Here is a 49290-nt window from a genome sequence, read left to right on the forward strand (position 1 = left end):
CCTTATCGCCCCGTGTACCCGAGCGCAGCCGCGGCCTCCTTCAGGCGCGCGAACGCCGTCGCGTAGCGCTCTCGCAGGAAGGTGGCGTCCGGCAGGATCCGGGAGGGGCAGAGGTTGTCCTCGTTGTCGGACATCTTGATCAGGATCGCCGGAAGACTGCCCGCGGCGATCACCTGCGTGATCCGCTCGGAATACGCCGTCCGTTCCTTCGGTTTCGTGAGGATCCCCACGGCCTCGATCACCTCCGGGGTGAACCCGGCCGCCCGCAGGTCCGCGGTCGAGCGCGGCGTATCCTCGAGGACGTCGTGAAGCAGGGCGGCCTGCATCACCCCCATGGGGTCGATGTCGAGGCCGTCCACCAGCCGGGCATGACCGGCCCGGGCCAGCGCGGCGTTGGCGACCCGCTCCAGGTGCCGCATGTAGGGCTGACCCCCCTTGTCGATCTGGCCCGCGTGAGCCGTGAGCGCGAAGGTGTGGGCGTCGAAGATCGTCGGCACGCTATCTCCCCTCAACGGATGCACCGGCACGCGCGCAGGATAGCGCATATCGCGCGCGCGCACCGGCCCGTCGGTGGGGAACGACCCGAGCGGCGGTGGCGTTCGGGCCGTTGCGTGTCAGAGTTGGCCGCCGAAGCTGAGCAGGCCTCCGACCGCCGTGGTGCCGAGTGCCGTCGTCCGCACGGAGGCGGTCGCCGACACGGTGAGGCTGTTGCCGAGGCCGAACGCCAGGCCGGTACGCGCCTCGCCTCGGGTGCGGGTCAGGTCGGCCTTGTAGCCGAAGTCGCCGATGTAGTCGGCATGGGCCGTGAACCGCATCGTCGGCTTGCGGACAGCCTGCTCGATCTCGACCCCCGAGATCCAGCTGAGGCCCGTCGTCAGCGGCACCGAAACATCCGCGCCGAGAAAGGCGAGCGTGCTGCGGTAGACGATCCCGTCGTACTGTACGGGAAAGCTGACATTGGCTTCCGTGTAGCATTGACGGGTGACGCGGCTGGTCCTGACCCCGCCATGCCAACCCAGCACCAGATCCCCGAAGACCGGGAGGGACTGCCCGATCTCGAGCGTTCCGGCGAGGCCGCCGATCCGGGCGTTGCCGGTGCCGGCCTCCGTGGCGGTGGTTTGCAGGCGGCGGATATCGGCATGGTACTGGCTGGCCGCCAACGCGGTGCGCATGTACCACGCACCCCCCGCGTAGGGTTGGCTCCAGTTGAGGAAGGCCCCCGCGCCGACAGCGTTGCGGTTGTCGTTGAACGCCGGCGACGGCAGGGCCCGGTAGGGCGCGTAGCTGAGATGGCCGCCGACCGTGAGATTGTCGGTCAGGCCATAGCTCAGGGGCAGCGTCGAGAGCGTATCGGTGCTGCTGCCGTCGGAGACGATCCCCGCGCTGGCCGACCAGCAGAGACTCCCGCGGCTGCAGGACCAGGTCTGCTGCAGATAGGCGAGCGACTGGCGCTGGATCTCCAGAACCGAGAACGTGTCGTATCGCAGCCGGGCGACCGACCGGCGCGTGTTCGTCACATCGACGAGTTGGGTCCGAACGTCCGTGGACGGCGCGGGGGTGGTCGAGGTCTGGGCGGGAGCCGGAGCCTGTGCCGGGGTGGTTGAGACCGTCGGAGCCGGTTCCGGGGCCGGTGCCGCGGGCTGCCCCTGCACCGACGCAGGCGTTGGGGCGGAGGCCTGCCCCGCCGCCGGGACGGAAACTTGGCCGGCTGTGCTGCTCTGGGTCTGGGTCCGGGCGGTCGAGGGCCCGCTGGCAGGCGTCGCCGGATAGGTGATCTTCCACAGGACGGCGTGGGGATCGCCCGAGTCGGTCTCGGAATAACCCGCTGCCACCCGGCCGTCAGCTGAGAGGGCCTGGACCTCGGACACGCCGCCGCCATCGGACCTCAGGGTGCCGAGATCGCTCCTGCTGCGCCACCCGTCGCCGAACCAGACGACGCCGTGCGCGAACCCCGAACTGGTGCTCGCCATGCCGCCGGCGACCCGGCCGTCGGCGGACAGGGCCCGCACCCAGGACGAGCCGCTGTTGTCGGCCCGGAGCGTGCCGAGGTCGCGCTTCTCCGACCAGCGCGATCCGGACCAGAGCGCTGCATGGGTGTAGCCGGAATCCGTCGTGCTGCTGCCCGCCGCCACGGTGCCGTCGGCCGACAGCGCCCGCACCGTCGACGTGCCCCGGTTGTCGGATTTCAACGTGCCGAGATCGGTCTTGGTCGTCCAATTGGCGCCGGACCACAGGGTGGCGTGCGAATAGACGTCCACGCTCCGATCGGGGGCCGCATAGCCGCCGACCACGGACCCGTCCTTCGACAGTGCGTAGGCCCAGGACGTCCCGGAATTGTCGGACCGCAGGGTGCCGAGATCGGTCTTGGTCGTCCAGTTCCGCCCCGACCACAGCGCCGCATGGGTCGTCCCGGAATCGACGCTCGACTCGCCGGCCGCGACGCGCCCGTCATCGGACAGGGCGTAGACGCCGGACGTGCCCGACTGGTCCGATGTCAGGGTGCCCAGATCGGTCTTGGTCGCCCAGCGGTTTCCTGACCATACGATGGCGTGCAGCCTCTGGTCGGCGTTCTCGGCGATCCCCGCGATGACGCTGCCGTCCTTGGACACCGCGTAGGCCTTCGCGGCGCCGGTGTTGTCGCCCCTTAAGGTGCCGAGATCCTGCTTCTGCGACAGGTCGGCGCCCGACCAGGCCGCGGCACGCATGTTGGGACCCTGGCCGTCCGCATACGAATCCCCGACCGCGACGCTGCCGGTGGCGGAGAGTCCCCAGATCTCCGAAGCCCAGCCATTGTCGGTCTTGAGCGTGCCGAGATCCCGCTTGTCGCTGCTTCCGATCGTGGGGGCGGCCTGAACCTGCCTGTCCGTGCCGGTGGCGGGCGTCGCGTTCTCGACGGTGATCTTGGTATCGTTGTCGACTACGCGGTGGAGTTCGTCGGACGTCAGGGAGATGATACCGGCATGTCGCGGCGAGAGCTGGTTGACGTCGGAGCCCGAGACGGGCGTGAAGGTCTTGAAATCCGTCGTCTTGACCAGCTGAAATCCATTATTTATGTAATTTTCGTACATGACGATATAGCCGCTGCCATCGTTCAGGCGGTAAGCCTGCGGCCCTTCGACGGCATTGCTGGTCCTCTGCACCTCATCCTGCGAGGGCATGATATAGCCCCAGGTCAGATGGTCGGACACGGCATGCTTGATGACTCGGAGCCGGGCCGTGCTTCCCTGAGGCGACGACTCCGCCTTCATCAGCATATGATATTTGCCGTCTTGTTCGGTGATATCGTAGTCGATGTATCCGACGCCGTCCCGAGCATAGAACAGCTGTCTGGGTGTCTCAGTCAGCGCCGTAAAATCGCGGTTGGTGTGGGCGTAATAGGCCTTGTAGGGATCGTTTGATCCGACGGTCAGATAGACCATGTTCCGGTCGGTCAACGGATTGTAGGCGACCTGCGGGGCCCAGGCGGCGTGGAGGCCGGGGAACAAATTTGGATACTGCTTTTCGAAGTTGACGGTCGAGGATTTCCAATGAATGAGGTCCGGAGATTGCATCAGGACGATGCCCCGGTTGCTTCCCCAACCCTTCCAGCTCTGCATATCGGTCGCGGTCATGACGAAATTGCCGTCCTGCCCACGGTAGATGTAAGGGTCTCGAAGGCCGCCCATCTCGGTGTGACTTGCGTCAATGACGGAATTGCCATTGTTTAGCTTGTTAAAACGGCGGCCATCCAGGCTGTAGGAGAACTTCAACGTCTCCTCCCACGGGCGATTGCCCGTAAAATATGTCAATAAATATCCGTCGTACGGCGGATATTCTCCCGCTGCAAAGCTGCCGCTGGATGTAATTTGAAAGCATATAGCTGTAGCAGCGATTTTTATCGCGTGTTTCATTGTGTATCCCCCCTGTTTTATATTTTTGATCAGTTTTTATTATCCATGCCGCCTCCTGATCATCGCGCAGTTGCCTGATGCGCGACGCGATTGGGTTGCCCGACAAGACGTCGGGTCCGATCACGGTGTCCGTCGATTTTTAGGCAAAACGGAAAGATCATTGTCAATATTGATCGTATAGACCGCGCCGATTGCCAGAAAAATTCTAGCATATTTTCAAGAAGACGGACTACCGCGACGCTTCACGAAACGAGCCTATGACGGAAAGGCCGAGTCGGAGCATAAGACGCATTAAATTGCCGACGCAACAGCAAAAATGCAAGTTTATGCCAAACATCATAGATGAGGTATAGATTTTGCAGCGCACATATATTCGGTAGGAAGACCAATGACCCACGCATCGCGGATTGATCTTCATTCTGATCGAAAAGATCAGATATTTTCGCCCGTCATGGCGAGTCCGCAAGCGCCGGGGCGAAGGCGACCCTCCTGTTGCCGGTTTGCGACAGGGCCTCGGTGCGGACTCCCGGCATGTCGGTACAGCCCCCTGCGGAGGGGGCGCGGGATCCGACGATGTTCGGCTGACAGGCGTTGATGTCTGGCGGTCGACGGCCGCTTCCAAATGACGGCCCGCTCACCCCGCGCCGTTCCGCCTGCGGAATTCGGCCGGCGTGATGCCGACGTGGCGCACGAAGGCGCGGCGCAGGGTGTCGGCGTTGGCGAACCCCGTCAGGGCGGCGACCTGCTTGGGCGGGAGGCTGTCCGCCTCCAGACAGCGCCGTGCCGCCGCGACGCGCGCCGCCTCGACCCAGTCGGCCGGCGTCACGCCGACCTCGTTCCGGAACAGGCGGGCGAAGTGCCGGGGGCTGAGGCCGGCCCGTCCGGCCAGCCGGGCCACGCTGTGATCCTCGGCGGGCGCGGCCGCGATCCAGCGCTGGATCTCCTGGAGGATTGCCCGGCCTGACGGCTCTGTCGCGCCGCTTCGGCTGAACTGCAGTTGGCCCCCGGGGCGTTTGAAGAACATCACCAGTTGCGCCGCGACGCGCTTGGCGACGTCCCGCCCGAGATCCTCCTCGACGAGGGCGACGGCAAGGTCGAGGCCCGCGGTCACCCCGGCGGCGGTGCAGACCGGACCGTCGCGGACCTGGATCGCGTCGGGCTCGACCCGGATCGCGGGGTAGCGCCGGGCCAGGGCGTCGGCGGCCGCCCAATGCGTGGTGACCCGGCGTCCGTCCAGCAGCCCGGCTTCGGCGAGGGCGAAGGCCCCGGTGCAGACCGATCCGTAGCGCCTGGCCGCGGGCGCCGTGCGCCGCAGCCAGTCGAGGAAGGCGGCGGCCGGACGGCGATGGGGCGCGTCCGGCGATCCCGCCACCAGCAGCGTGTCGAGGGCGCCGGCGTCGGCCTCGAAGATGGTCCGATCCGCCAGCAGTCGCGCGCCCGACGAGGTCCGGATGACGGCGGTGTCGATCGAGACGATCTCGGTGCGGTAGACACACCGCCCGGCTTGGACGTTCGCCTCCGCGAAGACGTCCAGCGGGCCGGAGACGTCGAGCATCTGCACGCCCGGTCCCGCGGCGATCGCCAGCCTCCGCTCCATGGTGCCCTCCCCGGCGTCCGTCGCACGCACGAATTGTCCGTCCGAGACGTGTTCCGTCAACTCCGGACGCGGCGCGCCGGGCTACCGTCTCGGGGTCAGCAAGGAGGGAAAGCCATGGCTCATCCAATCGACGGCGTCGCCATTCCCGACAGCACGCTTGCCCGGGCGGTGACCGAACTGGTCCGGGATACGGAATCGCCGCTGCTGTTCCACCATTCCAGCCGCGTCTATTACTTCGGCGCCCTGGCGGGGAAGCAGCGCGGCCTCAGCTACGATCCGGAGTTGCTCTATGTCGGGGCCATGTTCCACGACATGGGGCTGACGCCGCAGCACAGCAGCGCGCATGAACGCTTCGAGGTCGACGGTGCCAACGCGGCGCGGGATTTCCTGCGCCAGCACGGCATCGCGCAGGCCGACATCGACACGGTGTGGACCGCCATCGCGCTGCACACCACGCCGGGAATCCCGCAGCACATGCACCCGGTGGTCGCGCTGGTCACCGCCGGGGTCGAGATGGACGTGCTCGGCCTGACCTACGCCGCCTACAGCGACGCGGAGCGCTCGGCCGTGGTGCGGGCGCATCCGCGGACCCCGCATTTCAAGGAGGACATCATCCAGGCGTTCTACGAGGGGATCCGGCACAAGCCGGAGACGACCTTCGGCAACGTCAAGGCCGACGTCCTCGCCGACAAGGAGCCGCATTTCCACGCCGGCAACTTTTGTCGCGTGATCCGTGAGTCGCCCTGGCGCGGATGAGGGCATAGCCTACGGCGCGCCGTCCTGCAGAACGGCAGAACCCCGGGGGCCAGGGGCACCCGGGGTTCTGTACGACCTGAGCGGCCGGGCCGCCGTGACGGCTCCCGGCCGAGACAACTCCCGGCCCGGAGGCCGGGAGCGTCGCGGGTCCTAGTACGAGCCGAACTTGTAGTTCAGGCCGGCGCGGACGACGGCGAACTCGTCGTCGCGGCGGCCGATGGCGCTGTAGGCCACCGGGACGAGGTTGGCGGCGTTGACCACCAGGGCGCCCTGGTTGCGGTTGCCGCGCTCCAGGTTGACGTACAGGCCTTCGATCTTGAACGTCACGGCCGAGGACCGGAAGAAGTTCAGGAACGACTCGGTGGGGAGGGCGAACTCGACGCCGCCGCCGACGGCGTAGCCGGTGCGGAAGCTGTCGTTGCCGGCGTAGCCGCCGAACGAGCGGTCGGCGCTGCCCGAGCCGTAGGCGAAGCCGCCGGTGCCGTACACGAGGGTGCGGTCGAAGGCGTAGCCGAGGCGGCCGCGCACGGTGCCGAAGTAGTCGAGGCTCGACAGGCCGCGCGGGTCGGTGACGTAGTAGCCCGGGGCGACGGCGCCGTTCACGAAGGCGTTGTTCCGGCTACGGCCGAAGTCGAGGTACTGGGCATCGGCCTCGATGCCGACGACCACGCCCGAACCCGGGGTGAACTGGACGTTGTAGCCGATCTGCGCGCCGCCGGAGAAGCCGTCCTGGCTGCGGTTGCGGAAGGTGGCGGTGGTGCCGGGAACGGCGAACGGGGCCGGGACGCCGAAGGTGGAGTTGTTCGAGCGGCTGCTGGCGTCGAAGGCGTAGCCGGCGTTGAAACCAGCGTAGAAGCCGGTCCAGGTGAACACCGGCACCGGGGTGAACACGGGCGGCGGGGCGGCGCGGCGCGGCAGGTCGGCGGCCGAGGCGGCGCCGGTCAGGAGGGCCGTGGCGGCGCTCGCGAGAAGAAGCTTCTTGATCATCTGGTCCTCAATCTCCCGTTGATCGGGATGTGCCGGATGACAGGACGTGAGGACGGCCCGACGCGATAGTGCAGCTTTGCAACAGCGCCGGCGAAGGCTCCGAACCGGTGCCCGAAAACGTGCGCTGGCACACATCGAGGGTGCCAAAAGCCTCGGACTGCGCATTATTGGGCCAAATCTGCTGGCGGATAGAACTATTCCTCCACTCCGCCGACAGCTGTCCATCGTTAACTTGGCGGCAACATCCGCAGCCCGGCGGGCGGCGTGCCTCCGCGGTCGCGTCGCCTGCAGATTGCACGGCCAGGCAGGGTGCGGGCGTCACGTCCCGAAGGATGTCTCCGCGCGGGGCCTGCCGACGGCAATCGCCGCGTGCGGCGTGGACGATCCGGGCTACTTCCCGTAGCTTCGGGCCATGTCAGAGGCCCATTTCCCGCCCGATCCCGGGCTGGCGCGGGCAATCGACCGCCTGGCGGTCGCCCGGTCCATCGCGGACGTCGTGTCCATCCTGCGCGAGACGGCGCGGGACATCGTCGGCTCCGACGGGATCGCCGTGGTCCTGCGCGAGGGCGAGTCCTGTTTCTATGCCGCGGAGGACGCGATCGAGCCGCTCTGGTGCGGCCGCCGGTTCCCGCTCACCGCCTGCATCTCCGGCTGGGCGATGCTCAACGACCGGACCGCCGTGGTCCCGGATATCGAACTCGATGCACGATTGCCGGTCGAGGCCTACCGCGCCACGTCGATGCGCAGCCTGGTGATGGTGCCGATCGGGTCGCCCGAGCCGATGGCGGCGCTGGGTGCCTATTGGTGTGCGTCGGTGATCCCGGACGACGGTACGGTCTGCCGGATCGAGACGCTGGCCCGGCAGGCCGCGGTCGCGCTGGTTCGCCTGCGCGTCCCCTCGTATGCCGGGAGCCCGGTTTCGGCGCCGCGGCCCGTCGGTGAGGCCCGGCAGCCGCAGTGAGTCGCCGCCCGGGACGGACTGCGCGGCGGCGTCGCAGCGCGGATCGATCGCCGGCCCCGCGCCGTTTTCCGCCGGTCTCGACCCGCCCGGACGCCGCAAGCCAGCCTCATGAAGCGCCTCATCCTCATCGGCATCTTCGTCGCCCTGTTCGCCGGGATCATCGCGATCGCCGGCCGCTGGTCGATGGTCACGCCCGTCAATCCCGCGGTGGCGCCCGACACCTCCGCGACCCCGAACCCCACCGGGCAGCGCAAATGACGGGGCGCTGACGCCGCGGCGCCGCCCTCACCGGCGCCCGCCCGCCTCCGCGCGACCGCGGAGGGCGGCCAGAAGTCCGCCTTCGAACAGCAGCGCGGAGCCGTAGTGGAACTCGATGTCGAACCGGCTGCGGGAATTCATCGCCAGGGATGCGCTCTGCAGGGCGACGAGCCTGCCCGCCTCGTCGAACAGGCCTGAGCCCGATCCGCCGTAGCCGTCGTTGCAATCGTGGCGCGCGCGCCGGATCGCATCCTCGCTCGGCGGGTCGATCCGGCGGATCGCGCATCGCTCGAGGCTGCTCGGGCCCCGATAATTGCCGTGGCCGGCCGGGGACACCATGGTCACCGGCAAGGCGATGTCCCCGATCGGCAGATCCGGCGGATCCGGCAGCGGCTGCGGGACGGCCTCGGCCGGGCGGGTCAGGTGCAGGATCGCCCAATCGTCGGTGATGTGCAGGCCGTCCGCCCCGGGGGCGGTTCCCAGCACCAGGCTGTCGGGCTCGAAATCGTAGTTGCGGCCGTCGATCTGGAAGTAGCAATCCGCCACCGAGCGCGTGACCGCGAGGCGGCGGTCGCGGAAATTGTGGGCGTTCAACACCACGGTCGATGGATCCGCGATCAGCCAGGCCGCCGCGGCTTTTTGCGGCACCCCGTCGCGGCTGCGGCACCACAGGATGCCGGCACCCCTGAAACGGTCGAAATCGGCCCCGGTGAGGTCGCGGCGTCCGTCGTGCGGGTAGAGGGCGGCCATCCGGCGGGGCGGGCCGGCCCGGTCCTCCGATGGGGCTTTGTACCGGTCTTCGGCCCGGGCCGCACCGGCGAACGCCAGCAGGGCCGCGAGCAGCCGGATCCCGAGGCGGCCCGGAGCCGGGCGGACGGCTTTGCCGACGACCGGCATTTCCGCAGCAAAGCGCGCTCTGGACCGTATCGAGCCCATTCGTCGGCCCCGAAGACTGGAGGCCGAGGGTGAGCCCGGCCGGGAGCATTGTTGTGGGCAGGCACCGGGGGGCGGTCAAGCGGGCCGGGCGTATTACGCCCCTTCCCGGCGGCGTTGCCAAATTATCCCGACAACAAATGTCAGCTTGCCTGAAGACATCATCGGGCATTGGCGCATAAAACTGAAAGGTGACAAGATCTTAATAAGCAGATCATAAAGGTCGAATGTCTCTAAGTCGCAAATAAAGCTGACTATCGATGCGACCGACCGCGATCGATCTTGCACTGCAACAATCAATAGCCGCGCAGCCTGACGGCGAGGCGGCCTGGCGAGGAGATGCATCATGAGAAGGCTAGCGAGTTCCGTCTCGGCCCTGGCGATCCTGGCACTGGCGCCGGTCGGCCTTACGGGCGCGGCTTTCGCCAACGACAAGCTCATCGAGCAGTCGAAAAGCGGCGACAACTGGGTGATGCCCGGTAAGAACTACGACTCCGACAATTACAGCGACCTGACGCAGATCAACAAGACCAACGTCAAGCAGCTGAAGCCGGCCTGGACCTTCTCGACCGGCCTGCTCAACGGTCACGAGGGGGCGCCCCTGGTGGTCGACGGGAAGATGTACGTCCACACCTCGTTCCCGAACAACACCTTCGCGCTCGACCTCGACGATCCGGGCAAGATCCTGTGGCAGGACAAGCCGAAGCAGAACCCGGCCGCCCGGTCGGTCGCCTGCTGCGATCTCGTCAACCGCGGGCTGGCCTACTGGCCGGGCGACGGCAAGACGCCGGCGCTGATCCTGAAGACCCTGCTCGACGGCAACGTCATGGCGCTGAACGCGCAGACCGGCGAGACCGTCTGGAAGGTCGAGAACTCCGACATCAAGGTCGGCTCGACGCTGACGATCGCCCCCTACGTAGTGAAGGACAAGGTGATCATCGGCTCCTCGGGCGCCGAGCTCGGCGTGCGCGGCTACCTCACGGCCTACGACGTGAAGACCGGTGCCCAGGTCTGGCGGGCCTACGCGACCGGCCCGGACGAGGACCTGCTGCTCGCCAAGGACTTCAACATCAAGAACGCCCATTACGGCCAGAAGGGCCTGGGCACCTCCACCTGGGAGGGCGACGCCTGGAAGATCGGCGGCGGCACCAACTGGGGCTGGTACGCCTACGATCCGGGCACGAACATGATCTACTTCGGCACCGGCAACCCGGCGCCCTGGAACGAGACCATGCGTCCGGGCGACAACAAGTGGACGATGACGATCTTCGGCCGGGACGTCGACACCGGCGAGGCGCATTTCGGCTACCAGAAGACGCCCCACGACGAGTGGGACTATGCCGGCGTCAACGTGATGATGCTGTCCGAGCAGAAGGACAAGGACGGGAAGATGAGGAAGCTCCTCACCCACCCGGACCGCAACGGCATCGTCTACACCCTCGACCGCACGGACGGCTCGCTGGTCACGGCCAACAAGATCGACGACACCGTCAACGTGTTCAAGTCGGTGGACCTGAAGTCCGGCACGCCGGTGCGCGACCCGGAATACGGCACCCGGATGGATCACCTCGCCAAGGACATCTGTCCCTCCGCGATGGGCTACCACAACCAGGGGCACGATTCCTACGATCCGAAGCGCCAAGCCTTCTACATGGGCATCAACCACATCTGCATGGATTGGGAGCCCTTCATGCTGCCCTACCGGGCAGGCCAGTTCTTCGTCGGCGCGACGCTGAACATGTATCCGGGCCCGAAGGGTGACCGGCAGAACTACGAAGGTCTCGGCCAGATCAAGAGCTACAACGCGATCACGGGCAAGTTCAACTGGGAGAAGATGGAGCGCTTCGCGGTCTGGGGCGGCACCACCGCCACCGCCGGAAACCTCGTCCTGTACGGGACGCTCGACGGCTTCATCAAGGCCCGCGACTCCGACAACGGCGACCTGCTCTGGAAGTTCAAGCTGCCGTCCGGGGCGATCGGCTATCCGATCACCTACACCCACAAGGGTACCCAGTACGTCGCCATCTACTACGGCGTCGGCGGCTGGCCGGGCGTAGGCCTGGTGTTCGACCTGCAGGATCCGACCGCCGGCCTCGGCGCGGTCGGCGCCTTCAAGAAGCTCGCCAACTACACCCAGATGGGCGGCGGCGTGGTGGTGTTCTCGCTGGACGGCAAGGGCCCGTACGACGACCCGAACGTCGGCGAGTACGCGCAGCACGCCGCAAAGTAAGCCGCGCCTGATCCGCGCGTCATAGCGCCCGACCGCTCCGCCGCCCCGCTCGGGCGGCGGAGCCCCGGCTCGGCGGACCCGGCCCACGGGGCGCCCCCCGACAAGGCTCATTGAGGGAAACGATACCATGCCGCTCCTCGGCGGACTCCTTCGCGCGGCGACCTGCGCCGCAGCTCTGCTCGCCCTGGCGATCCCGGCCCAGAACGCCCGGGCTCAGGAATCCGAGGCCCAGGCCATCCAGTCCGCGCCCGGCAAGGCCGCGGCCGCGCCCAAACCCGACCCGTCCATCCTGCGGATCTGCGCCTCCGAGAAGCAGCCGCCGCTGTCCATGCGGGACGGCTCCGGGCTCGAGAACCGCGTCGCGGCCGCGGTGGCGGAGGCGATGGGGCGCAAGCCGGTGTTCGTCTGGCTCGACAAGCCGGCGATCTACCTGGTGCGCGACGGGCTGGAGAAGCGGACCTGCGACGTGGTGGTCGGGCTCGACAGCGACGACCCGCGGGTGCTGGCCACCAAGCCCTATTACCGCAGCGGCTACGTCTTCATCACCCGTGCGGACAAGGACCTCGACGTGAAGTCGTGGTCGGACCCGCGCCTCAAGACGGTCGACCACATGGTCGTCCCGCTGGGCTCGCCGGGCGAGGCGATGCTGAAGGATATCGGCCGCTACGAGGAGGACATGGCCTACCTCTACTCGCTGGTCGGCTTCCGCGCGCCGCGCAACCAGTACACGCAGATCGATCCCGCCCGGATCGTCAGCGAGGTCGCCAACGACAAGGCGGATGTGGGCGTCGCCTTCGCCCCCGACGTGGCCCGCTACGTCAAGGACTCGACCGTGCCCCTGCGCATGACGCTCGTGCCCAACGACACGGTGAGCAGCGACGGCCGCAAGATGCCGCAGAGCTTCGACCAGTCCATGGGCGTGCGCCGGGACGACACGGCGCTCCGCGACGCCCTCGACGCCGCCATCGTCAAGGCCAAGCCCCGGATCGACGCGATCCTGAAGCAGGACGGCGTGCCGGTGGCCACCAACTGACCCTCGCCGCGCGGCCGGCGAGCGAGCGCCGCGCGATCCAGTCCCCGTGAAGCGAATGTGAGATGACGAAGACTGCACGTATCCGGTTGATGATCCTGGCCGGCGCCGCCTCGGCGCTCTGCGCGGCCGCCGTGATGGCCCAGCCGCAATCGGGGCCGCAATCCGGCCTGATCTTCCGTAACACCATCACCGGGGAGCCGCTGGACCTCGCCGAGGGCAAGCCCGGCGGGCGCGATACCAAGGCGGTCCAGACCTTCTTCCAGAATGGGAAGAACCTGTACATCGACGACAAGGCGTGCCTGCGCAACGGCGAGAGTCTGTACCTGACCTCCTGCTCCGGCTGCCACGGCCATCTCGCCGAGGGCAAGGTCGGGCCCGGCCTCAACGACAATTACTGGACCTATCCCGCCAACACCGAAGATACCGGCCTGTTCGCGACGATCTGGGGCGGGGCCAACGGCATGATGGGCCCGCACAACGAAGACCTGAACCCCGACGAGGCGCTGCAGGTCATCGCCTGGATCCGGCATCTCTATACCGGCCCGGTCCAGGATGCCGCCTGGCTGACCGACGAGCAGAAGAAACACTACACGCCTTTCAAGGAAGGCGAGACTTTCGCCAAGGACGCCCCCGGCCAGTGCAAGCCGCTGGAGTGAGCGTCCGCGCGGAGCAGCGCCCGGCCGAGCCGGCGCCAAAGAACGGCCCGTCGGGCCGCCCTGGGAGCGAACGCAAGGAGTCGACGATGCGCAACAGAATCATGATCACCGCCGCGATGGTGGCCGCGGGGGCGTTCAGTGCCCTGCCGGCGCTGGCCTATGACGGGCAGACCTGCAAGGCGCCGGGCAATTGCTGGGAGCCGAAGCCCGGCTTCCCCGAGAAGGTCGCGGGATCGAAGTACGACCCGAAGCACGACCCCAAGGAAGTCGGCAAGCAGGCGGAATCCATCAAGCAGATGGAAGAGCGCAACCGCAAGCGTATCGAGAACGCCAAGAAGACCGGCAAGTTCGAGTACGACGTCAGCAAGCTCTCGGCGAACTGATCCGGGTTTCCAGAGGGCAAGCCCTTTGGCGGGGTTCGGGGGCGGAGCTCCTGAGTGAACGGGGCTTTGCCCCGCCGCAGGGCTCCGCCCTGCACCCGCAAAAGGTCCGAGACCTTTTGAAACCCCGACGTTTCGCCTTTTCCGGCCGGTCTCTCCCTGAGGCCGGCCGCCTTGTCCCGGAACCAGCGCGATGAACACGCTCCACCCCGGCGACGCGACGCTCACCGACTGGCGGGCCTCGGCCGCCCGCTTCGAGGCGGAGGTCGCCAAGGCGGTGGTCGGCCAGGCGCGGGTCATCCGCCTGGTCACCACGGCGATCTTCGCCCGCGGCCACGTCATGCTGGAGGGCGATGTCGGCGTCGGCAAGACCACCCTGCTGCGGGCGGTGGCCCGGGCCCTCGGGGGCGCCTACGAGCGCGTCGAGGGTACGGTCGACATGATGCCGACCGACCTGATCTACCACACCTACCTCGCCGAGGACGGCCGTCCGCGGGTCGAGCCGGGGCCGGTCCTGCGGCAGGCCGAAGACCTGGCGGTGTTCTTCTTCAACGAGATCAACCGGGCGCGCCCGCAGGTCCATGCGCTGCTCCTGCGCATCATGGCGGAGCGCAGCGTCTCGGCCTTCGCCCGGGAGTACCGGTTCCCCAATCTCCAGGTCTTCGCCGACCGCAACCGGGTCGAGCGCGAGGAGACCTTCGAGTTGCCCGCCGCCGCCCGCGACCGCTTCCTGATGGAGATCGGGATGGACGCGCCCCGCGACCCGGAGGCAAGGCGCGCGCTGGTGTTCGATCCGCGCTTCCACGACACCGACCGACTGATCGGCGCGGTGGCCGAGGGCGTGCTCGACCAGGCTCGCCTCGGCGCCATCGCCAGCGCGATCCAGGTGGCGATCCAGGCCTCCCCGGAGATCGAGACCTACGTGGTCGGGCTCTGGGACGCGCTCGTGCGCCCGGCCGAAGCCGGGATCCGGCTGTCCGGGATCGACATGACGCGCCTGGTCCAGGGCGGCGCCTCGCCGCGCGGGCTCGCCTTCCTGGTCCGGGCGGCCCGGGTGCGGGCCTGGCTCGAGGGGCGGGACTGGCTGGTGCCGGAGGATGTCCGGGCGGTCTTCCCCGAGGTGATGGCGCACCGCATCTTCCTGGAGCCGGTCCACGAGATGCGCCGTGCCGAGATCGTCCCGGACCTGTGCCGGGCGGTGTTCGAGACGGTGCCGGCACCATGACCGGGGCGCCTTCGGCCGACATCGTCTACCTGCCGCGCTGGCGTCCGCGGGGGCGTCGCTTCGGGGCGCATCGGGGCCAGGAGGCCGGCGGACTGGGCACCTTCCGGGACCAGGTTCCGTTCCTCACCCTGCCGGATGCCCGCCGGATCGACCTGCGTGCGAGCCTGCGCGACCCGTTCGAGGGCGTGCATGTCCGGCGCTTCGAGATGCGCAACGCCGTCGAGGTCTGGGCACTGGTCGACCTCTCGGCCTCGATGCGCTTCCAGGGCGCCGGCGACCGCCTCCGTCTCGCGGGGGACCTCTGCGCCGGGCTCGCCGCCTCGGCGACCCGGATCGGCGACGGGTTCGGGGTGATCGGCTGCGACCGCACAATCCGGGCGGACCTCTACCTGCCGGCGACCCGTCGGCGCGGACCGGCCCTCGACATGGCCGGCCGGATCGCGGCGGCACGCTGCGACGCGGCCGACGCGGAGGGCTTGCTGGAGGCCGCGCGCCTTCTGTTCGGCCGGCCGCGGCTGGTCTTCCTGGTCTCCGATTTCCGCTGGCCGCAGGCCCTGATCGAGCGGGTCTTCGCGGCGCTCGCGCTCCACGACACGGTCCCGGTGCTGCTCGCCGACAGCGCCGAGGATGTGGGCTTGCCGGATTGGGGGCTCGCCGAACTCGACGACCTCGAAGGCGCCGGCCGCCGCCTCGTATTCCTGCGCCCGGCCCTGAAGCGACGCTGGATCGCCCGCGAGCAGGACCGGCGCGAGGCCCTGCACAGAACCGCCGCGGCGTCCTCGGCGCGGGCGCCGTTCCACCTGGTCGACCGCTTCGACGCGCAGGCGCTGACCCGCCATCTGCTGGTCACCTGAGATGGTTGGCGTTTCCAGCGAAGGTGGTGGTTTCAAAAGGTCCGAGACCTTTTGCGGGTGCAGGGCGGAGCCCTGCGATCGGGCGAAGCCCAAGGCATCAGGGCTCCGCCCCGATACCCCGCCGAAGGGCTTCGCCCTTCGGAAACCCATGATTGCGGCCTGCTGCGCATTGCTGCTTCTGCTCCAGGCCGGCGCCGCCGTGGCGCAGGTGCGCTCCGTCGAGGTGCGGGTGCCGCGCGCCTTCGGGTATTTCGTGGGCGACCTCGTCCGGGCCCAGGCCGACATCGCGGTGGATCCCGGCTTCACGCTGCAGCGCGCCTCCCTGCCGGCGCCGGGACCCCTGACCTACTGGCTGGACCTGCGCGACATCACCGTCGAGGAGAGCCCCGGCCGGGTCCGGCTGCATCTCACCTACCAGACCTTCTATGCCGCGCTGGATGCCCGCCAGGTCGCGATCCCGGGTTTTTCCGTCTCCCTGGAGAGCGCGGCCGCGGGCGGCACGACCTCGGCCAAGGCCGAGATCCCCGGCTGGTCGCTCGGGGTCTCGCCCCTGCGGGAGGTCCAGCCGGAGAAGCACGACGACCCGGCCGAGTATCTGCGGCCGGACGGGCGCGTCCCCCGGCTCGATCCGCTTCCGGACCTGTGGGCCGCCCTCGCGGCCCTCGGGGCAGCCGTGCTGGCGCTCGCCGCGCTCGGGTACGATCGGGGCTGGTTCGCCCGGCCTGGGCGCCCCTTCGCCCGGGCCGCCCGCGCCCTGCGGCGCCTCGCCAGAACTGCCAACACCGCCGATGACCGGGACGGTGGTTATCGCGAGGCCCTGCGCCTGGTCCATCGCGGCCTCGACGAGACCGACGGGCGCCGTGTGCTGGCCGACGATCTCCCGGCCTTCCTCGACCGGCATCCGGCCTTCCGCCGGGAGGAGCCCGCGCTGGCCCGCTTCTTCGACGCCTCCCGCCGGGCCTTCTTCGGCCGCGAACTCGAGGCGGCCCGGGCGCACCTGCCCTGGGCCGAGGTCGAGGCCGGCCTGCGCCGGCTCGCCGCCGCCGAGCGGGAGGCCTGAGGCGATGCCGTTCGGATCGCTTCCGCTCGGGGCCGCGTCGCCCGCCTGGCTGTGGCTGCTGCCGCTCGCGCTCGTGCCGCTCCTCGCCGCGGGGAGCCGGCGGGTTCCCGTTCCCGCGCTCGCGGCGGCGCCCGCCGATGCGCCGTCCCGCTGGATCGCCCGGCTGCTGCGGGGCGCCGGCATGCTCGCCATCGCGAGCCTGATCGTGGCGCTCGCGGGCCCCTACGGTGCCGGCGCGCCGGTGACCCGCATCGGCATCGGCGCCCAGATCTCGATGCTGATCGACCGCTCCGGCAGCATGAACGAGACCTTCGCGGGGCGGCAGCCCTCGGGCGCGGAGGAATCGAAGGCCGCCGCGTCCCGGCGCCTGCTGGCGGATTTCGTCGGCGCCCGGGCGCACGACCTGTTCGCCGTCACGGCTTTCTCGACCGCGCCGATGCTGGTGATGCCGATGACCGACCGGCACGCCGCCGTCCGTGCCGCCATCGCGGCGATCGACCGGCCCGGCCTCGATTACACCAACGTCGCCCGCGGCCTCGCCATGGCGCTGTCGCAATTCGCTCCGGAGAGCAGCGGCTCCCGCGTCCTGCTGTTCATCTCCGACGGCGCCGCGGTCATCGATCCGCGGGTGCAGGACGCCCTGCGGGCCGCGTTCACCAAGCTGCACCCGAACCTGTACTGGCTGTTCCTGCGCACCAAGGGATCTCCGTCGATCAACGACCGGCCCGCCGGGGAGGACACCCCCCAGGCCGCCCCGGAGCGCCATCTCGACCTGTTCTTCAGGAGCCTCGGTGTGCCCTACCGGGCCTTCGAGGCCGAGGGCGCCCCGGCGGTCGCCGCCGCCATCGCGCAGATCGCCGCCCTGGAACGGAACCCGATCCCCTATATCGAGCCCCGGCCCCGCCGTGACCTGACAGGGATCGCCTACGGGTTCGCGGGGCTTGGGCTCATTTTGCTCGTCCTGGCGGCCCTGGCCGAGGCGGATTTTTCGGCTGCGAGCGCTCGGTCTCGCGTGTCACGGGAGCAGGCGCCCGCACCGGATCTCAGGAGGGCGGCGTGACGCGCCCGACCGTGAATCTGCACCGCCTCTGGGGCCGGATCCGGCCGCGGCTCCTCCTGACCCTGCCGGCGCTGCTCGGCCTCGCGGCGCTGGGCTTCGGCGTGTCCGCCTGGCGGGCGGATGCCGCCAACCGGAGCATCGCCGCCCTCGACGCCGGCACGGATCTCGACCCCGGGACCGGGGCGCCGGCGCCGGTCCTGGTGGCGCGGGTCGGGTATCTCGCGGGGCACGGGCGCCTGGTGGAAACCGAGCCGCTGGTCGCCGCCCTCGACCGGGCGGGGGCCGCCGACGCCGCGTCCCGCGCGCGCTACCGGGTCGCCAACGCCAGGATGCGCGAGGCCTTCGGGCTCCTGACCCGCGGCGCCATCGACAAGGCCGGCCCGCAGGTGACCCTGGCCCGCCAGGAGTACCGGCGGGCGCTGCGCGACCGGCCGGATTTCTGGGACGCGAAGTTCAACCTCGACGTCGCCTCGCGGCTGATCCGCGATTTTCCGGAGTTCGACCGCGCCGGCGGCGACGAGCTGCGCGCCGAGCCAAAGCAGATCTGGACCGATATCCCCGGGCAGCCGAGGGGCGGACCATGAGCCGGCAAACAGTTCTCAAAAATCTGCCGCTCGCCCGCAACCTGGGCGGCCGCCGCTTCCAGGCGCTGGCCCTCGCGCTCGTGCTGGTGATCGCCGCCCTCGTAGTACCGGCGCTCCCGGTGACCCGCGCGGGCGTCGCGGTGCTGGCCGTGATGGACATCACCGGCTCGATGAACGTGCGCGACTACGCGCGCGACGGCCGCCCGGAGAGCCGTCTGGAGACCGCCAAGGCGGCCCTGCGCCGGATGGTGGCGGACCTGCCCTGCGGCTCGCGGGTGGCGCTGGCGCTGTTCACAGAGCGGCGGCCGTTCCTGCTGTTCACCCCCGTGGAGGTCTGCGCCGACTTCGCGCCGCTGGACGGCGCGCTGGCGGCGATCGACTGGCGGATGGCCTGGGAGGGTGACAGCCGCGTCGCCGCCGGGCTGTATCGGGCGGTCGAGATGGCCGCCGGCCTCGGCACGGATCTCCTGTTCGTCACCGACGGCCAGGAGACGCCGCCGCTCCCCGGCGGCCGCATCCCGCCCTTCGAGGGCAAGCCCGGTGTGGTGCGGGGCCTGATCGTCGGCGCGGGTGCCTACGGCCTGTCGCCGATCCCGCGCTTCGACGAGCGCGGCCGCGAGCGCGGCTTCTACGCCGAGACCGACGTGCAGCAGGAGAACCGGTTCGGCCCCCCGCCGGCCGATGCCGAGTCCCGTGCCGGCTACAATCCGCGCAACGCCCCGTTCGGGGCCGCCGCCGCCGTGGGCAGCGAGCACCTGTCCTCCGTGCGCGAGGACCACCTGAAGCAACTCGCCGCGAGCACGGGCCTGGCCTACGCGCATCTCGACGGGGCCGGCGGGCTCGACCGCCCCCTGATCGCGGCCGGGACGCCGCGCCCGCTGCCGGGCCGCATCGATCCGCGCCCCGTCCTCGGCGGCTTGGCGCTCGCCCTCGTGCTCGGCACTCTGCTCGCGGCACCGCTGCGCAGCCTTCTGCGCCGCGCCGCCGCGTCCCTCTCCACCACCAACCTCACGCGTTTCCGGAAAGCCTGACCATGCGTCGCGTCCTCGCCACCCTCGCCATCCTGTTCGCTGCCGGCACGGCCTCGGCTCACGGCCCGACACCCCAGAAGGTCGATCAGACCATCACGATCCGGGCGGATCCGGACGCGGTCTGGAAGGTGGTTGGGCCGTTCGGCGGCATCGGCGCCTGGCATCCGGACGTGGCCAAGGTCGAGGCCACCGGGGGCGACGGTTCGGGCGCCATCCGCAAGGTCACGCTGAAGCGCGGCGGCACCCTGGTCGAGGGCCTCGACGAGTGGAAGGGAGCCGAGCGCACCTATTCCTACCGCATGTCCGATCCCGATCTCGACGCGCTGCCGGTCTCGTCCTACTCGGCGACCGTCACGGTGACGCCGGAGGGCGATGGCGCCAAGGTCGAGTGGATGGGCCGGTTCTACCGGGGCGATACCGGCAACGAGCCGCCCGAGAATCTGAGCGATGCCGCCGGCAAGGAGGCGATGAACCGCTACTTTGCCGAGGGGCTCAAGGGCCTGAAGGCGAAGCTGGAGAGCGGGCCGCAGCGATGAGGCCGGTGCGGCGCCTGATCCTGCTCGCGGGCCTGTCCCTCGCCGCCGGGCCGGCGGCGGCGGACTCGGTCTGGGTCGCGAGCCAGCAGGGCGCCCGCGTCACCCGGGTCGCGGGTCCGGACGGTGCACAACAGGTCGCCCCGGTGGCAATCGCGGTGGCGCCGTCGCCCGCCGTGGTCGCGGCCGGTCCCGGAGGGCAGCTCTATCTCAGCCATCCTGACGGCAAGGCTGTCACGGTGATCGCTCCGGATGGGGCGATGCGGCAATGGCCGGTCTCCGGCCAGGCCTTCGGACTCGCGGCGGACCCGGACGGGCGCGGCCTCTATGTCGGCGACTGGTCCGGCAACCGGGTGCTGCGTATCTCCACGCAGACCGGCGCGGTCGAGGCGGAGGTGGCGGTCGGGCGCGATCCGGCCGGGCTCACCGTCGGTGGCGCAGGTCGGCTCTACGTGGCCGAGCGCGAGGGCCGGAGCGTCGGCGTGGTCGAGACCGCCGGGATGACCCGGATCGCCGGCATCCCGGTGGGCGATGGGCCCTTCGCCCTGGCCTACGACCCGGTCCGCGACCGGCTCTACGTGGCCAACGTGCGCAGCAACGACCTCAGCGTCGTCGACGCCGCAACGCTCAGGCCCGTCGCCACGATACCGGTCGGGGCGAGCCCCTACGGCGTCGCCGTCAGCCCGGACGGGCGCCGGGTGGTCGTCACCAACCAGCATGCCGGCACCGTCTCGGTCGTCGATGCCGACGCGCTGACGGCGGTCGCCACGATTCCGGTGGGCCGCTATCCCGAAGGTGTGGCGATCCTCGGTGGACGCGCCTACGTGGCGAACTGGTTCTCCGACGACGTCTCCGTGGTCGACCTCGCGGCGCTGAAGCAGACCGGCCGGATCCCGGTGGCCGAGGGCCCGCGCACCGTGGTGGCGCAGCGTCAGGGGCCTGTCGCCGCGGAGGCCGGCCGGTGAGGCGGGACCTCGCCAGCCTGGTGGCCGCCGGACTCGTGCTCGCCGCCTGCGACCGGGCCCAGGAATCGGGATCGGAGGAGGGGCAGGCCGTGGTGGCGCGGACCGCGGAGAGCGAGTTGCCGGCCTGGTTGTCCCCCACGGACGGGACGGACCCGGCGCGCTGGCTCGCCGGCCGGGAGGCCGGACACCCGGTGCCGGCCGGGTCCGAGCCCGTCCGGGCACTTCAGGATGCCCTGGCCGAGGCCCGGACCAGTTTCATCGAGGACCCGCGCATGATCGCCAACCGCACGGCCCAGCTCGGGCAGATGCTGGCCGAAATCGGCAAGACCGAGCGATACGCGCTGCTGCTGACCGGCTTCAGCGCGGTCGTGGCCCGCCGCGGTCGCCATAAGAGTCTCTACGGAGAGATGTGCCAGCACTACTTCAACACCCGTACCAGGGGCGTCGACCACGCCGCCGCCCTGGCGCTGCTCGCCGACCGGTTCGCGCCGGGCCTCAAGTCCGGGGCGGCGCCATGAGTGCCGCGCCGGGACTCGCTCAGCACGCGGCGAGGCCCACCGCCCGGCCGCGCGATCTCCTGATCGTCGACGACCACCCGATCGTCCTCCAGGGCTTCCGGCTCCTGGCCGAGGAGGCCGGGATCGCACGCGTTCACGAGGCCCGGGACATCGTCGCCGCCTACCGCACGTTCCACCGCCACCGGCCGGCCGTGGTGGTGACCGACCTGAGCTTCCGGGACGACGGCCTGTCCGGCCTGTCGCTGATCCGCCGGATCCGCGCGCTGGAGCCGGGCGCGCGCATCCTCGCGCTCAGCATGCACCGGGACCCGGTCATCGTGGCGCGGGTCCTGGAATGCGGGGCGCTGGGATTCGTCCTGAAGGATGCGCCGGCCGCGTCCTTCCTCGATGCGCTGGAGGCGGTCGCCAACGGCCGCTCCTACCTGCCCCACGACATCGCCATCGAGATCGCGATGCTGAATGCGGGTGCGCGCGACCTGCCCCTGGCGAACCTGACCAGCCGGGAGATGCAGATCCTGGTGCTGATCGGGAAGGGTAAGTCGTACGACGAGATCGCCGAGATCCTGACGCTCAACTACCGCAGCGTCGTGAACGCCACCGCGGCGCTGCGGTGCAAGCTTGGCGTCGGCAGCACGGCCGAGCTCATGCGGATCGCCGCGTCGCAGGCCCGGTCTCTGCCCTGAGGGCACCGGGCCGCACCGGCCGAGACACCAGCCCCGTCTTGGTCCATCGAGATCGTCCGGCGCGACATGATGGGTCCGCGCGCCTGCGCCGTCCGGGCCTGATCCGAACGGCGCGCGCGGGTCGAACCGAGCGCGCCGCCGATCGTTGCGGGCAGCGCGCCTCACGGGGAGGCGGAATCCACCAAAGCCCGTACGCGGGCGACGACGTATCGGCGCGCCTCGGGGCTGGCCCGCAGCAGGTAGCACCGGACGAGATCGAGGAGGGCCGCGGCGGCCGGATCCTCGTGCGCCCCCGGCGTCTCGGCGTCCGGCGCCGATGCGAAGAAGCTGGAGACCGGCACGCCTAGCACCCGCGCGATGTCGCCGAGGGAGCTTCCGTGCGGTGCGATGCGGTTCGGCGTGCCGGACGGCTTGGAATCGTCACACATGAGCGGTCCGGCCCGGTTCGGGCTCTGTCGAGTGGGCGGAGCGACGGCTCCTGCGGTTCAACCAGCCTGCGACGCGAACGCCTCCCGAGCCGATCATGAAATTTTCGACAGGTTCTCGGATGAAATGGTACTCTCTCGCACCAGATCCTCCGGGTGCGGCGAAGCGGGATCAAGACGATGGGACAGCGCTCGAAGACGCCGGTCAATGCGATCGACGGCTTCAGTGAACCGCTCGACCGGCTCCGCGCCGCCCTCGAGGCGTCGTGCGTGGTTGGTGTCTGGGACTGGGACATCGTCCGTGGAACGGTGGTGTATGATGCCGGCGCCGCGCGGCTTCTGGCCGGCGACCCCGCCTTGGCGGAGAAGGAACTCGACGGCCTCACCAGCATGGCCGCGGTGCACCCCGCCGACCACGCCTGGCTGCTCGATCACGTCCAGTCCGCGTCGAAGACGGGCGGCCTGGTGGTCGCGGAGTACCGGGTCGTCGCCCAGGACGGCACGGTGCGCTGGCTGCTCAGCCGGGGCCGGACGTTCAAGGACGCGAACGGGCGGGCGGTCCGCTCCCGGGGCATCATCATCGACATCACCGAGATGCATCAGGGCAGCGAGCGCTACGTCTTCAGCAACCTGTCGGCCCCGGTCGATTCGCTGGAGCGGGCGGCCGACCTGGCCATCGAGCTCAAGCGCACCCTCGAATCCGACACCCCGCCCGAGATCCGGGCCGCCACGGACGTGCTGCTGATGAGCCTCGGCCGCGCGATCGCGCGAACCAGCGGGAACCGCTGAACCGCGCCGGTACTGGGCAGCATGATCGTGCGCGCGGGTACGGGAACATGCGCCGGCCCTTCGGTCTTGGCCCTTCAGAATCACTCGGGAGGACCGCATGGGACAGGATGTCGAGGCGGCGCGTGAAGCGCTGGGAACGGTACCGCCGGCACGGACGGCGGACACGGGCAAGGCATCCGACCCGGCTGCCGGCGGGAGCGGTCCGCACGCGCCGGGGCATCCCGAGTCATCCGAAGGGGCGGCGCCCGAGAGCGGCGGCTACGACACGCGGCCGCCCGTGCCCCAGCCGGACAACCGCAAGGGCGGCTTCGGCGCCGGTTGATGGAAGTGCCATCCGGTGGCGATCCCGCTGGTCGCCGCCGGGCAGATGTTCCGTAAGCTGTGCTTTTATTTAATGGATATTGAGGGTCGATTTTCGGGAACAAAATGTGCGTAAGGTTTGAAAAGTAAAGCTTGGTCGGTAGATCCTCGAATAATGGAACGCATTGCCTGCCGGGGGGATTGAAGGGGTCCGGAATGATCGACGGAGCCTATCATGCGTACCCCCCTCGCCGCCCTTCTTGTCGCCACGCTGTTCGGATCGAGCGCCCTCGCGCAGACTACCGTGACCGGCACCCCGGCCGCCCCCGATGCGAAGACCAGCCAGCAATCCGGCGGCCAGGAGAGCGTCACCCGGCCCAACACCGACAAGATGACCCCCAATGGCGGGACTGCTGCCGCCCACGGCACCGTCCAGCTCGAGAAGGGCGCCAACAGCTTCACCGAGGGTGAGGCGCGCTCGCGGCTCGAGAAGTCCGGCTTCAAGGACGCCAAGAACCTCATGAAGGACGGCGACGGCATCTGGCGCGGCACCGCCATGCATGACGGCAAGCAGGTCAACGTGGGCCTCGATTTCAAGGGCAACGTGTCGGCGCAGTGATGTCCTGACCCTCGCGACCCTCACGAAGGAGATTTTCCATGGCTCAGCAAACCATTACAGCGCTCTACGATCGCTACGAGGATGCCACCGCGGCAGTCGGCAAGCTCGAGGCCGGCGGCATCCCGCACGGTGACATCAGCATCGTCAGCAACAACGAGGGCGACCGCCATGCCGGCCGCACCGCAACCGACGGGACTCACGTCAGCGCCGACACCAAGGAGAAGGCCAAGGACGGAACCGGAACCGGGGCGACGCTCGGGACCGTGGTCGGCGGCGCAGCCGGCCTCCTGGCAGGCCTCGGTCTGATCGCGATCCCGGGTGTCGGGCCGGTCGTGGCCGCGGGTTGGCTGGTCGCCACCCTGACGGGCGCGGGCGTCGGTGCCGCCGCCGGTGGTCTGGCCGGCGGCCTGACCGGTGCGGGCGTCAGCGAGTCGGATGCCCACGCTTACGGCGAGGGCGTGCGCCGGGGCGGGACGCTCGTCACCGTTCGCGTCGACGAAGCCCGCTCCACGATGGTGCCGATGGTGATGGACGTCCTGGAGCAGCACGGCTCGGTTGATCTCGACCAGAAGGCCAGCGCCTGGCGTGCCGACGGCTGGGAAGCGCCCGCCGCAGGGACTGCCGCCACGGGCGTGACCGACGGTCGGAACCGGGTCCGGTCCTACCCGGGCACGACGAGCCTCTGAGCGGTCGGCAAGCCCGACCCTTAGATCGATGATGCATGGAGGCGGCTGGGACTCACGTCCCGGCCGCTTTTCGTTCGGACCAAGACGGCCGGGCGGTGTCGCCGATTGTCTCGACGCGCACAGCTCCTTGCAAACGGGCGCTCCCACCGGGTCCATGACGGGACACAGGTTGCCTCAAGGATCGGCTCGCACCCTGGAACGCCGGGATGGGACCGTATGAGGCCCTTGCGACACTCGAGCCCTCGCGGGGTGGAGGAAGGCGCGCCATGTCTGGCTATGACATCCGGGTACGCCGACGCTGAATCCAGGCCTGGTCGGGGCCTCGGCCGCCTCGCCTGAGGGCCGCTGCAACGCCTGTCATTGCCTAAATATCCCAGGCCGGGGTGACCGATAAGCGGGCGGTGCCAGCAGAATAGCGTTGAAAGCCGGATTTCCTGTGTTGAATCCCAAGACGGCCCGAAACAACAAGGTGGTGACGCAGGTTCAGAGGGGCTGAATATGAACGAGACATCCTATGGGAAATCGTCCAACTTCACCGAGTTGGCCGTTGGTCTTGTCGCGGCCTATGTCGCGAACAACCCCGTCCCGGCCAGCGAGGTGCCGGCCTTGATCGCCCGGGTGTATGGCGCGATCGCCGCCCTGGCCTCCGGCGCCGTGCCGACCGAGGGCAGCACCGCTGCGCCGGCCGCCGTCGACAAGCCGAGCGCGGCCCAGATCCGCAAGTCGGTCCAGCATGACGGGATCGTCAGCTTCATCGACGGCAAGACCTACAAGACGCTGAAGCGCCACCTGTCCGCCAACGGCCTGAGCCCGCAGAGCTACCGCGAGCGCTATGGCCTGCCCACCGACTACCCGATGGTCGCCCCGAGCTACGCCGAGCAGCGCTCCGCCCTCGCCAAGGCGATCGGTCTGGGCCAGCCCGGCTCGATGGCCAAGCGCAACGGCAAGGCCGCCTGATCGCGACCGGGTGTGTCCTCGGGCGGCGCGCGTCCCGGCGGTCAGGACGCCCGTTTGCGCATGAAGATCAGGACGTTCAGGCATTCCGGCGGGTCGGCGGCGATGCCGAAGGTCAGTTCCCCGCCCCCGGAATCGATCGACAGGGAGGTTCGCTCGCCGTACGAGCCGCGCGGCGTGGCGGTGATCCGGGCGTCCGGGAAAGACGCCCGGATCGCGTCGAGGGTGAGGCAGGCGGCGGGTTCGAGGTCGAGGGCCAGGAGTGGGCCGGCCGCCGGGTCCGCCTCGGCCGTCGGCTCCCGGTAATCGACGTCGCGAACCGGGATCCCATCGAGCCGGAAGCCCGGTCCCGACCAGAACCGGAAGGCTCCCTCGCTCTCGAGCTTGAGCGTGATGCCGAGCGCGGCCTCGACGGCCGCGCGATGACCGATGGATTGCACGGTCAGGCGCGCCGCGACCGTGCGGATCGCCGTCAGGTATCCCGCCTCGGCGTCTCGCAGGGGCGCGCCCCCGGCCACCAGGGATGCCGCCAGCGCCCCCACGATACAGCGCCATCGCCTCGGTCTGATGGTTCGCGTCCGGTCGCCCATCATCGTCCGGCCGAGACGAATGCCCACAGGCAATTCGCACGTCCGCGGGTGCATCACGACCCCAATGCAACTAGAACATATAGCGAACATTGGGCGATCGCGTGGACGTTCGGCTGCGCCGGTGCCGCGGCTTCGAACTCTTCAGGAGGACTGTCTATTGATCGAGGACAGGCCGATGCCGACGCGGCTGTATCGTTTCCACTGTACGGACGGGCATGAGCTGGTGATCGACCTGAAGGGCCGGCGCCTGCCGACGGCGGCTCAGATGCGCGTCCATGCCGAGCGGGTCGCGCTCGGGCTGATGGAGCGGATCGAGCGGTTCGACTGGTCGGCCTGGCAGGTCGAGGTCTACGACGCCAAAGGGCGGCGCGTCTGGATCCGGGCGTTCGTGGACGTGAACGTGGACGTGCAGGCCGCGTGAGGCGCGGCGGCTTAGCGCATCGGCTTATCCGGAAAGCCGGCGGCTACCGGTCGGGACGATGCGCGTACGAAAACAGGGAGACGGTCATATGGCGTTCAAGCCGAAATCTGCCGCGGAGACCAAAGCGAAGGATCTAGCCCTCGCGCTCGCGCGGATTGCCGAGGGCGACGGCACGCCGGCGCATATCGGGGTCGATCAGCTGCGCCGGGCGAGCCCGCGCCTGACCCCGTTGGCGATCGGCCAGATGGTCCGCAAGGAACGCGCGATCGTCGAGGCGACGCTCGCCGAGCGCGGCCTGGCCCTGGTCGACTATGCCGATCAGGGGCCAGGTCGCGGGATGGAATTCGTCATCGACGCGGCGGGATGATCCGGTCGGGCAGCCGATCAGGCGACCGCCGGACGACCCCGCAGCAGACGACCGGCCAGGCGGAACGGCAGGAGCGGCAGCTTGAACAGCGCCGTGACTGCCAGGACCGCGACAACGGTGAGGATCGCCAGGAAAGAATTGAGCAAGCGGTGCGCGCTCCCATGAAGGGCTGCCCTCGCGGGCTGATGACGACAGGTGGCGCCCGGAACGCGGCGAGACTATGGACGCCCCATCACGCGATCGCTGAATACATATCCGGCTCATCATTGCCCGGAGCGCGGAAACAGGAGCCCGCGCAGGGGGGTTCCCCTCAGTCGGACAGAGAGTGCGCCCGGTCCCGGCGACACACGGCCGCAACCGCGGATCACGAAACAGCGAGACGGTGAGCGTCGCGATGAGCAAGCACGGTGCAGGCAAGGCCGGCCTCGTCCTGGCCGGGATGCTCTCGACGGCCGGATCGGCTCTGCTGGCGGCCGGCCCGGCCGCCGCCGAGGTTCAGGTCCGCTACGCCGCGCCGGAACGCTTCACCGACGCCGAGAATCGCTTCGCGTCCGGGCAGCCGCTCCGGGTCACCCTCGCCGAGCTGACGCGGATCCTGGTGGATCTCGGCAACACCCGGCTCCGGCCGGACGAGCGCCTCGACATCACCGTCCTCGACGTCGACCTGGCCGGGTTCGACCGGCCCGGCTTCGCCACGCCGAGCGGCGTGCGTGTCGTGACCGATGCCACGCCGCCGCGCATCCGCCTCGCCTACGCGCTGCGCCGCGGCGGTCGCATCGTTGCGCAGGGGGAGGATACGGTCACGGACATCAACTTCCTGCTGACGTCCAACCCGCGCTTCTCCACCGGCGGCCTGTATTATGAGCGCCAGCTCCTGCGGAACTGGTTCGCGCGTCGCTTCCCCACGGGGCCCGAGCGCGGTTGATGTGCGGGCCCCAGCGGTCGCCGAACCCATCCCGGCCGCCTATTCGGCGGCGGTGCCGCTGAAGGCCTGCCGGTTCGCATCGCGCGTGCGCGCGGGCCGGGTCCCGTCGTAGCGGGCGGCCTTACCGGCTGCGAAGAGTAGCAGCGCCGCGAGACTGAGCAGGACGAGGTCGACTCCGACGAACAGCGGATCGACCGGATCGCCCACGCCGTAGGCCCGCTGCATCCGCCAGCCATCGGCCACGGCGGCCGCTGCGTACAGGGCGGCGGCCGCGCTCAGCACCTCGGGCCAGGCCCGGCGCTGGGGCCGCACCACTCCGACCAGCCCGATCAGCACCCAGACGCCGAAGAATCCGCGGATCTCCCAGAGCGCCCGGTCTGCCAGATCCACCGGCAGGATCCGGTTGGCGAGGAAATAGGCCGCGATCGCGGCCGGCAGCCCGGCGATCGTCGCGACGTTGAGGCCCTGGACGAGGCGCAGGCCCGGATGCAGGGCGGTCCCAGCCTCGGTCCCGGCCTTTTTGGGCAGGCGCGCCACCGACCACAGCATCAGCCCCGTGGCCACCATGGCGCTGCCGGCGAGCCCGCACAGGAAGAACAGGATGCGGAGGCCCGGGCCGGCGAAATGCGCCTCGTGCAGGCCGACCATGGTGGTGAAGGTCTTGGCCGCCGGCTTCAACCCGCCCGCCCGGACCTCCAGGACGGCGCCTGTGGTGCCGTCGAAGGCGACCTGCGGATGCTCGTGCGAGAGTCCGTGCGGCTCCTCGAACACGACCACCACCGTGGCGTTCGCGTCCTTCGGGTTGACGACCGAGATCCGCTCCAGGGGTTCGTGGATCGTGTCCAGCGCGCGCGCCACCATCGGCCCGACGGGGGCGAGGGTACCGGGCCGGCCCGCGGCCGAGCGCGGCGCGGTGATCTGGCCGGCCTCGGCGAAGAAGCGCTGCGTGTCGCCGTGATAGACCGCGTTCATGCCCCACGGCATGTACATGAACGACAGGGTGACGAGCCCCGTATAGGTGATCATCAGGTGGAACGGCAGGGCGAGCACGCCCGTGACGTTGTGGGCGTCGAGCCAGCCGCGCTGGGCGGACTTGTCCCGCCGGAAGGTGAAGAAGTCGGCGAAGATCCGCCGATGGGTGACGATGCCCGAGATCAGCGCCATCAGCATGATCATCGCGCAGATGCCGACGACCCAGCGGCCCCAGAGGGGCGCCATGTTCAGCTCGAAATGGAACCGGTAGAGGAAATCCCCGCCGCGGGTGTCGCGCAGGGCCGCCGGCGCCCCGGTTTCCGGATCGAGGAACACCCGCTTCGGCGGCTGGCCCGGTGCAGTCCGCCAGAACACTTCGAGCAGGGGCAGGTCCGGGCGCGGCGGCGTGATGAACCACGCCCGCGCGCCGCCCGCCTCCGCCTGCAGGTAGGCGACGCCGCGCTCCACTGCGGCGGCCGTCGCGTCCGCGCCGATCACGGCATCGGCGCGGAGTTCGGGCCGCATCCAGCGCGAGATCTCGGGCCGGTAATAGCTCGCGGTCCCGGTGACGAAGACCGCGAACAGGACCCAGCCGACGATCAGGCCGGACCAAGCGTGCAGCCACGCCATCGACTGCCGGAAGCTGTTGCGCATCGGTCGGTTCTCACCAGCGGTAACGCAGGGTTCCATAGACCGTGCGCGGCAGACCGTAGAAGCAGGCCGAGTAGGACAGGCAACTCGAGACGAAGCGCTCGTCCAGCAGGTTGTTGACGTTCAGCTCCGCCGTGAGGCCCGCCAGGCTCGGAGCGATGTGGCGCATGTCGTAGGACGCGAGGGCGTCGACGACCACGCTCTCCGGCACCTGGAAGGTGTTGGCCGGATCGCCCCAGGACGGGCCGAGGTAGCGCACGCCGCCGCCGAGCGCGAGGCCGAGCAGGGGGCCGTCGGTAAAGCGATAGTTCGCCAGCAGCGAGATCGTCGTGTCCGGCACCTGCACCGGGCGCCGGCCCTGGAGCGGCACCGACAGCCGGGTGAGGTCGTTCGCCGTGCTGCCGGAATCCCGCACGTTGCGGATGTCGAGGAGCGAGACGCCGCCGATCAGCGTCAGGCCCTCGGTCAGGTTGGCCCGCGCCTCGAACTCGAAGCCCTGGGCGCCGACTTCCCCGGTCTGGACCACGAAGCCCTGGCGCAGGGGATCCGCGGAGGTCCGGTTCGACTGACGGATGTCGAAGAATGCGGCGGTGAGCAGGATGTCGGTGCCCGGCGGCTGGTACTTGATGCCGGCCTCGTACTGGTCGCTGCGGATCGGGTCTGGCACGCGGCCCACCGACCCGAAGGCGCTGTCGAACACGCGCCCGCTCACGATCGGCTCGAAGGCCTGGCTGTAGGACACGTACGGCGCCACGCCGGCGTCGAACTGGTACAGCAGGCTCGCACGATAGGTCAGGGCGTCGGAGGGCGCGTCCTGGAGCGTCAGGGTGCTGGTGTTTCCGGAGAAGCTGCGGGTCGGGCCGGTCTGGCGGGCGACGTCGTAGCGGCCGCCGAGGGTCAGCACGAGACGATCGAACTTCGCCTGGTCCTGGAAGTACACGCCGGTCTGCTGCGCATCGACCCGCGAGGTGGTGTTGAAGGCCGGGAAGGCGATGTTCATGGCATAGTTCGGCGCCAGGATGTTGAGGTCCGGGGCGCTCGGGAACGGGGTGCCGCTGGTGCGGGTGCTGAAGGTCCGGTGATCGACGCCCAGCAGGGCCGTGTGCGCGATGAAGCCGGTGTCGAACTCGGCGATGAAGTTGTTGTCCATCGTGTAGGCTTCGGCCGCCACGTTGGTGCCGATGATCGACCGCGCCAGGAGCGGCCCCGTCGCGGTCGGGCCGTTCCGGTCGTTGAAGGCGCCGTAGACGCTGCGGTAGTCGCCCTGGGTGCGCAGGTAGCGCCCGGCCGAGTGGAACCGCAGGTTCTCGCCGATACGCTGGTCGAACAGGTACTCGATCGAGGCCTGGGTCCGGTCGGAGCGCTCGATGTTGCGATCGCCGTCGTAGAAGTTCACCGGCAGCCGTCCGAACAGGCCGCTGCCGAAATTGCGCGGGAACACGGTGCCCACCGCCGGGAAGCCGCCGTAGAACCCCGAGAACGGATCGCGCTGGTAATTGCCGATCAGGGTGAGCGACGTGTCGGTGGACGGGCGCCAGGTGATGCTCGGGGTGATGAAGGCCCGCTCGACCTTGGTGGTCACGGCCGGCCCGTCGCCGTTCCAGCCGAGCCCGACCACCCGGTAGGCGAACTGGTCGGCCAGGCCCGGGATGTCGGACGCGATCGGGCCGCCGACGTCGAAGCCGCTCCGGACCTCGTTGAACCCGCCGCCCTGGATGAAGACCTCGCCGTGGCGGACGAACTGCGGCACCTTCGAGACGAGGTTTACGATGCCGCCCGGGCCGGACTGCCCGTACAGCACCGAGGCCGGCCCCTTGATGATGTCGATCCGCTCCAGGCGGTAGACGTCGATCGACGTGTTGGCGTCGCGCCCGCCGATGATCGCCATCTGATCGAGGAAGACCGGGGCGGCGAAGCCGCGGATGTTGAACAGCTCCAGGCGGGTCGAGCCGGCACCCCCGCGCGATTCGGCGAAGACGCCCGGGGTGTAGCGCAGCGCCTGGGTGACGGTCAGCGCGTTCTGGTCCTGGATCTGCTGGCGGCTGACGACCGAAACGGATTGCGCCGTCTCCAGGATCGGCGTGTCGGTCTTCGTGCCGACCGTGCTCCGGCTGGCGACGTAGCCCGGAACCGGGCCGGTCGCGCCGCCGGCGCCGTACAGGTCACCGTTGAGGGGCCGGCCGGGGGCCACGCCGGTCACGCTCAGTTCGGACAGCTCGATATCGGTGGTCGGCGCGGTCTGCGCCCCGGCGGCACCCGGCGCGACCACGGCGCAAGTCGTTGAGAGCAACGCGAGATACAGGGATCCGGCCACGGACCGTTCAATGACGTTCCAGGTCGATGCAGCCCGGGACCGGTTCATCTTGATGCCTCTAATAGAAGCACGGACCCGCCCGTACTCTCTCGAAAACCGCGACCTCACGCCGCCGTGATCGTGTTGGCATCACCTTACTGCTCAAGGCAACTGGAATATTATGGAAATGTTCTAAGATAACTTGGACTCATTCCAGGTTGAGTGGCTTACCAACAGCCTCTCCCCTGGGTAGTCAGGCTCTCGAGAGCGGCAATGCGCCCCCCCGGTGAGCTGTGGGTATTCGGGCGCATCGAAACGCGGTGGCCGCGTGGGATGGGGCGCAGCGTGGATACCGATGCCTTGGCGGTGTCGCGACGTAGGGAGGCGCGGCGTACGCGAACGGACGGCAGCAATCCGGAAACGTAATCCGGCTAAGAGCCTGTTCTCGGGTGTTTCTGTTCCGCGTCGGGGCGTCGCTGCGGTTCCGGATAGCCGGGGATCGCGGACGGCAACCCGGACGCTGCCGCGGAACGACGTGCCGGAGGGAAGAGCGTGGAGTTCCGCTGAATACGCCTCGACCGTGTTCGATCGCATGCCGACGTGGCAAAGTACGCATCGGATCGCGACTGCGCAGGCACCGGAGCCCGACGACGCGATGACACGGTGACACAGGGCATCGGATACAGCCAAGATATGCACCTCGCACAAGCGAGGGTTGCATGGTGATGCGAAACTCAATCGTGCGCTATTCAGTTAGGCAGCCTGTGGAACGTGGCCGACCTCGGCTGCACGCCTTGAGAGACCGTGAGACCATGATGAGCGCCGTGACCAAGCCGAAGCTGGCGACCGAAGCCGACCGCGCGATTGGTAGCCGCATCGCGGCGCTCCGAGCCGCTCAGGGCCTCAGCCAGACGACTCTCGGTCATGCCATCGGGGTCAGCTTCCAGCAGGTCCAGAAGTACGAGAAGGGCCGCAATCGCGTGGGTGCGAGCCGCCTGCAGATGATCGCCGACCTGCTCAAGGTCCCGGTCGAGACCTTCTTCGCCGACAAGGTGCCCGCAGAGGCCGGCACCGAATCCATCCAGGCCCTGTTCGACGACCCCGAGATCATGGATCTCGTGGCGGCATTCCGATCGATCCCGGACCAGACCACCCGCAGCGGCGTCCTGTCGATCGTGAAAGCCGCCGCCGCCCTCCGGCAGGCCGGCGGCACCGGGAACTGATCCCACACCACCCCGGCCATCGATGGCGGGCCGTCACGCTCGTCACCCGAGCAAGCCGGCCACCTCGCGCTCGATGTGCTGAGCAATGTCGGGTGCGCCCGTCATCTCGCCGAAGCTGCCGCGGGTCATCGGTCCGAACGCGTAAAGGCCCGGCTGCGGGCGGCCCTCCGGGCCGAGCACGCGGCTGCGGCGGTCGACCGACAAGCCGAGACCGACTGCATCGAGGCAAGCCGTCCCGTCGGCCAGCAACGCGGCGACCAGCGGATTGCGCGCGACCTCACGTTCCGGGCCGGTGCACAGCACCACCGCGTCGAACCGCCGTCGCGTGATCCTGTCGTGTCGCGGTCGCAGCGTGGCTTCCAGACGTCCGTCCTCAATGCGATCGAGGCCGGCGAGGCCGGCTTGCTCTACGACGAGGCGCCCGTCTGCCCGCGCCCGCTCCAGGCCCGCTGCGATCTGCGGGGCGATGCGGAACCGGTGGACCTCCCAGAACGGCAGCAGGCGGCGGACGACACGCCGCTTCTCGGCCGCCGGCAGATCGCCCCAGAGATCGGGAAGCGCGGCGCGCAGGGAATCGACCACCGGGTGCCAGCCCAGGGCTGGATCGGCCTCCGCGATCTGACGGCGGACCAGCCGCAGCAGGCTTAAGGCGGTCGTCGGCGGTGATGCGCCGACCACGTCGAGATCCATCTGGAACAACCCGTGGGCCATCGGCAGGAGGCCCCGGCGGGAGACCGCGGTGATCGGCCCGCGATGACCCGCAGCGCCGAGGCTCGTCACCACGTCGGCCATGGTCAATCCGGTGCCGACAACCAGCACGGACGCGTCCGGTGCGATCCCCGCGAGTGCGTCGGCCGCCCAGGGATCGGCCACGAAGCCCGCGGATTCCGCTACGCCCGGCCCAAGCCGGCAGGGCAGCGCGGGTACCGCGTGGCCGAAGCACAGCGCGACCCGGTCGGCCATGATCGTCTCGCCGGATTCCGTGACGATCCGCCAAGCCCCGTCCGCCGCCGTCACCGAGGCGGCCTTGGTGCGCAGGTGGCGCAGGCGCACGCGGTCGGCGGCTGCCTTCAGCGTCTCGGCCAGGACGTCCGCGATGTAGGCACCGTACGCGGCTCGCGGCACGTAGGCACCGCCAGCCTCATCCTGACTCGCGGGGTCGGGCAGGATTTCGTGGGCGTGCAGCCACGCGGTGACGGCACCAGGCATATCGGCTGCGATGTCGAGCCGATCGCTCGGCACGTTGATGCGGTGGCTGCGGTCACGGGTGCTGTAGGCGACTCCACGGCCAAGCTCGGCCCGGGGCTCGAGCACGACGAGGTCGAGCTGGCCCGACGAGGCTCGCATCGCATGGATCGCGAGCACCGCACCGGTGAAACCGCCGCCGACGATCGCGATGCGGAGCGGGCTTGAAGTCTGTCGCGTCGTCACGGCATGTCCCGGAGAAGTTCCGGGCACCTTCGATCAGGGAGGCGCCGTGTGTGCAACCCCGGCTTGATCGCTTACGACGCGGGCTCGCAACGAGGATGCTCGCGGCGACTCCGTCCGACCTCGCAGCAGATGTGCCGCACTGCTGCGCTGACCGGGACTGCCGTCCTGTTCACCGGGTGAGGGTTCTTGCAGCGGTTCGGCGCGCTCGGTTCGATGTTTCCCGTGAAACATCGGCAAGCCATTCATTGTCACCGATCGCTCATGCGCCCGCGGGGGCGAACTGGACGAACGCCCCCGCGAAGGCTGCAACGCCCGACAATGCTCCTGCCACCTGATAGGCGACAGCAGGTAATCGACGTTGCGTGAGGACCGTGCCCAGGACGGGAAGGGCGATCAGGTTCATCGCCACACCCGCCAGTACCGCGGCGGCAATGGCCCCGAGGGGAAGGTAGAGCGCGGCCGTCAGCAAGGTCGGCAGGTCACCGACATTGGCGATCACCCGGGTTCCGCCGCCAGCCAGGAAGCCGATGGCGGCGGCTGCGGTGATCGCCTCCCTGAGCGTCTCGGTGCCCCGGTAGGTCTGGCCGTCGTTGGCGGTCGTCCCCATGACGGTTCTCTCCCGAACGTTCGGCAGTGACCGTCGCCGATAGGCGTATCATTTACAATCAGGAGTTGTACTTACAACTGTGATGCACGCTGGACGACAGAACGGGGTTAACTCGCCGGCTGCCCGACCCGGACCGCCAGAAGCGAAGAGGCATCGATCAGTGGTGCTCACGTCGAACGGCGCGGGCCTCCGATGACCGGTTCGCCCCATCCGCCGCGCCGGCCACCTGCGCCAGCGCGCGCCGGCGCATGATCGCGTAATACTTCCGGTGGTTCGACATCATCCCCCCGCGAAGCGCGAGCGCCGGGGGGTACCGTGCGGCTCGCCGCATCGTGTCGCCTGATCCCGTCGATCAGGCGGCAGATCGCGACCGCGGCTACCGGGCAGTCGCCGCGCCAGCGCTTGCCCTACCAGGCCGCCTGCAACCCAGCGGAGAAGACCTGGGCGGTGGCGTTGGGGCGGACCTCGCCGGTGTAGCTCGCCGAGAGGGAGACGCCCTGCGCCACCGGGCCGGACAGGCTCACGCCGAGCACGGCCCCATCCCGGGACAGCGCAGAGGTGCGGGTCGAGAACGGCACCCCGAACAGGCTCGAGCGCACCACGGCGGCGGTGTCGGCCAGCTCGTGCGCCCAATACGCCCGGGCATCCAGGCGCAGCCCAGCGCCCGCATCCAGCGCCACGCTGGCGATCCGGCCGCCGGCCAGAATCCGGGCCCCCTCCAACGTCGCCGTGGTGAAGGCCTGCTCGGCTAGACCGCCACGCTCGACGACCCGGCCGCGGCTCAGCCGGTCGTAGCTGAAGCCCAACTCGGGCACGACCTCGACCGGCAGGCCGGTGCCGATCGCGTAGCCGGCGAACCCGGACAGGCTCAGGTCGCCGCCCGCGGGGGCGCCGTGCGCCCGGGTCAGGTTCGAGCCGAGCGTCACCGTCCGGTCGACCCGGCCGTCGGCATAGGCGCCCCCGGCCGTGCCGCGCAGGACGACGGCACCGAGCCGGGTTGTGCCGTACACCGTGCCGCCGTAGCTGTCGGCGCTGAACGAGCCGGGCGCGAAGCCGGCCCCGCCGCTTCGGGAGGCCCCGGTCTCGCGCAGGTAGCTGAACGCACCGCCCACCAGTGTGTCGCGCCCGACCTGGCGATCGACGCCCAGCAGCAGGCCGCCGGCATCGAGGTTGGCCCCGCCGGCGGCGCGGTCGCCGCCGCGGCTGCCGAAGCCGTAGAGCGCGTCCGCCCAGATCCGGCCCTCGCCGGAGGCCAACGGCTGGTCGGGGGCGCCCGCCCCGCCGCGCAGGTCGATCGCGGTGCGGTTGGGCCCGAGCCCGGCGCCGCCGGCGCTGAAGCTGGCGCTGCCGCCGCCGAAGCTCATGTGCCGGTCGATCGTGGCGGTGACCAGCCGACGCGCCGTGAGGTCGGCCATCACGGCGTCGCCGTAGCTCTGACCCGACAGGCTGGCGAGCCCGCCCGCCAGGGAACCCGGCGCCGTCGCGTAGATCGGATCGAAGAACCGCGCGCGCGCCGCGTCGGGCCGGGTGCCGGCGTCCGGCCGGGCCAGGTCGAGGGTCGCGCCGACCGCCCGGGCATTGCCGGTCTGGGCCAGGCCCAGGGGCGCGAGGTTGCCGTAGGCGGCGGGCGTGACCACCAGGTCGAGGCCGGTGGCGCCGTAGAGCGCGTCGAAGCGCGTGGCCGCGGGCAAGCCGGCCGCCGGCTGGGCGAGCCCGCTGAACGACCCGCCGAGGCCCGCCTGCGCCCCCAGCACCGAGAAGCGCTGGCCCAGCGGCGGCGTGAAGGTGTTGCCGGCATTGCCAGTAATCCCACGCAGCACCGGCACGAGGGTTCCGTTGGCCGCGACCGCCCCGCTCGGGCCGACCGCCAGCAGGCGCGAGTAGTTGCCTGCCCCGGCGCCGGTGCCGAGGCCGTCGATGTCGATCCCGAACACGCTGCCGGGGGCGAAGCTCACCGGGCCGGCCACCGTCAGGGTCCCGGGCGAGTTACCCGGCCGCAGGGCGCCGGCCACGACGATCGGGGCGGCGACCGTGCCGGTGCCGCGCAGGGTCCCGGCCGCCGCCACCGTGATCGGCGAGGTCCAGAACCCGTTGAGCGACAGCGTGCCCGCCTGCACCGTGGTCGGTCCGGAGAAGCGGCCGGTGCCGGTGAGGTTGAGCGTGCCGGTGCCGACCTTGGTCAGGCTGGTCGGGCTGGTGCCATCCAGGATGGTGCCGGCATACGTGGACGAGGCGGGGCTGCCGACCGTGAGCCGGCCGTTGCCCAGGACGGCCGAGGCCGATCCGGACAGGGCGGCCACGGTGTAGCCGCCGCCGCCGAGGTCGAGCGGTCCGGTGGTGGCGAGCGCGGTGATCCCGGTGATCGGGCCGGTGAACACCAGGCTGCCGGTGTTGGTCAGGGCGCCGTTGATCTGTCCGGACAGGCGGGCGGTGCCGGTGTTCGACACGGGGCCGCTGAGGGCGCCGTCGCTGACGAGCAGGCCGTCATTGCCGATCTCGGCGGCCGAGAGGCTCGCCCCGGAGGCGACCGCGACCGTGCCGGCATTGCCGAGCGCACCGGCCAGCCCGTAGGCGCCGCCACCCGCCACCGACAGGGTGGCGCCCGCGGCGTTGGTGAAGGTGCCGTCGCTGGCGACCGTACCGGTGACCGCGAAGGTGCCGGCGGCGTTCCGGATCGCGCCGTCGACCCGCCCGGCGCTGGCGACCAGCGTGCCGGTGTTGGTCACGCCGCCTGAGACGGTGCCGCTGGTCGTGAGAATCCCTGCATTGGCGACGCCGCCGCCGATCGTGCCGGTGTTGGCCGTGTATCCGGCATTCGCCAGGCCGCCGGAGAGGCTGCCGCTGGTGATGAGGGTTCCGGCGTTGCTCACGCCGCCCGCGATGGTACCGCTGTTGGCGGTGTAGCCGGTATTGGCCAGTCCGCCGGAAAGGCTGCCGCTGGAGGCCAGCGTCCCGGCGTTGCTCACGCCGCCGGCGATGGTGCCGCTGTTGAGGGCGTACCCGGCATTGGCCAGGCCGCCGGAGATCGCTCCGCTGCTGGCGAGGAGGCCGGCATTGATCACGCCGCCCGTGATCGTGCCGGTGTTCGCAGCGTAGCCCACGTTGGCCAGGCCGCCGGCGATCCAGCCGCTGGAGTTCAGGGTGCCGGCATTAGACACGCCGCCCGCGAGGGTGCCGGTGTTGGCGGTGGAGCCGATATTGACCAAGCCGCCCGAGGCGGTGCCGGCGTTCAGGAAGCTGCCGGCCGTGCCGACGGTGATCGGCGCGACGAGGCGGCCGGTCGCCGTCAGCGCCAGGGTACCCGCAGCCACGAGGGTGCTGCCGGTATAGGTGTTGGCCGCCGACAGGCTGGCCGTGCCGGGGCCGGTCTTGACCAGGGAGCCTGGCCCCGTCCCGTCGGTCATCACCCCCGCGAAGCTCGAGGTCCCGGTATCGATCTGCAGCGTGCCGGTGCTGTTGAGCGTCACCGGCCGGGCGGTGGCGAAGCCGTCGGCCAGGACTTCGAGCGTGCCGCCGCCGAACGCGAGCCCGCCGGTCGCCGCGCCGAGGTTGCGGTCGGCCAGGACGCCGAGCACGCCGCCGTTGATGGTTGTGCCGCCGGCGTAGCTGTTGGTGCCGGTGAGATCGAGGATGCCGGCCCCGGTCTTGATCAGGCCGCCAGGCCCGGAGATGTCGTTGGCGAACAATCCGTAATAGGCTTGGCCCTTGTAGGTGGTGTTCACCGTCCAGGTCGAGGTGAACTGGCCGGGACCGTCGATCGCCTTGCCGAGGTTGAGCAGGCCCCAGCCGAACACGGCGTTCGGGATGTTGCTCGGACCGTCACCGAGATGGGTGGCGGTGGTGAACATCGTCTGGGCGATCTGCGGCGCCGTCAGGAACGGGAAGGCCTGCATCAGCACCGCGGCGGCGCCCGCCACGTGTGGCGCCGCCATCGAGGTTCCGCTGATCGTATAATAGCCGTTCGTATGTTGATCGACCGGATGGTCGTTGCGCGGCCAAGTCGAGTAGATCTCCGTCCCCGGTGCAGATATGCACCAAGCAGCCGCGGCGCCGCAAAGATTGCTCGACCAATTCGGCGCGTTGTTCTCATCGACGTTCACGACGGCGACAATATAGCCAGAAATATCCGAGAAGTCCGCCTGTTTCTGCTCGATTCCGTTCACGTCGAAGAGACGATAAACACCGCTATCAGCGTGTTTAGGTGTGATGTACGGAATCAACGATGAGCTGGACGCATTATTCCAATTATAAATATTTCCGTTGATATGATTGTTACCGGCCGCAAAAACCAAGAGCATGTCCTTTTGGGCGGCTTGCTTGATCGCGTCGTATTCAGATTTCATTGCTTCGTAAGAATATTTTTGAAAAACATTTGAGTCTCTAAAAGAATATCCGTAACTACCGTTCAGTATTCTCGCGCCGCGTTCGGCAGCATATTCAATCGCTGACGAAGTGTCGCCTATGAGTTGAGTGACGGGCTTATTGTAGGTTTTGCTGTCGTCGGTCCCCACGATAGCTCGGAGGGCCAAGATCGTGCTCTCGAACGCGACACCCATCATACCGGCGGGGTTACCGTCGCGGGCGGCGCCGATGGTCCCGGACACGTGCGTGCCATGCCCATCCCGATCCACGATCGCGGGCATGTCGAAAGGAGGCCGCGCCTGCGAAATCCACTCGTAGAAGTCGGCTGAGGCCGGCGAGATCCGCGTTCCGCCAGGGGTCGCCAGGTTCCGGAACTCTGGATGCCCTGCATCTATGCCGGTGTCGACCACGGCCACCAGCACGCCAAGGCCGGTAAAGCCGCGCGCATAGGCGGTCGCGGCATTGATGGCTCCGAGACCCCAATCGTTCCGATACTCGGGCGTGTCGAAATCCGACGCCGTCAGGCCCAGGAACGCGGGCGAGCGTCTCACGACACTTTGGGCCGCCGCCGGCTCCAGCGCTGCGGCGAGTGCCACAAGCGAGCAGCCGAGTAGAAGCCCGCGCCGAGCCCGTCCATGCCGCCTTCCGACGCGGCCCGCTCGCGTGTCAGGGCCGCAGCGTTCACCCGTCGGGCTCATGGCATCGTGCCGGTCTGACATGAGGATCGTCCGTTCAGTCCCAAGGAAGGTTGGTCGCGGGACTTACGCAGGCACTCCTTTGACAGACTATGACGCCCCGGGCACAGGGTGCCGCGCACGCGCGATTTGGCACTTCCTTCACCCCTTTTGAGACGTACTGCATGCGGCGGGGCCACGCGATGAGCGCACTCGATCCGGATTGACCGGCGGGAAGCCTATCCAAGGGTCCGGCCGAGGTGTGTCGAAGAGAATCGATATTATTCGGCGTTTTCAATTTGCTTCTTGCGGTAGTGCTCGTCGAAAGACTGACATCAATCGCTGGGAAGCGGGATCATTGCGGGTCCGATACGATGAGACATCACAGCGCCCTCGCCGACTCTGCCGAACAGCAGCGGGGCCCGGCCGCATCGACGGCGTCCCCTGCTGGCGCGGAGGCGTTCCGCTCAGGCGAAGCGGATGCCGCAGCCCCGGCCCCCGGCATCGCCTGCCTCCGCTTCGAGCCCCCCGGCGATCCGGCCGCGCTGGGCCGGGCCTGGCAGGCGCATCTGGCGCCGGTCTTCGCGGTCAGCTTCGGACCCGAGACCGACCTCACCGTCCCGATCGCGATGCGCAGCTATCACCTCGGCGAGCTGCTGGTCGGCGACGTGATCGCGCCCGCGCACATCCTCGAACGGTCGCCGGAGATGATCCGCCAGCAGGGGCTCGACCACATCCTGCTGCAGTTCTACCGGCGTGGCCAAAGCCTGGTCGAGACGGACCACGACGCTGAGCCGGTCGGCGAGGTCCAGTGCATCGTGTTCGACCTGGCCCAGCCCGTGCGCATCGTCGCGGGCGCCGTCGACGCCACGAACGTCGTGATCCCGCGCGTCTTGCTCGAGAAGCAGGGCTGCCACCCCGACGCCCTGCACGGCCGGCCCCTGGACCACGACGGCGACCCGTTCGGGCGCCTGGTCCACAGTTTCGTCGCCAACGTCGTCGCCTGCGGCGACCGTCTGGACCAGCGCGAGGCCCTGGCGGCGGCCGCGGCGATCACCCAGCTCTGCGCGACCTGGCTGCGCGGCCGGGATGCGGGGAACCCTGTCCCGCACCAGGACGTGCGGATCCGGGTCCGCCGGTTCATCGAGGCCGAGTTCGGCAACCCGAAGCTCTCGCCGGCGCTGATCGCCGCGCGGCTCGGCCTGTCGCGCTCGACCCTGTACCGCGTGTTCGCGCCGCACGGCATCGTCAGCTACATCCGCGACCGCCGCCTGATGCACGCGATGCGGATGCTGGTCCAGGACGAGGCGCAGCCGGCGCGCGTCTCGCGGGTCGCCTTCGCGGTCGGCTTCTCGGACGAGCGCACCTTCCGGCGCGCCTTCAAGCGCCGGTTCGGCTTCATCCCGAGCGACGCCGCGCAGCGCCCGGGCCCCGGCCGGGGACCCGAACCCCTGTCGGTCCTGCAGACCTGGATCGAGAGCCTCTGAAGGGGCTGCCCCGCGCGCGGAACGCCCGGTCCGATCATCGGCCGGTCAGGCCGAGGGTCTCACAGAGGGCGCGTTTTTGGCGGGTGCAATCGGCAACAGGCCGTGGAGCGCCATGCCGATGAGCATCGCGGCGACGAACACCACGACCGGCACCGCTCCCGTGGACAGGGCCGCCACCGCCGGGCCGGGACAGAAGCCCGAGAGCCCCCAGCCGATCCCGAACAGGGCGGCGCCGAGGAGCAGGGGCGCATCGATCCTGCGCCGGCCCGGCAGGTCGAAACGGGTATCCAGCACCGGGCCAGGACGGCGCCGGCTCACGGCATAGCCGAGCCCCGACACCGTGACGGCACCCCCGAGCACGAAGACCAGGCTGGGATCCCATTCGCCCGCGACATCGAGGAAGCCGCGCACGCGGGCCGGATCGAGCATGCCGGAGAGCGCCAGGCCGAGCCCGAAGGTGAGGCCGGCGGCCAGGGCCGCGAGGATGCGCAGGGCCGCGCTCACGCCAGCACCCGGGTTGCGGCCACCGTCAGCATGCCGGTGGCGAGGAAGGCCAGCACCGCCGCGAGCGAGCGCGGCGACAGGCGGGCGAGGCCGCACACCCCGTGCCCGGAGGTGCAGCCGGAACCGAGCCGGGTCCCGAAGCCGACCAGCAGGCCGGCCAGGGCCAGGACCGGCAGGTTTGCTGCGATCCGCATCTCGGGCCAGCGCCCGGCCAGCAACGCGAAGGCCGGCGGCCCGAGGACCAGCCCGAGCAGGAAGGCGGCGTCGGCGAGCCAGCGCGCGCGCCCGGGCCGGCCGAGGCCTGCGACCAGGCCGCTGATCCCGGCGATCCGGCCGTTCAGCAGCAGGAGCATCGCGGCGGAGAGGCCGATCAGCAGGCCGCCCGCGAGCGGCGGGAGATAGGTGCTCATGCAGATCTCGTTTCGGGGTCTCGTGTCGCGACTCGAAGGCCGCCCCGGCAGCCCCCGACCATCGGGGTAGCGCCCGGGACGGCGCGGAACAAGCCTTGCCAAACGCCCTTGAACCGGCAATTATCAATTACTTTCAGGTACTTAATGAAGATCGTGCTCTTTCAGGAGCAATCCGCGAACGAAACCTTCTCCTCAACGGCCGGGCAGGCGGAAGAGCTTCCCTGGAACGAGCCGGGACCTCGCCGGACCCGCTTCGGACTTCGAATCGGGCCGGCACGATCGGCTCCCGCAGCGACGACAGCGCGAAAGGTTCAGTGACGATGGCGCACGGTGATCAAGTGGTTTTCCAACGGCTCGACCTCGCGGAGATCCTGGGGATCTGGCGCCATGCGCGGGGGCGGATCGTCGGCATCCACCGGCAGCACGGCCATTCGGCCACGGTCGACGTGAAGTTCGAAGGGCACGAGACGCTGGAGCACTACCTCGCCGACCTGTTCCAGCTGGTGCATTGATGGCGCCCGTAATCCAGAACCCCTGCAGGATCCGCCGGACGTGACGGCCTCGGCCGCGATCCCGCCGCTGCGGGCCACCAGCCGCAGCAGCCTCGAGGGCGAGCTGTGGGCGGAACTGCGCACCGAGGCGGAGGCCGTGCTCGTCGAGGAACCGCTCTATGCCGGGATCGTCCAGGCGACGATCCTGGATCAGCGCAGCCTCGCCCAGGCCTTGGCCTACCGGCTCGCCCACCGCCTGGGCGACGGCGACCTCGCGCGCCTGTCGATGCGCGACCTCTGCCTGTCCGCCTTCGAGGCCGACCCCCATGCCGGGGCCAACGCCGCGCGCGACCTGATCGCCATCCGCGAGCGCGATCCGACCTGCCGGCGCTACCTCGACCCGTTCCTGTTCTACAAGGGCCTGGCGGCGCTCGAAGCCTACCGGGTCGCCCACTGGCTCTGGCACCAGGGCCGCGCGACGCTCAGCCTGCATGTCCAGAGCCGCATCTCGGAGGTGTTCGGCTGCGACATCCACCCGGCCGCCCGGATCGGATCCGGCGTGTTCATCGACCACGCCACCGGGGTCGTCATCGGCGAGACCACGGTGGTGGCCGACGACGTGTCGATCCTCCAGTCGGTCACGCTGGGCGGCAACGGCAAGGAGAGCGGCGACCGGCACCCGAAGGTCGAGCGCGGGGTGCTGCTGAGCGTCGGGGCCAAGGTGCTCGGCAACATCCGCATCGGCGAGGGGGCCAAGGTCGCGGCCGCCGCGGTCGTGCTGCACGACGTGCCGCCCCACACCACCGTGGCGGGCGTGCCGGCCCGGGTGGTGTCGCGCCTCGCCGCGGGTGAGGAACCGGCACGGAGCATGGATCAGTCCTTCGGCTTCGGGGACGGGATCTGATCCCGGCGCGAAAATCTTTCTCCGAGAGGATCGCCGCCAATCCTAAAAGATTGGCGATGAAACGAGAATATAATTCTCCGATCTTGAGCTTTTGCGCCGCCGTCATTCTACAATAGTGGCCCTACCGGGTGATGCCTTCCACAAAATGTCGGTAAATAGGAAAAATAGTTCCGTTGACCCGGTGTAGAATCAAAGCTTACCTTGGCTTTGCTGGCTCGACGAAGCAACGAGCAAGTTTGGCGTCTGCCGTAGATTGTGCGGCTGCGCAAAAAATTTGATCCCCTCAAGGACGACACGGTCATCAGATCTTGTCGGAATCAACCAAATCTTGCGCCCGGCCAGCACGTTCTGCGCGGTAACTCGCCAAATCGCGGGTCGATGCGGCGCGCCTGCAATCGAGAAGAATGAGGACGAACGATGAGTGGACCGGGTCTGAGCGTGAGCGCCACGGCGGCACGCAATCTTGCGACAGCCACCGTCACGTCGGTCCAGAACGCGGCCAACACGCCGCGCTGGCTCCTCCAGCTCCTGCCCTTCGTGGACGTCGCGGGCGGCGTCTACCGCGTCAACCGGCGCGCCGTCGTGCTGGCCCGGCCCGGCCGCGTCGACCTCGTCACCGAGAGCAAGGACCGGGCGATCCGTCCCGCCTCGCTGCGGGCGGTGCCGCTGTTCAGCCGGCTGGGCGATGCCGAGCTGGCGAAGATCGCCGAGCGCTTCACGGAGAGCAAGCACAAGGCCGGCAAGATCATCCACGAGGAGGGCGCCGGCACCCGCACCCTGACCGTGGTGGCGGACGGCACGGTCGAGCTGACCTTCTCGGGTCCCTACAAGGGCCGCCTGCGCCAGGGTCTGGCGACCCGGGGCGACTATTTCGGTGACGGCGACCTGCTCGGCGCCGGCGCCCCCGCGCCGGCCGTCAAGGCGCTCTCGGCGGTCACCCTGCTGACCCTCGATCCGGACGCCCTCGAAAGCGACGAGATCCGCGCCAAGATCGCCCAGTACCGGGACGAGCAGGAGCGGCTGAAGGGCCACACCAGCTCGCATGGCGAGCAGGGCATCGAGCTGCTGGCGGTCCAGACCGGCGAGCCGCGGCTGCCGACCACCTTCGTCGACTACGAATCGCATCCGCGCGAGTATCACCTGTCGACGATCCAGACGATCCTCAACACCCATACCCGCGTCACCGACCTCTACTCGAACGAGATCGACCAGCTCCGCGAGCAGATCCGCCTCACCGTCGACGCGGTGAAGGAGCGCGAGGAATGGGAGCTGCTCAACAACTCGCAGTTCGGCCTGCTGGGCGAGGTCGGCCCGCGCCAGCGCATCCCCACCCGGGGCGGCCCGCCCACCCCGGACGATCTCGACGAGCTGCTGACCCTGGTCTGGAAGAAGCCGGCCTTCTTCGTCGCGCATCCGCGCGCCATCGCGGCCTTCGGCCGGGAGGCCACCCGCCGCGGCGTGCCGCCGGTCGTCGTCCACCTGTTCGGCGCGCCGTTCATCACCTGGCGCGGCGTCCCGCTGGTGCCGAGCGACAAGCTGCCGATCGACATCGATCCGGTCACCGGCGCCGAGACCACCTCGATCCTGCTGCTGCGCGTCGGCGAGGGCGAGCAGGGCGTGGTCGGCCTGCAGAAGTCGGGCGTGACCGGCGAGATCGAGCCCGGCCTGTCGGTGCGCTACATGGGCACCAACGACCACTCGATCGCCTCGCACCTGGTGACCCGCTACTTCTCGGCCGCCGTGCTGGTCGAGGACGCGATCGCCCGCCTCGATAACGTCCTCCTCGGCAACTACCATGACTATGCCTGAGGGACTGGCCTTCGGTCGACCGGAGGCGAGCCCGGCCGAGCTCGCCCACAGCGATCTGATCGGGCGCCTCGCCCGTGAGATCTACCAGCAGGGGCAGGCCGCGAGCCAGCCCCTCGCCCCGACGCTGCCCGCGGGACCCCAGATCCCGCAGGCCCTCGAAGGGCTGCCTCAGGGACCGGGCGGCGCCCCGGTGCCGAGCGCGGCCATGGGAATCCCCTTGGTGCAGACCGGGGGGCAACCCTCCGGTCTGCACCCGGATGCCTCGGCGCTGGCGGCCCGCTCGTTCGGCGGGCCCGCCCTCGGCGTGCCGGGCCTCAGCGGCCCGACCTTGCCGAACCTCGCCCCCGCGAGCCCGGCCTTCTTCGACACCGCCGCGATCCCGCCGGTCCATCCGGCGAGCCCGCGTCCGGTCCTGCCGGATTTCGGGCTCCCGAGCGCGCCGCTTGCGTTCCCGGGCGGTGCCGACCTGCACCGTCAGGTGGCAGGGGATCATCCCCGCGCCAATGCCTTCGCGCACGCGGTCGCGCCGCAGCTGGTGCCGGCCGACCCGTCCCGGCCGGGCGTCGATGTCGCTCAGGAAAGCTTCGCGCGGACCGGGCACCTGTCCCGGGCGCCCGAGGCTCCGGTGTCCGACTACTACTTCCTGAACGCCGGTCCCGGCCCGGCCCGCAAGGCGCCGGCGAGCCCCCGGGTCGAGCCCGCCCGCTATCCGGGTCCGGCGCCGCGGCTGACGGCGCAGGGATCGAGCCCGGCGGCGGCACCGTTCGACGTGGAGCATGTCCGCCGGGACTTCCCGGCCCTGCACCAGAGCGTCAACGGCCACCCGCTGGTCTGGCTCGACAACGCCGCCACCACCCACAAGCCGCAGGCCGTGATCGACGCGACCTCGGAATTCTACGGGCGGCACAACTCGAACATCCACCGGGCCGCCCACACCCTGGCGGCGCGCTCCACGGACCTGTTCGAGGGCGGCCGCGAGGCGGTGCGCCGCTTCCTCAACGCCCCATCGAAGGACGACATCGTCTTCCTGCGCGGCACCACGGAGGCGATCAACCTCGTCGCCGATTCCTTCGGGCGGGCCAATATCGGCCCGGGCGACGAGATCATCGTCTCGACGATCGAGCACCACGCCAACATCGTGCCGTGGCAGCTCCTGTCCCAGGCGACCGGGGCGACGCTGCGGGTGATCCCGGTCAACGACCGGGGCGAGATCATCTTCGAGCAATACGCGGCCCTGCTCTCGGGCCGCACGAAGATCGTCTCGGTGACCCATGTGGCCAACGCGCTGGGCACCGTGAACCCGCTGCGGGAGATCATCGCGCTGGCCCACGCCTACGGGGTGCCGGTGCTGGTCGATGCGGCGCAATCCTCGCCGCACATGCCGCTCGACGTGCAGTCGCTCGACGCCGACTTCCTGGTCTTCTCCGGCCACAAGGTGTTCGGGCCGACCGGGGTGGGCGCGCTCTACGGCAAGACGCACCTGCTCGCCGCGATGCCGCCCTGGCAGGGCGGCGGCCACATGATCGAGGACGTCACCTTCACCCGGACCGTCTACAAGGGCGCCCCGGAGAAGTTCGAGGCGGGCACGCCGGACATCGCGGGTGCGGTCGGCCTCGGTGCGGCGCTCGACTATCTGGAGCGCATCGGCCTGCCGGCGATCGCCGCCTACGAGCACGACCTGCTGGAATACGCGCAGGGCGGTCTCGCCGAGGTGAAGGGCCTGCGCCTGATCGGCACGGCCCGCGAGAAGGCGAGCGTGATGTCCTTCGTGATCGAGGGGCAGGAGAACGAGGCGGTGGCCCACCATCTCGACGCGCACGGCATCGCGGTGCGCTCGGGCCATCACTGCGCCTTGCCGGCCCTGCGCCGGTTCGGGGTCGACCAGTCGGTGCGGGCCTCCCTGGCCTTCTACAACACCAAGTCCGACGTCGACGTGTTCCTGAAGGCGCTGCACAGCCTGCCGCGGCACTGAGCGGGACCGCGACGGGGATGCTCCCAAACGAAGACCGGCCGGACCCCGAAAGGTCCGGCCGGTCTTTTTGCGTGTTCCGGAATACGGGGCGAAACCCAGGGCGGTGTGCCGTACCCTCGCGATCCATCGCGGAATGGCCCCTCGCTCGAAAACAAAGATCGCCTCTGATCCGTGAGCCGACGGTCAGCTTCTTCTCGTCATCCCCCGGTCAAGGCGAAGTCTCGTCCTGCGGCGGCGCGATATTCGAAAAACGGTTTCGTTGACGCTGCGGAGTTCCGAGCGGACCATCGCGATCCTGCAGTCGGATCCCACCGCCGCGTACGTCTCGCTTTGTCATGACCGGATTCGTGAAGCCCGCCATCACCGAGAACGCGATCGCGGTGGTCCAGCGCGTCGGAGGCAACTGCGGAAACGCGACCCGGACGCGGGCGCACCCGCTGGAGCGGCACCAGCGCGCCGTCCCGTGCGCGCGCATCCGCTGGCCGACGCGGTGCGCATCGCCGCCGGCAAGGCCGTCCTCGGCATCTGACCGCCCCGACAAGGAGATTTATCATGAGCCTGATCCCCCCGGAGGCCGTCGAGTTCATCGGCTTCGTCGCCCCCCGCCACACCTCCGAGATCCACCCGGCGCAAGGGCCGGCGATCGACCGGGACTACCTGAAGCTGCTGGCCCAGGCGCATGAATGGGGCGGGTTCGACCGGGTGCTGGTGGCGTTCCACGCCACGGCGCCGGACGCCCTGCTGCTCGCCGGACAGGTCGCCACAGTCACCGAGCGGCTTGGGCTGATGATCGCCCACCGGACCGGCTTCACGGCGCCGACCGTGGCGGCCCGGCAATTCGCGACCCTCGACCAGCTCACCGGCGGCCGGGTCGCGATCCACGTGATCAGCGGCGGCGACGACCGGGAGCTGGCCCAGGACGGCGACCACCTCACCAAGGACGAGCGCTACGCCCGCACCCAGGAGTTCCTGGACATCGCCCGCCAGAGCTGGACCGCCGCGGCGCCGTTCGACTACGCGGGGGCGTTCTACCGGGTTGAGCGGGGCTTCTCCGAGGTGAAGCCGGTCGACGCCATCCCGGTTTATTTCGGCGGCGCCTCGCCGGCGGCCCTGGCGGTGGCGGGCCGCCACGCCGACACCTACGCCCTGTGGGGCGAGACCCAGGCCCAGGTCCGGGAGCTGATCGGGCGGGTCCGGGAGGCCGCCGCGCCGCATGGGCGCAACCCGCGC

General features: G+C 69.6%; 47 protein-coding genes. 32 read left to right on the forward strand and 15 right to left on the reverse strand.

Annotated elements, in window-relative coordinates:
* Positions 1-2: 2 nt before the first annotated feature.
* The 3 genes from MFF40_RS17915 to MFF40_RS17925 form a co-directional block, all read right to left on the reverse strand.
* Positions 3-497 carry an HD domain-containing protein gene (locus MFF40_RS17915; protein WP_147897727.1) on the reverse strand — a complete coding sequence of 165 codons (495 nt, stop codon included), beginning with the start codon at positions 495-497 and terminating at the stop codon, positions 3-5.
* Between the two features lie 117 nt (positions 498-614).
* Positions 615-3890, reverse strand: coding sequence for a hypothetical protein (locus tag MFF40_RS17920; protein WP_238261615.1), 3276 nt, complete (start codon positions 3888-3890; stop codon positions 615-617).
* Positions 3891-4524: 634 nt separating this feature from the next.
* Positions 4525-5487 (reverse strand): GlxA family transcriptional regulator, encoded by a 963-nt coding sequence (locus tag MFF40_RS17925; RefSeq protein ID WP_238261644.1) that lies wholly within the window; start codon positions 5485-5487, stop codon positions 4525-4527.
* Positions 5488-5601: 114 nt separating this feature from the next.
* Here MFF40_RS17925 and MFF40_RS17930 point away from each other — a divergent pair, with 114 nt between their 5' ends.
* On the forward strand, positions 5602-6243 hold the full coding sequence (locus MFF40_RS17930; protein WP_147857562.1) for an HD domain-containing protein: 642 nt from the start codon (positions 5602-5604) through the stop codon (positions 6241-6243).
* 150 nt (positions 6244-6393) lie between these two features.
* Here the strand turns inward: MFF40_RS17930 and MFF40_RS17935 are convergent, their stop codons facing one another.
* Positions 6394-7230: an outer membrane protein gene (locus tag MFF40_RS17935; protein ID WP_147897873.1), complete on the reverse strand. Its 837-nt coding sequence runs from the start codon at positions 7228-7230 to the stop codon at positions 6394-6396.
* Positions 7231-7642: 412 nt separating this feature from the next.
* On the opposite strand from MFF40_RS17935, the gene MFF40_RS17940 reads away from it, so the two are divergent.
* On the forward strand, positions 7643-8191 hold the full coding sequence (locus MFF40_RS17940; RefSeq protein ID WP_238261617.1) for a GAF domain-containing protein: 549 nt from the start codon (positions 7643-7645) through the stop codon (positions 8189-8191).
* A 108-nt stretch (positions 8192-8299) separates the two neighbouring features.
* Entirely contained in the window at positions 8300-8449 is a 150-nt protein-coding gene (locus MFF40_RS17945) for a hypothetical protein (protein ID WP_187277793.1), read from the forward strand.
* A gap of 27 nt (positions 8450-8476) precedes the next feature.
* On the opposite strand, the gene MFF40_RS17950 is transcribed toward MFF40_RS17945, so the two are convergent.
* Positions 8477-9346: a trypsin-like serine peptidase gene (locus tag MFF40_RS17950; protein WP_147897874.1), complete on the reverse strand. Its 870-nt coding sequence runs from the start codon at positions 9344-9346 to the stop codon at positions 8477-8479.
* Positions 9347-9728: 382 nt separating this feature from the next.
* Here MFF40_RS17950 and MFF40_RS17955 point away from each other — a divergent pair, with 382 nt between their 5' ends.
* From MFF40_RS17955 to MFF40_RS18020, 14 genes are all read left to right on the forward strand, one after another.
* Entirely contained in the window at positions 9729-11612 is a 1884-nt protein-coding gene (locus MFF40_RS17955; RefSeq protein WP_147855808.1) for a methanol/ethanol family PQQ-dependent dehydrogenase, read from the forward strand.
* A gap of 127 nt (positions 11613-11739) precedes the next feature.
* On the forward strand, positions 11740-12645 hold the full coding sequence (moxJ, locus tag MFF40_RS17960) for a methanol oxidation system protein MoxJ (protein WP_238261619.1): 906 nt from the start codon (positions 11740-11742) through the stop codon (positions 12643-12645).
* Positions 12646-12707: 62 nt separating this feature from the next.
* Positions 12708-13301 (forward strand): cytochrome c(L), periplasmic, encoded by a 594-nt coding sequence (gene moxG / locus MFF40_RS17965; RefSeq protein WP_378995958.1) that lies wholly within the window; start codon positions 12708-12710, stop codon positions 13299-13301.
* 86 nt (positions 13302-13387) lie between these two features.
* Positions 13388-13684: a methanol dehydrogenase [cytochrome c] subunit gene (locus tag MFF40_RS17970; protein ID WP_187278110.1), complete on the forward strand. Its 297-nt coding sequence runs from the start codon at positions 13388-13390 to the stop codon at positions 13682-13684.
* Positions 13685-13874: 190 nt separating this feature from the next.
* A complete protein-coding gene (locus MFF40_RS17975) occupies positions 13875-14906 on the forward strand; it encodes an AAA family ATPase (protein WP_238261622.1) in 1032 nt (343 codons plus the stop codon).
* A complete protein-coding gene (locus MFF40_RS17980) occupies positions 14903-15760 on the forward strand; it encodes a DUF58 domain-containing protein (RefSeq protein WP_147897878.1) in 858 nt (285 codons plus the stop codon). The genes MFF40_RS17975 and MFF40_RS17980 overlap by 4 nt, the downstream gene beginning before the upstream one ends.
* Positions 15761-15908: 148 nt before the next feature.
* Positions 15909-16820 (forward strand): nonribosomal peptide synthetase MxaA, encoded by a 912-nt coding sequence (locus tag MFF40_RS17985; protein ID WP_238261624.1) that lies wholly within the window; start codon positions 15909-15911, stop codon positions 16818-16820.
* A gap of 4 nt (positions 16821-16824) precedes the next feature.
* Complete coding sequence (locus tag MFF40_RS17990) at positions 16825-17880, forward strand: vWA domain-containing protein (protein ID WP_147897879.1); 1056 nt, start codon at positions 16825-16827, stop codon at positions 17878-17880.
* Positions 17877-18464: an MxaK protein gene (locus tag MFF40_RS17995; protein ID WP_147897880.1), complete on the forward strand. Its 588-nt coding sequence runs from the start codon at positions 17877-17879 to the stop codon at positions 18462-18464. The genes MFF40_RS17990 and MFF40_RS17995 overlap by 4 nt, the downstream gene beginning before the upstream one ends.
* Positions 18461-19495, forward strand: a complete 1035-nt coding sequence (locus tag MFF40_RS18000; RefSeq protein WP_147897881.1) for a vWA domain-containing protein — start codon at positions 18461-18463, stop codon at positions 19493-19495. The genes MFF40_RS17995 and MFF40_RS18000 overlap by 4 nt, the downstream gene beginning before the upstream one ends.
* 2 nt (positions 19496-19497) lie before the next feature.
* Positions 19498-20031: an SRPBCC family protein gene (locus MFF40_RS18005; protein WP_147857932.1), complete on the forward strand. Its 534-nt coding sequence runs from the start codon at positions 19498-19500 to the stop codon at positions 20029-20031.
* Entirely contained in the window at positions 20028-20993 is a 966-nt protein-coding gene (locus MFF40_RS18010) for a YncE family protein (protein WP_147897882.1), read from the forward strand. The genes MFF40_RS18005 and MFF40_RS18010 overlap by 4 nt, the downstream gene beginning before the upstream one ends.
* Entirely contained in the window at positions 20990-21511 is a 522-nt protein-coding gene (locus MFF40_RS18015; protein ID WP_147897883.1) for an MxaH protein, read from the forward strand. The genes MFF40_RS18010 and MFF40_RS18015 overlap by 4 nt, the downstream gene beginning before the upstream one ends.
* Entirely contained in the window at positions 21508-22194 is a 687-nt protein-coding gene (locus MFF40_RS18020; protein WP_147854119.1) for a response regulator transcription factor, read from the forward strand. Before MFF40_RS18015 ends, MFF40_RS18020 begins: the two co-directional genes overlap by 4 nt.
* Before the next feature lie 161 nt (positions 22195-22355).
* Here MFF40_RS18020 and MFF40_RS18025 read toward each other — a convergent pair whose 3' ends face one another.
* Positions 22356-22622, reverse strand: coding sequence for a hypothetical protein (locus tag MFF40_RS18025; RefSeq protein WP_147854118.1), 267 nt, complete (start codon positions 22620-22622; stop codon positions 22356-22358).
* A 177-nt stretch (positions 22623-22799) separates the two neighbouring features.
* Here MFF40_RS18025 and MFF40_RS18030 point away from each other — a divergent pair, with 177 nt between their 5' ends.
* The 5 genes from MFF40_RS18030 to MFF40_RS18050 all read left to right on the forward strand — a co-directional run bounded on the left by MFF40_RS18030 (position 22800) and on the right by MFF40_RS18050 (position 25970).
* The gene (locus MFF40_RS18030; protein WP_147854117.1) at positions 22800-23408 is read left to right on the forward strand and encodes a PAS domain-containing protein; all 609 of its coding nucleotides are present in this window, start codon (positions 22800-22802) and stop codon (positions 23406-23408) included.
* Between the two features lie 97 nt (positions 23409-23505).
* Entirely contained in the window at positions 23506-23730 is a 225-nt protein-coding gene (locus MFF40_RS18035; RefSeq protein ID WP_147854116.1) for a hypothetical protein, read from the forward strand.
* Positions 23731-23943: 213 nt separating this feature from the next.
* Positions 23944-24327, forward strand: coding sequence for a hypothetical protein (locus tag MFF40_RS18040; RefSeq protein WP_147854115.1), 384 nt, complete (start codon positions 23944-23946; stop codon positions 24325-24327).
* Positions 24328-24365: 38 nt separating this feature from the next.
* Positions 24366-25013, forward strand: coding sequence for a hypothetical protein (locus MFF40_RS18045; RefSeq protein ID WP_147854114.1), 648 nt, complete (start codon positions 24366-24368; stop codon positions 25011-25013).
* Positions 25014-25511: 498 nt separating this feature from the next.
* Positions 25512-25970, forward strand: a complete 459-nt coding sequence (locus MFF40_RS18050) for a Ros/MucR family transcriptional regulator (RefSeq protein ID WP_147897885.1) — start codon at positions 25512-25514, stop codon at positions 25968-25970.
* Positions 25971-26011: 41 nt separating this feature from the next.
* On the opposite strand, the gene MFF40_RS18055 is transcribed toward MFF40_RS18050, so the two are convergent.
* The gene (locus MFF40_RS18055; protein ID WP_147854112.1) at positions 26012-26509 is read right to left on the reverse strand and encodes a hypothetical protein; all 498 of its coding nucleotides are present in this window, start codon (positions 26507-26509) and stop codon (positions 26012-26014) included.
* A gap of 223 nt (positions 26510-26732) precedes the next feature.
* Between MFF40_RS18055 and MFF40_RS18060 the strand changes: the two genes are divergently transcribed.
* Positions 26733-26978 carry a DUF6894 family protein gene (locus MFF40_RS18060; RefSeq protein ID WP_147854111.1) on the forward strand — a complete coding sequence of 82 codons (246 nt, stop codon included), beginning with the start codon at positions 26733-26735 and terminating at the stop codon, positions 26976-26978.
* 88 nt (positions 26979-27066) lie between these two features.
* Entirely contained in the window at positions 27067-27345 is a 279-nt protein-coding gene (locus MFF40_RS18065) for an adenylosuccinate synthase (RefSeq protein WP_147854110.1), read from the forward strand.
* A 17-nt stretch (positions 27346-27362) separates the two neighbouring features.
* On the opposite strand, the gene MFF40_RS28875 is transcribed toward MFF40_RS18065, so the two are convergent.
* Positions 27363-27491, reverse strand: coding sequence for a hypothetical protein (locus MFF40_RS28875; protein ID WP_281406477.1), 129 nt, complete (start codon positions 27489-27491; stop codon positions 27363-27365).
* A 248-nt stretch (positions 27492-27739) separates the two neighbouring features.
* Between MFF40_RS28875 and MFF40_RS18070 the strand changes: the two genes are divergently transcribed.
* On the forward strand, positions 27740-28270 hold the full coding sequence (locus MFF40_RS18070; protein ID WP_147854109.1) for a DUF3016 domain-containing protein: 531 nt from the start codon (positions 27740-27742) through the stop codon (positions 28268-28270).
* Positions 28271-28309: 39 nt separating this feature from the next.
* On the opposite strand, the gene MFF40_RS18075 is transcribed toward MFF40_RS18070, so the two are convergent.
* Positions 28310-29896 (reverse strand): PepSY-associated TM helix domain-containing protein, encoded by a 1587-nt coding sequence (locus tag MFF40_RS18075; RefSeq protein ID WP_147897887.1) that lies wholly within the window; start codon positions 29894-29896, stop codon positions 28310-28312.
* A 10-nt stretch (positions 29897-29906) separates the two neighbouring features.
* Positions 29907-32255, reverse strand: a complete 2349-nt coding sequence (locus tag MFF40_RS18080) for a TonB-dependent siderophore receptor (protein ID WP_238261626.1) — start codon at positions 32253-32255, stop codon at positions 29907-29909.
* A 746-nt stretch (positions 32256-33001) separates the two neighbouring features.
* Here MFF40_RS18080 and MFF40_RS18085 point away from each other — a divergent pair.
* Positions 33002-33409 carry a helix-turn-helix domain-containing protein gene (locus tag MFF40_RS18085; RefSeq protein WP_238261628.1) on the forward strand — a complete coding sequence of 136 codons (408 nt, stop codon included), beginning with the start codon at positions 33002-33004 and terminating at the stop codon, positions 33407-33409.
* Between the two features lie 42 nt (positions 33410-33451).
* On the opposite strand, the gene MFF40_RS18090 is transcribed toward MFF40_RS18085, so the two are convergent.
* The 3 genes from MFF40_RS18090 to MFF40_RS18100 all read right to left on the reverse strand — a co-directional run bounded on the left by MFF40_RS18090 (position 33452) and on the right by MFF40_RS18100 (position 40528).
* A complete protein-coding gene (locus MFF40_RS18090; RefSeq protein ID WP_238261630.1) occupies positions 33452-34840 on the reverse strand; it encodes an FAD/NAD(P)-binding protein in 1389 nt (462 codons plus the stop codon).
* Positions 34841-35099: 259 nt separating this feature from the next.
* Positions 35100-35447 carry a hypothetical protein gene (locus MFF40_RS18095; RefSeq protein ID WP_238261632.1) on the reverse strand — a complete coding sequence of 116 codons (348 nt, stop codon included), beginning with the start codon at positions 35445-35447 and terminating at the stop codon, positions 35100-35102.
* A 407-nt stretch (positions 35448-35854) separates the two neighbouring features.
* Positions 35855-40528, reverse strand: coding sequence for a S8 family serine peptidase (locus MFF40_RS18100; RefSeq protein WP_308447712.1), 4674 nt, complete (start codon positions 40526-40528; stop codon positions 35855-35857).
* A 329-nt stretch (positions 40529-40857) separates the two neighbouring features.
* On the opposite strand from MFF40_RS18100, the gene MFF40_RS18105 reads away from it, so the two are divergent.
* On the forward strand, positions 40858-41970 hold the full coding sequence (locus tag MFF40_RS18105; protein ID WP_238261634.1) for a helix-turn-helix domain-containing protein: 1113 nt from the start codon (positions 40858-40860) through the stop codon (positions 41968-41970).
* A gap of 45 nt (positions 41971-42015) precedes the next feature.
* Here the strand turns inward: MFF40_RS18105 and MFF40_RS18110 are convergent, their stop codons facing one another.
* The gene (locus MFF40_RS18110; RefSeq protein ID WP_238261636.1) at positions 42016-42474 is read right to left on the reverse strand and encodes a YeeE/YedE family protein; all 459 of its coding nucleotides are present in this window, start codon (positions 42472-42474) and stop codon (positions 42016-42018) included.
* Positions 42471-42884, reverse strand: coding sequence for a YeeE/YedE family protein (locus MFF40_RS18115; RefSeq protein ID WP_238261638.1), 414 nt, complete (start codon positions 42882-42884; stop codon positions 42471-42473). The genes MFF40_RS18110 and MFF40_RS18115 overlap by 4 nt, the downstream gene beginning before the upstream one ends.
* 320 nt (positions 42885-43204) lie before the next feature.
* On the opposite strand from MFF40_RS18115, the gene MFF40_RS18120 reads away from it, so the two are divergent.
* The 5 genes from MFF40_RS18120 to MFF40_RS18140 form a co-directional block, all read left to right on the forward strand.
* The gene (locus tag MFF40_RS18120) at positions 43205-43396 is read left to right on the forward strand and encodes a hypothetical protein (protein ID WP_147857105.1); all 192 of its coding nucleotides are present in this window, start codon (positions 43205-43207) and stop codon (positions 43394-43396) included.
* Between the two features lie 40 nt (positions 43397-43436).
* Positions 43437-44279, forward strand: a complete 843-nt coding sequence (gene cysE / locus MFF40_RS18125) for a serine O-acetyltransferase (protein ID WP_147857106.1) — start codon at positions 43437-43439, stop codon at positions 44277-44279.
* Between the two features lie 417 nt (positions 44280-44696).
* Positions 44697-46088: a family 2B encapsulin nanocompartment shell protein gene (locus tag MFF40_RS18130; protein ID WP_238261640.1), complete on the forward strand. Its 1392-nt coding sequence runs from the start codon at positions 44697-44699 to the stop codon at positions 46086-46088.
* A complete protein-coding gene (locus MFF40_RS18135) occupies positions 46075-48060 on the forward strand; it encodes a family 2A encapsulin nanocompartment cargo protein cysteine desulfurase (protein WP_147897648.1) in 1986 nt (661 codons plus the stop codon). Before MFF40_RS18130 ends, MFF40_RS18135 begins: the two co-directional genes overlap by 14 nt.
* Before the next feature lie 552 nt (positions 48061-48612).
* The coding region (locus MFF40_RS18140) for an LLM class flavin-dependent oxidoreductase (protein ID WP_238261642.1) at positions 48613-49290 on the forward strand (678 nt) is incomplete at its 3' end.

The sequence above is a fragment of the Methylobacterium mesophilicum genome (assembly GCF_022179445.1).
Classification (GTDB): domain Bacteria; phylum Pseudomonadota; class Alphaproteobacteria; order Rhizobiales; family Beijerinckiaceae; genus Methylobacterium; species Methylobacterium mesophilicum.

Coding starts and splice junctions, on each gene's coding strand:
- MFF40_RS18080 (WP_238261626.1), bottom strand. CDS start 32,255: ATGAACCGGTCCCGGGCTGCATCGACCTGGAACGTCATTGAACGGTCC.
- MFF40_RS18130 (WP_238261640.1), top strand. CDS start 44,697: ATGAGTGGACCGGGTCTGAGCGTGAGCGCCACGGCGGCACGCAATCTT.
- MFF40_RS17950 (WP_147897874.1), bottom strand. CDS start 9,346: ATGCCGGTCGTCGGCAAAGCCGTCCGCCCGGCTCCGGGCCGCCTCGGG.
- MFF40_RS18135 (WP_147897648.1), top strand. CDS start 46,075: ATGACTATGCCTGAGGGACTGGCCTTCGGTCGACCGGAGGCGAGCCCG.
- MFF40_RS18085 (WP_238261628.1), top strand. CDS start 33,002: ATGAGCGCCGTGACCAAGCCGAAGCTGGCGACCGAAGCCGACCGCGCG.
- MFF40_RS17975 (WP_238261622.1), top strand. CDS start 13,875: ATGAACACGCTCCACCCCGGCGACGCGACGCTCACCGACTGGCGGGCC.
- MFF40_RS17940 (WP_238261617.1), top strand. CDS start 7,643: ATGTCAGAGGCCCATTTCCCGCCCGATCCCGGGCTGGCGCGGGCAATC.
- MFF40_RS17920 (WP_238261615.1), bottom strand. CDS start 3,890: ATGAAACACGCGATAAAAATCGCTGCTACAGCTATATGCTTTCAAATT.
- moxG (WP_378995958.1), top strand. CDS start 12,708: ATGACGAAGACTGCACGTATCCGGTTGATGATCCTGGCCGGCGCCGCC.
- MFF40_RS18040 (WP_147854115.1), top strand. CDS start 23,944: ATGCGTACCCCCCTCGCCGCCCTTCTTGTCGCCACGCTGTTCGGATCG.
- MFF40_RS18010 (WP_147897882.1), top strand. CDS start 20,028: ATGAGGCCGGTGCGGCGCCTGATCCTGCTCGCGGGCCTGTCCCTCGCC.
- MFF40_RS17935 (WP_147897873.1), bottom strand. CDS start 7,230: ATGATCAAGAAGCTTCTTCTCGCGAGCGCCGCCACGGCCCTCCTGACC.
- MFF40_RS18050 (WP_147897885.1), top strand. CDS start 25,512: ATGAACGAGACATCCTATGGGAAATCGTCCAACTTCACCGAGTTGGCC.
- MFF40_RS18030 (WP_147854117.1), top strand. CDS start 22,800: ATGGGACAGCGCTCGAAGACGCCGGTCAATGCGATCGACGGCTTCAGT.
- MFF40_RS18120 (WP_147857105.1), top strand. CDS start 43,205: ATGGCGCACGGTGATCAAGTGGTTTTCCAACGGCTCGACCTCGCGGAG.
- MFF40_RS18020 (WP_147854119.1), top strand. CDS start 21,508: ATGAGTGCCGCGCCGGGACTCGCTCAGCACGCGGCGAGGCCCACCGCC.
- MFF40_RS17970 (WP_187278110.1), top strand. CDS start 13,388: ATGCGCAACAGAATCATGATCACCGCCGCGATGGTGGCCGCGGGGGCG.
- MFF40_RS17925 (WP_238261644.1), bottom strand. CDS start 5,487: ATGGAGCGGAGGCTGGCGATCGCCGCGGGACCGGGCGTGCAGATGCTC.
- MFF40_RS18100 (WP_308447712.1), bottom strand. CDS start 40,528: ATGTCAGACCGGCACGATGCCATGAGCCCGACGGGTGAACGCTGCGGC.
- MFF40_RS18045 (WP_147854114.1), top strand. CDS start 24,366: ATGGCTCAGCAAACCATTACAGCGCTCTACGATCGCTACGAGGATGCC.
- MFF40_RS17945 (WP_187277793.1), top strand. CDS start 8,300: ATGAAGCGCCTCATCCTCATCGGCATCTTCGTCGCCCTGTTCGCCGGG.
- MFF40_RS17985 (WP_238261624.1), top strand. CDS start 15,909: ATGATTGCGGCCTGCTGCGCATTGCTGCTTCTGCTCCAGGCCGGCGCC.
- MFF40_RS18060 (WP_147854111.1), top strand. CDS start 26,733: ATGCCGACGCGGCTGTATCGTTTCCACTGTACGGACGGGCATGAGCTG.
- MFF40_RS18000 (WP_147897881.1), top strand. CDS start 18,461: ATGAGCCGGCAAACAGTTCTCAAAAATCTGCCGCTCGCCCGCAACCTG.
- MFF40_RS18095 (WP_238261632.1), bottom strand. CDS start 35,447: ATGGGGACGACCGCCAACGACGGCCAGACCTACCGGGGCACCGAGACG.
- MFF40_RS18065 (WP_147854110.1), top strand. CDS start 27,067: ATGGCGTTCAAGCCGAAATCTGCCGCGGAGACCAAAGCGAAGGATCTA.
- moxJ (WP_238261619.1), top strand. CDS start 11,740: ATGCCGCTCCTCGGCGGACTCCTTCGCGCGGCGACCTGCGCCGCAGCT.
- MFF40_RS18115 (WP_238261638.1), bottom strand. CDS start 42,884: ATGAGCACCTATCTCCCGCCGCTCGCGGGCGGCCTGCTGATCGGCCTC.
- MFF40_RS18075 (WP_147897887.1), bottom strand. CDS start 29,896: ATGCGCAACAGCTTCCGGCAGTCGATGGCGTGGCTGCACGCTTGGTCC.
- MFF40_RS17930 (WP_147857562.1), top strand. CDS start 5,602: ATGGCTCATCCAATCGACGGCGTCGCCATTCCCGACAGCACGCTTGCC.
- MFF40_RS18025 (WP_147854118.1), bottom strand. CDS start 22,622: ATGTGTGACGATTCCAAGCCGTCCGGCACGCCGAACCGCATCGCACCG.
- MFF40_RS17990 (WP_147897879.1), top strand. CDS start 16,825: ATGCCGTTCGGATCGCTTCCGCTCGGGGCCGCGTCGCCCGCCTGGCTG.
- MFF40_RS17980 (WP_147897878.1), top strand. CDS start 14,903: ATGACCGGGGCGCCTTCGGCCGACATCGTCTACCTGCCGCGCTGGCGT.
- MFF40_RS18035 (WP_147854116.1), top strand. CDS start 23,506: ATGGGACAGGATGTCGAGGCGGCGCGTGAAGCGCTGGGAACGGTACCG.
- MFF40_RS18005 (WP_147857932.1), top strand. CDS start 19,498: ATGCGTCGCGTCCTCGCCACCCTCGCCATCCTGTTCGCTGCCGGCACG.
- MFF40_RS18105 (WP_238261634.1), top strand. CDS start 40,858: ATGAGACATCACAGCGCCCTCGCCGACTCTGCCGAACAGCAGCGGGGC.
- MFF40_RS17955 (WP_147855808.1), top strand. CDS start 9,729: ATGAGAAGGCTAGCGAGTTCCGTCTCGGCCCTGGCGATCCTGGCACTG.
- MFF40_RS18070 (WP_147854109.1), top strand. CDS start 27,740: ATGAGCAAGCACGGTGCAGGCAAGGCCGGCCTCGTCCTGGCCGGGATG.